Consider the following 57,017-nt stretch of genomic DNA (forward strand, 5'->3'; position numbering starts at 1 on the left):
ACGCCCGGTTACATTCCGAACCCGGAAGCTAAGCCTCACAGCGCCGATGGTACTGCAGGGGGGACCCTGTGGGAGAGTAGGACGCCGCCGAACAATCTTTGGAGGACCCTTGGTCCCAGCGAATCTCGCTGGGACCAAGGGTCCTTTTGTTTTTCCGAAGCGCGCTGGGTACCCGGCTGCGCGAGAATGACTTGCGGTACCGAAGACAGGAGTCACCCATGTCCACCAACTCTCCCGACGAGCGACCGGAGCGCGACGAGCGCCGTCGTGACAGTGGTGACCGCGGTGGCTACCGCGGGGGCCCGCGCCGAGACAACGACCGCCGCGACAACGACCGTGCCGGCTCCGGCCGTCGTGACGACCGCGGTGGCGATCGCGGTGGAGACCGTGGCGGTTTCCGTCGCGACGACAATCGCGGTGGCAGCGGCGCCGGCGGCGGTGGCGGCTTCCGCCGAGACGACAACCGCGGCGGTGGCGGTGGCGCCGGTGGTGGCCGTCCGCCGTTCCGTCGCGACGACCGTCCCACCGGCGGTCCGCGTCGCGACGACCGGCCGAGCGGGCCGCGCCGTGACGACCGTGACCGCGGTTTCCGCAGGGACGGCGACCGTCCCGCCTTCAACCGTGACGACCGCCCGACCGGTGGCCCGCGTCGCGACGACCGTCCCAGCAGCCCGCGTCGTGATGACGACCGCGGTGGATTCCGCCGCGACGACCGCCGTGACGACCGTGGCGGCGATCGCGGTGGAGACCGTGGCGGTTTCCGTCGCGACGACAATCGCGGTGGCAGCGGCTCTGGCGGCGGTGGCGGCTTCCGCCGAGACGACAGCCGTGGCGGTACCGGCGGTGGTTTCCGTCGTGACGACAATCGCGGTGGCAGCGGCTCTGGCGGCGGTGGCGGCTTCCGGCGTGATGACAACCGTGGCGGTACCGGTGGCGGCTTCCGTCGCGATGATCGTCGTGATGACCGTGGCGGCGATCGCGGTGGGGATCGTGGCGGTGACCGTGGTGGTTTCCGTCGCGACGACAACCGTGGCGGTGGCGCCGGCGGTGGTTTCCGTCGCGACGGTGACCGTCCGGCCTTCCGCCGTGACGACCGTCCCACCGGTGGCCCGCGTCGTGATGACCGTCCGAGCAGCCCGCGTCGTGATGACGACCGTGGCGGATTCCGCCGTGACGACCGTCGCGATGACCGCGGTGGGGATCGTGGCGGTGACCGTGGTGGCTTCCGCCGCGACGACAACCGTGGCGGCGGAAGCGACTTCCGTCGCGACGACCGGCGTGACGACAACCGTGGCGGTGGCGCCGGCGGTGGTTTCCGGCGTGACGACCGTGGCGACTCCCGGCGTGACGACCGCGGTGGGGATCGTGGCGGTGACCGCGGTGGTTTCCGTCGTGACGACAACCGCGGGGGCGGCAGCGACTTCCGCCGTGACGAGCGCAGGGACGGTGACCGTCCGGCCTTCCGCCGTGATGATCGCCGTGACGACCGTGGCGGCGACAGCCGGGGTGGCGGCTTCCGTGGCCGTGACGACCGCGGGCGTGACGACCGTGGCCGCGGCGGACCGCAGCGTGACGACCGGGGCGGCCGCCCCGGAGGCTTCCAGGGCCGTGACGACCGCGGTGGCGACGACCGCCGCGGCGGCGGACGCTACCGTGACGAGCGGGACCGCGACCGTGAGCCGATCAAGCGGCTGCCGATCCCGGACGACGTCACGGGCGCCGAGATCGACAAGGACGTACGGCAGGAGCTCCTCAGCCTTCCCAAGGGGCTTGCCGAGGACGTCTCCCGCAACCTGGTGATGGTCGCCCGGCTGATCGACGACGACCCCGAGGGCGCCTACGCGTACTCGCGGATCGCTCTGAGGCTCGCCTCGCGTGTCGCCGCCGTGCGAGAGGCCGCCGGGTTCGCCGCGTACGCCAACCAGAAGTTCAGCGAGGCCCTCGCGGAGTTCCGTGCCGCGCGTCGGATGACCGGCAGCGTCGAGCTGTGGCCCGTCATGGCGGACTGCGAGCGCGGTCTCGGCCGGCCCGAGAAGGCGCTGGAGATGGCCGGCGCCCCCGAGGTGCAGAAGCTGGACAAGGCGTCCCAGGTCGAGATGCGGCTCGTCGCGGCCGGTGCCCGGCGTGACATGGACCAGCTCGACGCGGCCATCGTCACCCTGCAGAGCCCGGAGCTCGCGTCGAACTCCGTCCAGCCCTGGAGTGCGCGTCTGCGGTATGCCTACGCCGACGCGCTGCTCGCGGCCGGCCGTGAGGGCGAGGCCCGTGAGTGGTTCGCCAAGGCCGTCGAGTCCGACAAGGACGGCAGCACGGACGCCTCGGACCGGCTGGCCGAGATGGACGGTGTCGAGTTCGTCGACGCGTTCGTCGAGGACGAGGACGATGAGGAAGGCGAGCGCGCAGCACAGGTGACTGTCTCCGAGGAGGCCGGCACCGAGCTGCCGGCCGACGACGAAGTTGATGTCGACGACGACGCGGACGACGCCGAGATCGCGGACGTGGCCACGGACGACGTGGAGATCGCGGACGACGACATCGACGGTGGCGACCTCCAGGACGACGAGGACGACGACCTCGACGACGAGGGCGCGGACGAGGACGACAGCAAGGGGGACGCTCCTCAGCGTCCTCAGAGCTGACGTCCGGCACAGCGGTTCATCACGTGGGCGGCGGGACTCCGGAAGGGGTACCGCCGCCCACGCGGCGTTTCAGGCGTCCTTGACGACGTCGTTTCCGCGGATGGCCCGGTGCGTCAGGAAGTGAGAGCGCGCAGGACCAGTCCCGACGCCGGCTTGGGGCCGAAGGACGTCGACTTGCGGGGCATCGTGACGCCCTGGCGGGCGAGATCGCGCACGACCTCCTCGCGGACGGGGTGCATCAGGACGGCCGTGCCGCCGTCGTGTTCGGCCTTCTCCACCGTGGCGACCGTGTCGTGGATGTACGCGATGTGCTCGGGCGAGTCCTCTGGGATGCCCCAGACATGGTCGAGGAGCGTGGCGTGCAGGACCGTGGCGTCCAGGGTGCGCCAGGCCTCAGGGTGGCCGTCCGGGATCGTACGGGCCAGGAGGTCCGGAGACGGGCGGTCGATCAGGTGGAAGGCGCCGTCCCCGGCGAGGAGGAAGGCGTTTCCGTCGAAGGCCGCCGACGCCAGGGACTCCATGGCCTCCGCGAGGGGCACGTCGAGGCGGCGGACACGGAAGGTGTCGCCGAGTGCGGCCAGTGCCTCGGCGACCGGCAGGCGGTGCAGCAGGCGGTGGATGGCCCGGACACGCAACGGGTACCGGGCGGTGTCCACCAGGAGGACGAGGCCGTAGTCCCAGGGGCTCGGCGAGGGATGCTCCGCGCGTAGACGCAGATAGGTCGCCCAGCGGTGATGGCCGTCGGCGATCAGGGCCTGGTGGCGGCCCAGGTCGGTCCGGATCTCCGCGAGGCCGGCCGGATCAGTCACCGCCCACAGACGGTGGCTGATGCCGTCCTCCGTCGTGGTCGCCAGCAGCGGGGGCAGTGTCGCGGTCTTGTCGACGACGGCGGCCGTGCCGCAGCCGGAGCCGTTGCCGCGGTAGGTGAGCAGCAGCGGTTCGAGGTTGGCGGACGTGGCGCGCATCAGGTCCGCGCGGTCCGCGACGATGTGCGGCATCACGTCCTCGTGGGGCAGCACGACGCCGTCGGCCGGCTCGGACAGCCGCAGGGTCCCGATCACGCCGCGCTGCAGCAGGTCGCCGTCCCGCTGCTCGTACACGTACAGGCCCGGCTCGGTGTCGGTCGTCAGGACGCCCTCCGTCCGCCAGCGGCGCAGGGTGTCGGCGGCCTGCTGGTTGCGGGCGGCGGGCGAGTGGTCCTGCGGGAGGATCAGCCGCACGATGTTGTACGGGTCCGCGGATTCGAGTTCGAGCAGGCCGTCGGGCCGGACGATCACGTCGTACGGCGGAGATGTCACGGCGGCCAGGCTGCCGACCCGGTCGGGGTCGTAGCGCAGGCCTTGGAACGGGGTGAGCTCGAGGCCGTTCCGTGCCGGTGTTTCCTCCTCGGGACCCGCATAGTTCATTGAGGCATCGTAAGTGTGTCAGTGGCATGAGCGATGATCGGGGCAAAGGGATCGAGCGAGGAGCGATGCGTAATGAGCCAGACCGTCAGGACGAGGCCCGAAGGCAGCAGTCAGGCCCTGAGCGAGGCGTACGACACGGCGCTGCTCGACCTGGACGGTGTGGTCTACGCGGGTGGGAACGCGATCGCTCACGCCGTGGAGTCCCTCGGGACGGCGAGCTCCGGCGGAATGCATCTCGCGTACGTCACGAACAACGCGCTGCGGACGCCGGACGCGGTCGCCGACCACCTCACGGAGCTGGGCATACCGGCGGCGGCCTCCGACGTGATCACCTCGGCGCAGGCCGTGGCCCGGCTCATCAGCGAGCAGGTGCCGGCCGGTTCGCGGGTGCTGGTCATCGGCGGTGAGGGCCTGCGGGTCGCGCTCGGTGAGCGGGGGCTGGAGCCGGTCGACTCGGCGGACGACGAGCCGGTGGCGGTCGCGCAGGGGTACGGCGGTCCCGACCTGGTCTGGTCGCGCTTCGCGGAGGCCTGTTTCGCCATCGCGCGCGGAGTGCCGTGGTTCGCCTCGAACACGGACCTGACGATCCCGAGCGCGCGCGGTATCGCGCCGGGGAACGGCGCGGCGGTGGAGGTCGTCCGGATCGCCACGGGCGCCGAGCCGCAGGTGGCGGGCAAGCCGCTGCCCCCGATGCACCGCGAGACGATTCTGCGGACCGGTGCGAAGCGGCCGCTGGTGGTCGGCGACCGGCTGGACACCGACATCGAGGGCGCGTTCAACGGCGAGGTGGACTCGTTGCTCGTGCTCACCGGGGTGACGGACGGCGCGCAGCTGCTCGCCGCGCCGCCGCAGCACCGGCCGACCTATGTCGACGCCGACCTTCGCGGGATGCTCACCGGTCAGCCCGAGGTCGAGGAGGCGGGCGAGGGGTTCCGCTGCGGCGGCTGGACGGCGAAGGCGGGGAGCGAGGAGCTGGAGCTGTCCGGCGACGGCGAGGCCATCGACGGACTGCGGGCCCTGTGCGCCGCCGCCTGGACCGCCGCGGGGGAGTCCGGGTGCGAGCTGGACGGGGGGAAGGCGCTGGCCCGGCTGGGACTCTAGAGCCGATTGGCAGACCCGACGGGCGGACCCGACGGGCGGACCCGACGGGTCGTCCAGTGCGGGCGCTGACCTGGGCGTTGGTGCGTGGACGCGGTGCCGAGGCGGATCGAGAGCAAATGCGAGGGTAGGCTAACCTAACCTCGTGTTGGTCGACAGTCCTCCAGAACAGCGCGCGGAAACCGCCCCCGCGCCCCCGACCCGACGGGCGATACGAACCCTCGGACTCCTGCTCTCCGTGGGGCTCCTGGTGCTTGTCGCGTTGGCGAGTATCGCGATCGGCGCGAAAGCGCTGCCGTTGGACCAGGTGTGGCACGGCCTGTTCCACGACTCGGGGACGTACTCCGATGTCGTGGTCGGTGACCGGATCTCGCGCACCGTCCTCGGGCTGCTCGTGGGAGCGGCGCTCGGGCTCTCCGGTGCCGTTCTCCAGGCGCTCACCCGCAATCCGCTCGCCGACCCGGGTCTGCTCGGCATCAACGCGGGGGCGTCCGCGGCGGTCGTCACCGCGATCACCTTCTTCGGTGTCACCTCGCTGAGCGGCTACGTCTGGTTCGCCTTCGCCGGCGCGGCGGCCGTCGGCGCGCTCGTCTGGTTCCTGGGCGGCAGCCGGGGCGCGACCCCGGTGCGGCTCGCGCTCGCCGGAACCGCGATCAGTGCCGCGCTCTACGGCTATCTGCAGGCCGTGATGATCACGGACGACGCGGCGCTCGGCAAGATGCGCTTCTGGACGGTCGGTTCACTCGCCTCGGCGACCGACTCGACGATCAGGCAGGTCGCTCCCTTCCTCGCCGTCGGCACGCTGCTGGCGCTGGCGCTGGCCCGTCCGCTGAACGCGATGGCCATGGGCGACGACACCGCCCGCGCCCTCGGCGCCAACCTCAACCGCACCCGCGCGCTGTCCATGGCCGCGGCGACCGTGCTGTGCGGCGCCGCGACCGCCGCCTGCGGGCCGATCGTGTTCGTCGGGCTGATGGTCCCGCACGTCGTCCGGTCGTTCACCGGACCCGACCTGCGCTGGATCCTGCCGTACGCCACCGTCCTGTCGCCCGTGCTGCTGCTCGGCGCCGACGTCCTCGGGCGGATGGTCGCCCGGCCGGCGGAACTCCAGGTCGGCATCGTCACCGCGATCCTCGGCGGACCGGTCTTCATCTTTCTCGTACGGCGACGGAGGACGGCGCAGCTGTGACGACCCCACGTATCCGAACCTCCCGCGCGCAGGCCGATCCCGCGCCGGCCACCCGACGCGTCCGGTCGGTCCGCACGGTCGGCGGGCTCTCCGTCCGCCTCGACATCCGCACGTTCGTCGTGGTCGCCCTGCTGCTGGTGGCCGCGGCGACCGCGAGCGTGGTGCTCATCGGCACCGGCGACTTCCCGATCCCCGTCGCCGACGTGGTCAGGACACTGTTCGGCGACGGCAACGCGAGCCAGGAGTTCATCGTCAACGACCTGCGGCTGCCGCGGGTCCTGGTCGGACTGCTGGTGGGTGCCTCGCTCGGGCTGGGCGGCGCGCTCTTCCAGTCCATCTCCCGCAATCCGCTGGGCAGTCCCGATGTCCTCGGGCTCGGACAGGGCTCCACGGCCGGCGCGCTCATCATGATCGTCCTCTTCTCGGGCAGCGCGACCGAGGTGGCGCTCGGAGCCCTTGCAGGCGGCCTCGTGACCGGTATCGCCATCTATCTGCTCGCCTGGAAGCAGGGTGTGCACGGATACCGGCTCGTTCTGGTCGGCATCGGTGTCTCCGCGATCGTGACCGCGGTCAACGGCTATCTGCTCACCAAGGCCGACATCGTCGACGCGGCCCGCGCCGTCGTCTGGATGACGGGCTCGCTCAACGGCCGTGACTGGGCGCAGGTCTGGCCCCTGCTCATCCTCTGCGGCGTCCTCGTGCCCCTGGTCCTCGGCAACGCCCGCGGGCTGCGCATGATGGAGATGGGCGACGACGTGTCGTACGCCCTCGGAGTGAGCGTCGAGCGGACGCGGCTGCTGCTGATGGTGGCCGCCGTGCTGCTCACCGCGGGTGCCACCGCCGCCGCGGGCCCGGTCGGCTTCGTGGCGCTCACCGCGCCCCAGCTGGCCCGCCGGCTCACGCGGTCGCCGGGCCCCAACCTGGTGCCGTCGATGTGCATGGGCGCGACCCTGCTCATCGTCGCGGACTGGGCCTCGCAGCGCGCCTTCGGCGCCGACCAGTTGCCCGTCGGCGTCGTGACCGGAGTCCTCGGCGGCGTCTACCTGCTGTGGCTCCTGGTCACCGAGCGCAAGGCGGGCCGGATATGAGCAGCCCGGCGAAGGCCACCCCCGTGACCGCGGACGAGAACATCCCAAGGAGCACTGTGAACCGCCTCTCGGCCGACAACGTCACCCTCGGCTACGACCAGCGCGTCATCGCGGAGAAGCTGTCGGTGGAGATCCCCGACAACTCCTTCACGGTGATCGTCGGTCCGAACGCCTGCGGCAAGTCCACGCTGCTGCGCGCCCTTTCGCGGATGCTGAAGCCCTCCGAGGGCCGGGTCCTGCTCGACGGGCAGGCCATCCAGTCGATGCCCGCGAAGAAGGTCGCCCGCACCCTCGGACTGCTGCCGCAGTCGTCGATCGCCCCCGACGGCATCACGGTCGGCGACCTCGTCGGACGCGGCCGCTACCCGCACCAGGGTCTGCTGCGCCAGTGGTCCGCGCAGGACGAGCGGGTGGTCCAGGAGTCGATGGCCTCCACCGGCGTCGCCGAACTCGCCGACCGCTACGTCGACGAACTCTCCGGCGGCCAGCGCCAGCGCGTGTGGATCGCCATGGCCCTCGCGCAGCAGACCCCGCTGTTGCTCCTCGACGAGCCGACGACCTACCTCGACATCCAGCACCAGATCGACGTCCTCGACCTGTGCGCCGAGCTCCACGAGACGCAGGGCCGCACCCTCGTCGCCGTGCTGCACGACCTCAACCACGCGGCCCGGTACGCCACCCACCTGATAGCGCTGCGCGGCGGCGAGGTCGTGGCCGAGGGCGCGCCGAACGACATCGTCACGGCCGACCTGGTCGAGGAGGTCTTCGGGCTGCGCTGCCAGGTCATCGACGACCCGGAGACCGGGACACCGCTCGTGGTGCCCGCGGCCCGCAGGGCGCGCGTGGCCGCCGGCGCGGCATCGGCGGCTACAGAAGGGTCCTGAGCCGGAACAGGTCCCGCAGGCCCGCCTCCAGCTTCACCCGGCCAGAGCCCCAGGCCTTCGCGAAGTTCAGTCTGCCGTCCACCATCGCCACCAGGTCGTCGCCGGCCATGGTCAGACGGATCTGGGCCTTGTCCGGGGGCGGGCCCTGGAGCGTGTCGAGCACCTCGATCCGGCCGTCCTTGAGGCGGCCCACGAAGGTGACGTCCAGGTCGGTGACACGGCAGCTCAGCGACCGGTCCAGGGCCGCAGCGGTGCGTACGTCCCCTTCCGCGCTCGCCATGTTGTCCGAAAGCTTGTCGAGTGCGGCGCGGCACTCCTCAATCGTCGCCATCGTGATCGACGGTACCGCAGCGCTTCGCGGTAGCGTCGGGGCATGAGCGACTCAGTTCCCGAGGGTGAGGTGCCGCAGGCCGCGACGCCCGCGGAGCCCGGCGGGCCCGCGCCGGCACGGCCGGAACCGGCGTACGACCCCGCCGCACCGGCCCCGCTGAACGTCCCGCGCGTGCCCTCGGGCGATGCCGGCGTCGACGCCCGGCTCGACCGGCTCGCGGACGCCGACCACCTCGCGACCGACGGGCACGTCGAGGTGTACGAGGATGTACACCAGGGGCTGCGCGACGCGCTCACCGAGCTCGACGCCCGTCCGGGACCTCCGGCGCCCCCATCGACGTACACGAGGAGCTGAACCGAACGTGGCAGGAGTGGCGCGCCGACGCCTCGACGCCGAGCTGGTCCGCCGCAAGCTCGCCCGCTCGCGCGAGCACGCGGGCCAGCTGATCGCCGCGGGGCGGGTCAGCGTGGGCAAGACCCTCGCGACCAAGCCCGCCACCCAGGTGGAGACCGCGGCCGCGATCGTCGTCACGACGGACGACAGCGATCCCGACTACGTCTCGCGCGGCGGGCACAAGCTCGCCGGGGCCCTCGCCGCCTTCGTGCCCCAGGGCCTGAAGGTCGAGGGACGGCGGGCGCTCGACGCGGGCGCCTCCACCGGAGGCTTCACCGACGTCCTGCTGCGCGCGGGCGTCGCCCACGTCCTCGCCGTCGACGTCGGCTACGGACAACTCGCCTGGTCTCTGCAGAGCGATGAACGCGTCACCGTCAAGGACCGTACGAACGTACGCGAGTTGACGTTGGAGGCGATCGATGGGGAGCCCGTGGACCTTGTTGTCGGGGATCTGTCCTTCATCCCGCTCGGACTGGTGCTGCCCGCCCTCGTGCGGTGCGCGGCGCCTGATGCCGACCTGGTGATGATGGTCAAGCCGCAGTTCGAGGTGGGGAAGGACCGGCTGGGCAGCGGCGGTGTCGTGCGCAGCCCGGAGCTGCGCGCCGAGGCCGTGCGCGCGGTGGCCGGCCGGGCCCACGAGCTGGGGCTCGGAGTACAGGGTGTGACCGCAAGTCCGTTGCCCGGACCCTCGGGCAACGTCGAGTACTTTCTGTGGCTGCGGGCCGGGGCACCCGAACTCGACCCGGCCGACGTTGACCGTGCAGTGGCGGAGGGGCCGCGTTGACCCACACCCGAGCTCGTACTGTTTTCCTGCTGGCCCACACCGGGCGTCCGGCAGCCATCCGCAGCGCCGAGCTGGTCGTCGAGGGGCTGTTGCGCTCCGGGATCGGCGTGCGGGTCCTGGAGGCCGAGGCGGCGGACCTGCCCCTGCCGGACCAGGTGGAACTCGTCAAGGAGGCCACCCCGCAGTGCCTCGACGGCTGCGAGCTGCTCATCGTCCTCGGCGGTGACGGCACGCTGCTGCGCGGCGCCGAGTTCGCCCGGGCCTCCGGGGTCCCGATGCTCGGCGTCAACCTGGGGCGCGTCGGCTTCCTCGCCGAGGCCGAGCGCGACGACCTGGACAAGGTCGTCGACCGGGTCGTCACGAAGGCGTACGAGGTCGAGGAACGCATGACCGTCGATGTCGTCGTCCACCAGAACGGCGACATCGTGCACACCGACTGGGCGCTGAACGAGGCGGCCGTGCAGAAGGTGTCCGCCGAGAAGCTCCTCGAAGTGGTGCTGGAGATCGACGGGCGGCCCGTCACCGGGTTCGGCTGCGACGGGATCGTGTGCGCGACGCCGACCGGCTCGACGGCGTACGCCTTCTCCGCGGGCGGGCCGGTCGTCTGGCCCGAGGTCGAGGCGCTGCTGATGGTGCCGATCAGCGCGCACGCGCTGTTCGCCAAGCCGCTGGTCACCTCGCCGGACTCGGTGCTCGCCGTGGAGATGCTGCCGCATGTTCCGCCCGGCGTGCTGTGGTGCGACGGGCGGCGCACGGTGGAGCTGCCGCCCGGCGCGCGCGTCGAGGTACGGCGCGGGGCCGTGCCCGTACGCCTGGCGCGGCTGCACCACGCCTCCTTCACCGACCGGCTGGTCGCCAAGTTCGCCCTGCCGGTCGCCGGCTGGCGCGGGGCGCCCCACTAGACGTACGGGCGACAAGGGCTCCGGACGGTCCGGAGCCCACTCACGCGGGTGACAACGGCCTCTTTGTGCGGCCTTGTCACCTGCGCCTTCGCACCTGCGGGGCGGGGCCCGTCGCACACCCCGCCCCTGACCTCGTAAGGTCGTGTCCGTGTTGGAGGAGATGCGGATACGGTCGCTCGGAGTCATCGACGACGCGGTGGTCGAGCTGTCGCCCGGCTTCACCGCCGTGACCGGTGAGACCGGCGCGGGCAAGACGATGGTGGTCACCAGCCTCGGGCTGCTGCTGGGCGGCCGTGCGGACCCGGCCCTCGTACGGATCGGTGCCAAGAGCGCCGTCGTGGAGGGCCGGATCACCGTGCCCCCGGGCGGGACGGCCGTCGTACGGGCCGAGGAGGCCGGTGCCGAGCTGGACGACGGCGCGCTGCTGTTCAGCCGTACCGTTTCGGCAGAGGGGCGCTCACGGGCCCACCTGGGCGGACGCTCGGTGCCGGTGGGCGTGCTCGCCGAGCTCGCCGACGAACTCGTCGCGGTGCACGGCCAGACCGACCAGCAGGGGCTGCTCAAGCTGTCCCGGCAGCGGCAGGCCCTGGACCGGTACGCCGGCGACGCGGTCGCCGTGCCCCTCGCCAAGTACGCGGGCTCCTACCGCCGGCTGCGGGCCGTCTCGGCCGAACTGGACGAGATCACCACCCGCGCGCGGGAACGCGCCCAGGAAGCCGACCTGCTGCGCTTCGGGCTCGAGGAGATCGCGGCCGTCGAACCGCGCGCCGGTGAGGACACCGAGCTGTCGGCGGAGGCGGAGCGGCTCGGCCACGCGGAGGCCCTCGCCTCGGCCGCCACGGTCGCCCACGCCGCCCTCGCGGGCAATCCCGAGGACCCGGAGGGCATCGACGCGGCCACGCTCGTCGCGGGCGCCCACCGTGCCCTGGAGGCCGTGCGGTCGCACGACTCCGCCCTCGCCACCCTGTCCGGGCGGATCGGCGAGATCGCGATCCTGCTCGGCGACGTGGCGGGAGAACTCGCCGGGTACGCCGACGACCTCGACGCCGACCCGCTGCGGCTGGCGGCGGTCGAGGAACGCCGCGCCGCACTCACCCAGCTGACCCGCAAGTACGGCACGGACATCGACGCCGTGCTCGCCTGGGCCGAACAGGGAGCCGCCCGGCTCACCGAACTGGACGGCGACGACGACCGGCTCGGCGACCTGACCGCCGAAAGGGACGCGCTCCGTGCCGAACTGGGCGGACTCGCCCAAGCACTGACCGACGCCCGCGCCGAGGCCGCCGAACGGTTCGCGGCCGCGGTCACCGCCGAACTGGCCTCGCTCGCCATGCCCCACGCGCGCGTGTCCTTCGACATCCGGCAGACCGACGACCCGGAAGGGGTCGAGGTCGACGGACGCACGGTGGCCTACGGCCCGGCGGGCGTCGACGAGGTGGAGCTGCTGCTCGCCCCGCACCCCGGTGCGCCGCCGCGGCCCATCGCCAAGGGCGCGTCGGGCGGTGAACTCTCGCGCGTGATGCTCGCGGTGGAGGTCGTGTTCGCGGGGACGGACCCGGTGCCGACGTACCTGTTCGACGAGGTCGACGCGGGCGTCGGCGGCAAGGCCGCCGTCGAGATCGGGCGCCGGCTGGCCCGGCTCGCCAAGACCGCGCAGGTGGTCGTCGTGACGCACCTGCCGCAGGTGGCCGCGTTCGCCGACCGCCAGCTGCTGGTCGAGAAGACCGTTGACGGGTCGGTGACCCGCTCCGGCGTGAAGGTCCTGGAGGGCGAGGAGCGCATCCGCGAACTGTCCCGGATGCTCGCCGGCCAGGAGGACTCGGAGACCGCCCGGGCCCACGCCGAGGAACTCCTGGCGACAGCCCGCGCGGACGGCTGAGGCGGCCGATGCGTGGCTCCGGGCCGACGCTTCGGGGGGACAAGCGGCCCGCGATGGGTAGGCGGGTTGCGTGGAGTGGTCGTGGTCCCGGCCTCGGCGGGATCCGCGCGGCCTTCCAGGGTGGTCGCATGATCATGCGTCGGGAGCGACGGACCGTCGGATGCGTGGCCGCCGCGGCGGCCACGCGCGCGTGCCTCGTCGTCCTGCGGGCCAAGCCGCCCGGTGGACCGGCCCGTTGGCTCCGCGCGAACCACGCGGGACGGACCGTCGACCTTCTCGCGGGCCCCGCGACCGCCGTGGGCGCGACCTTCGCCGCCGCCCGGGTCCGGCCCGCCGCGGGGCTGGCCGTCGCCGTCGCCGGTGCGTGCGGCGCGTACGACGACCTCGTCGGAGCAGGTGACCCGCGGCGCGGCTTCCGGGCTCACCTGGGCGCCTTGCGCGACGGCGAGGTGACCAGCGGGGCCGTCAAGCTGTTCGGGATCACGGCGGCGGGGCTGGTGAGCGGGACGCTGCTCAAGAAGCGGCCCCTGGACAAACTGCTCGCCGGCGTCGTGATCGCCGGCACCGCGCACTTCGTCAACCTGGTCGACGTACGGCCGGGCCGCGCCGCCGGCGCCGTCCTCGCCCTCGGCGTGCCCGGGGTGCTGCGCGGTGGTGAGGCGGGGCAGGTGTCGGCGGGGGCACTGGGCGCCGTCGCCGCCGTCGTCGGCGACGACCTCGCGGAGCGCGCCATGATCGGCGACGCCGGGGCGCACGCACTGGGCGCCGCGCTCGGCAGCGCCATCGTCCTCGGCACCGGGCGAGCCGGCCTGGCCGCCCACGCGGCGGCTCTGGTGACGGCGGCGGTGTTCGGACGGCGGGTCAGCGCCGCGGCGGTGGGGGCGTCGGGGCACCTCGGGAAGTGAGGGGCCGCGGACACGCGGGGTGACTCCTTGCGGGCCCCTGGCGTTCAGCGACGAGCATCACGCGGCCGAGCGAGCCGCTACGGCGCACCAGTGCGACGCCTCCCGTCGACCCCGCCCGTGCGGTCCGGAGGAACGGCCTCCGCGCGGAGTGCGCAACCGTGCGGAGGGGCGCACGATGCGACGGATGCGACCCATGGTGGTCGTGTGAACCAGGAGGATCCCGGGGCGGAGGGATCTCTTGGGGCCGGAGTTGGCCGACGCCGGGTCGGAGGCGGCCCGACCGGGGCGTTTCTCACTCGTGCGGGTGATCGTCGTCGTCGAGTTGCCTTCTCTGACGTGCCCTCGTCGCGATGGCTGTGCCGGAACACCCGTACGGCCTGGCATCCTTGGCCTAGATACGCCGTGCACGACGTGCGGTCCACCCCGTCCGCGCGATCCTTCTGTACGTTTCTTCGTGACGGTCCGACGCCGAACCAGGAGCCCCGGCCACGTGAGCCACGTGAGCAGCCACTCACCGCACGGCCAGTCGCCGCTGCGCACCGTGCAGGTGCTCGGCGGCGGCAGCGCGGGCAGCAGCGCGCACGTGCGGTCGCTGGCCTCGGGACTCGTCGCCCGGGGCGTGCGCGTCACGGTGTGCGCCCCCACCGAGGCCGACCGCGCGTACGGGTTCTCCGGGGTGGGCGCGCACCACGTCCCCGTCCCCCGCAGCAGCGATCCCTCGTCCGTGTCCGCGCTGCGGGCGGCCTGCGCGGAGGCCGATCTGGTGCACGCGCACGGGCTGCACGCGGCGCTGCGGGCGGCCCTGGCGCTCAGCGGGCGGCGCGTACCGCTCGTCGTCACCTGGCACACGCGCGCGGACGCCGAGGGGGCGCGGGCCCATCTGCTGCGACTCCTCGAACGACGGGTCGCACGAGCCGCCTCCGTGGTCCTCGGCACCTCCTCCGACCTGGTGGACCGGGCGCGCCGCAGGGGGGCGCGGGACGCGCGGCTCGCCGCGGTCGCGCTGCCCGCGCAGCGCCCGCCCGTCGAACCCGCGGACCCCGACCGGTACCGCCACAAGGCGCGCGCCGAACTCGGTTCGACCGACCGTCCGTTGCTCATGGCGGTCGGCTCGCTCGACCGGCAGCGCGGGTACGACACGCTGCTGGACGCGGCGCACGCCTGGTGCCGGCTCGATCCGGTGCCGCTGCTCGTGATCGCGGGGGAGGGGCCGCTGCGTGCGGTCCTCCAGCGCCGTATCGAGGACGAGGAACTGCCGGTCCGGCTCATCGGGCGGCGCGACGACATCACGGAGCTGCTCGCGGCCGCCGACCTCGCCCTGCTGCCCAGCAGTTGGGAATCGCGGTCGGTCCTCGCGCAGGAGGCGCTGCACGCGCGGGTGCCGCTCGTCGCCACCGCGGTCGGCGGCATCCCCGAACTCGTCGGCGACGCCGCGGAACTCGTCCCGTACCGCGACGCGAGGGCGCTCGGCGACACCGTCGTACGGCTGCTGGCGGATCCGGCGCGCCAGGAGGAGTTGCGCGAGCGCGGCACCCGGCAGGCCGCGACCTGGCCGACCGAGGACGAGACGGTGGCCCAAGTGCTCAGTGTGTACGACGAGTTGACGCGGCCCAGGCCGTTGGGCTGATCCGTCGTTCTCTCCCGGTGGCGGTGCCGCCCGGCCCGGGCTGATCCACGCCGTGCCCGCTACGGCACGTGTCTGCGGGCCCGCAGGGCCAGGCTCAACGCCAGGACCGTCTGCGGATCGTCGAGGTCGGTGCCCAGCAACTCCCCTATCCTCGCCAGCCGGTTGTAGAGGGTCTGCCGGTTGAGGTGCAGTTCGCGGGCGGTCTCCGCCTTGCGGCCCGCGTGTGCCAGATACGTCTCCAAGGTGGGCAGCAGCGGCGGCTTGGAACGGCGGTCGTGATCACGCAGCGGGCCGATCGCCCGGTCCACGAAGGCGGCCAGATCGGGATGCTCGCGCAGCCGCCACAGCAGCAGGTCGATGTCCAGGCGGCGGGCGTCGTACCAGGGGCGGTCCGTGAGGCCCTGGGCGGCCGTCGCGGTCTCCGCCGCGTGCCGCAGGCCCGCCGACGCGGCCGCCCAGCCGCCCGCGACCCCGACCACCACCACCGGCGGCTGCGCTCCGGGCCGTTGCATGCCCGCTCGCTCCACGCCCGCGCGCAGCGCCGCCGCGACCCGGTCCGCGACGGTCGAGCGTTCCGACTCCGCGCGCAGGCCGAGAAGCAGCGGGACACGGCCCTCGACGGGACGGACGCCCAGCAGGACCGGGACGCCGACGGATGCCAGCTCCTCGGCGACCGCGCGGGCGAGGACCGCCCAGCCGCCGCCCGGGGCGAGACCGTCGGCCAGTCGCATCACGACCGGCAGGAGCGGGCTGGTGCCGGGCTTGAAGCCGAGCACGCGGGCCTGTGCGGGCGCGTCCGCCGCCTCGATGCGGCCCTCGGCGAGGTCCGTGAGGAAGTCGCCGCGTCCGCGCGCGGCCAGCTCCTCCTCCTGGCGGGCCTGCATCAGTACGACGGCCAGGATGCCGGCGGCCCGTTCGGCGGCGAGCCGGTGCACCGGGGTGACGGGGCCGCTGACCGGCAGCACGACCAGGCGCGCCCGCACGGAACCGGTGCCCGGTCCGCCTCCGGGCACGTCCACCAGGGTCGTCCCCGCGGGCGGCTCCTCCTTGTGCTGACCGCGCATCCCCTCCCAGACCTGGAGCGGGTCGGCGCCCGCGGCACCGGATCCGGCCGAGTACAGGAGCTGCCCGTCGGCGGTCTCCAGGAAGACCGGGTTACCGCTGAAGTCGGCGAGAATGCGCAGCACTTGGGGCACTCCGCCGCCTCCGAGGAGAGCCTCGGTGCAGCGCCGGTGCACCTCTTCGGCCTGCTGCAGCAAGGTGTAGTGGCCGTTGACGATCTCGGTGTGGATCTCCTCCGTGACCGTCACGAAGGGCACCTCGCGGTGCAGCTGGACCAGCGGCAGGCCGGCGGAGCGCGCCGTCTCCACGAGGGCGGCGGGCAGCCGGGTGAAGCGCGGGCCGAGTTCCACGACGAGCGCGGCGATACCCCGCTCGGCGAGGGTGCGGACGAACGCCCGCTGCTCGGCCGGGCGGGTGCCGAGCCCGTATCCCGTGGTGAGGAGCAGTTCGCCGCCCTTGAGGAGCGAGGCGATGTTCGGCACCTCGCCGGCGTGCACCCAGCGCACGGTGCGCTGCAGCCGGTCGGCCCCCGCGAGGATCTCGGGCAGCCCGCTCCGCAGACCGGGCAGCTCGAGGGCCCGCTGCACGGTGATTCCGGCGCCCTGGGTGTCGTAACGGCTGTCCATGCTGCGGACGCTACCCGCGGACGGGTCGTGGAGGCATCTCCGGGCGGCCGGTCATGCCCGTCCGGGGGCCGGCAGCGGTTCGCGACGGCGGTCCCGGGGGCCGGGACGGGACGCCGTGGCCGGTCCGGGACCGCTGTGGTCAGGCCGCCGCCGCGGGCGCGATGTTGTGGTTGAAGCGGAAGACGTTGTCCGGGTCGTACGTGCTCTTCACCGCGGCCAGCCGCCGCAGGTTGTCCGCGCCGAGTCCGGCCACCACCCGGTCCCGGCCCTCGTCGCCGATGAAGTTCAGGTACACGGCGCCGGTGCTCCACGGGCGGACGTCCGCGCGGACCCTCCGTACCCAGGCGACGCACCGTTCGTCGTCGGCCGGGTCCTCCCAGATGCCGAAGGGATGCACGGCCCACGGCGCGTCCCGGTAGGGGACCGGGAAGCGGGACGGTCCCGCGGCGATCGCGCCGCCCTGCGGGAAAAGCACGTGCTGGTTGCCCGTGGGCACCGGCATGGCGTCGCCGAGGGCGCAGAAGACGGACACGAAGTCGTCGGGCGCGCCGGTCAGGTACTCCGCGGACCAGTAGTTCCGCATGCCGGGCGGGTCGTCGAGCATGCACTGGAGGTCCGGATAGGGAACCGCGGTGACCATCTCGACCTCGTGCGGCAGGGCCAGCAGTGGCTGGGCCACCTTGCGCAGGTCCTCCTCGCCGCCCGCGTACGTGACCAGGGCCGCGCACATCCGCCTGCCGACCAGGTGTTCGGGGACGAACTCCTCGGGCGGGGCGGTCAGATACAGCACGCCGCCGCTCACCTCCGGCGGCGCGCTCTCGATGACGTCCCGGTAGACGCGCACCACGTCGGGGCCGACGTCGGGCTCGAACATCATCAGGGCGATGGAGAACTCGGGCAGCGGATGCAGCTTGAGGGTGAGCGCGGTGGCGACGCCGAAGTTCCCGCCCCCGCCGTGCAGGGCCCAGAACAGCTCGGGGTTCTCCTCGTCGGAGGCGCGGACCGTCGAACCGTCCGCGGTCACCAGCTCGACTCCCAGCAGGTTGTCGGCGGCGAGTCCGAACAGCCGGTCCAGCCAGCCGGTGCCGCCGCCGAGGACGAAGCCGCCGACCCCGGTGGTCGAGACGCGGCCGCCGGTCGTCGCGAGCCCGTAGGGCTGGGTGGCCTGGTCGAGCTGTCTCATGAGGGCTCCGCCCTCGACCCGCACCGTCTCGGAACCGGGGTGGACGGTCACCGCCCGCATCGGGCCGAGGTCGATGACCAGACCGTCGTCGTTGAGCGACATGCCGGAGACGCTGTGGCCGCCGCCCCGTACGGCGATGGGCAGGTCCACCTCGCGGGCGAAGCGGACCGAGCGCGTCACGTCGGCCGCGTCCGCGCATCGTGCGATCACGGCGGGCCGGCGGTCGATCATCGCGTTGAAGACGGTTCTCGCACCGTCGTACCCCGGGTCGTCCGGGGTGAGGACCTCACCGGTGAGAGCGGCGCGGAACGCGGTGAGCGCCGCGCCGGAACGCGAAAGGGGAGCCATGGCAGCCGCCCCCTTCCATGAGGGGACAGGTGCCTCCAGTTTAGGCCCGTCGCGCGGAGCGGGCCGGTTTCGCGGGGTCCGGGCGGACCCGGTGGACCGGGCGCGGCGGGGCGGATGCCCGGGCGCACCCAATCCGGCCGGGATCAGCCGCCGTACGCCCCGCTCGCGGTGAGCCGCAGGGCCGTGTCGATCAGCGGCACGTGGCTGAAGGCCTGCGGGAAGTTCCCGACCTGGCGCTGCAGGCGCGAGTCCCACTCCTCGGCCAGCAGGCCGAGGTCGTTGCGCAGGGCGAGAAGGCGCTCGAAGAGCTTGCGGGCCTCGTCGACCCGCCCGATCATCGCGAGATCGTCGGCCATCCAGAACGAGCACGCGAGGAACGCGCCCTCGTCGCCCTCCAGACCGTCCACGCCCGCGTCGCCCCCGGTCGTCGGGTAGCGCAGGATGAAGCCGTCCGCGGTGGACAGCTCGCGCTGGATCGCCTCGATGGTGCCGATCACGCGCTTGTCGTCCGGCGGCAGGAAGCCCATCTGCGGGATCAGCAGCAGCGAGGCGTCCAGCTCCCTGGAGCCGTACGACTGCGTGAACGTGTTCCGCTCCTTGTCGTAGCCCTTCTCGCAGACGTCCCGGTGGATGTCGTCGCGCAGCTCGCGCCACTTCTCCAGCGGGCCGTCGGCGTCACCGGACTCGATGAGCTTGATCGTGCGGTCGACGGCGACCCACGCCATCACCTTGGAGTGCACGAAGTGCCGGCGTGGACCGCGGACCTCCCAGATCCCCTCGTCCGGCTGGTCCCAGTGGTCCTCCAGATAGCGGATCAGCTTCAACTGGAGCAGCGAGGCGTAGTCGTTGCGGGACAGGCCCGTCATGTGGGCCAGGTGCAGGGCCTCGGTGACCTCGCCGTAGACGTCGAGCTGGAGCTGGTGCGCCGCGCCGTTCCCGACGCGGACCGGAGTCGAACCCTCGTACCCGGGAAGCCAGTCGAGCTCGGCCTCGCCCAACTCACGTTCCCCTGCGATGCCGTACATGATCTGGAGGTTCTCCGGGTCACCGGCGACCGCGCGCAGCAGCCACTCGCGCCAGGCGCGGGCCTCCTCGCGGTAGCCGGTGCGCAGCAGCGAGGAGAGGGTGATGGCCGCGTCGCGCAGCCAGGTGTAGCGGTAGTCCCAGTTGCGGACGCCGCCGATCTCCTCCGGGAGGGACGTGGTCGGCGCGGCGACGATGCCGCCCGTCGGCGCGTACGTCAGCGCCTTCAGCGTGATCAGGGAGCGCACCACGGCCTCGCGGTAGGGGCCGTGGTACGTACATTGGTCGACCCAGTCGCGCCAGAAGTCCTCGGTCGCCTCCAGGGACTGCTCCGGCTCGGGCAGCGCGGGCGGCTCCTTGTGCGAGGGCTCCCACGAGATCGTGAAGGCGATCCGGTCGCCCGGCGCCACCGTGAAGTCGGCGTACGTCGTCAGATCCTTGCCGTACGTCTCGCAGTCCGTGTCGAACCAGACCGAGTCCGGTCCGGCGACGGCGACCGTGCGGCCCTCGTGCTTGTGCACCCAGGGCACCACGCGGCCGTACGAGAAACGCATCCGCAGCGCGGAGCGCATCGGCACCCGGCCGGTGACGCCCTCGACGATCCGGATCAGCTGCGGGGCGCCGTCACGCGGGGGCATGAAATCGGTCACGCGGACCGTGCCGCGCGGGGTGTCCCATTCGGATTCGAGAATGAGTGAGTCGCCGCGGTACCTGCGGCGCGCCGCCGCGGGGGGTTCGGCGTCGGCCGCGTGGGCGGGCCCGAGCCGCCAGAATCCGTGTTCCTCCGTGCCGAGCAGTCCTGCGAAGACGGCATGGGAGTCGAAGCGGGGCAGGCACAGCCAGTCGACAGTGCCGTCCCGGCAGACCAGCGCGGCTGTCTGCATGTCTCCGATGAGTGCGTAGTCCTCGATGCGCCCGGCCACGTGCATCTCCAGTCGAACGGCCACGGCGCCCCTGCACGGGGCGGTCGCTCTTGCGGTCAAGGGAACGTAGGTAGTGCGGAAAAGTAGGCAATGCGGAAGTTCGGTACTGCGGAGGATCGGAGGTGGGGGGACGTAGTTCGTACGTCGCTGCGGAGCGTCCGTTTCAGTGTGATGGGCGATCCGATTGTCGTCTCGAAACGAACTGACAAGCCCTCTTTGTTCCGGATACGGACGGGATGATGCCGTGTACCGGCGGGACTCGGCAGCGAGTGTCCGAGCAGGATACGACGCACGTGGAAGATCCGCGTGCCGCTCCCGGCAACCCGGCTGGGCCGATCGAGTGAGCGGTGTGCGGGGTGTGTGCCGAGGTGTGCGCGGAGCGTGGCCGGAAGCAGCCTCGTTCGGTCGCTGATACCCTGGTAGCCCGTGGACCGGTGGGCAAGAAACCCCCGAACCGCAGCGACGGCGCCTCCGGAAATCTCCGGACTCCACGCCGGTACGCACCCCAGACCGCGACCACGGGAGCCCCCTCTTGGCCATGCCGCCCGCTGCTTTCCGAAACAGCACTGCCACGACGACCAAGCACATCTTCGTCACCGGGGGTGTCGCCTCCTCCCTCGGCAAGGGACTGACGGCCTCCAGCCTGGGCGCGCTGCTCAAGGCGCGCGGTCTGCGGGTCACGATGCAGAAGCTCGACCCGTACCTGAACGTCGACCCCGGCACCATGAACCCGTTCCAGCACGGTGAGGTGTTCGTCACGAACGACGGCGCCGAGACCGACCTGGACATCGGTCACTACGAGCGCTTCCTCGACGTCGACCTCGACGGCTCGGCCAACGTCACCACCGGCCAGGTGTACTCCACCGTCATCGCCAAGGAGCGGCGCGGCGAGTACCTGGGCGACACGGTGCAGGTCATCCCGCACATCACCAACGAGATCAAGCACCGCATCCGCCGGATGGCCACCGACGACGTCGACGTCGTCATCACCGAGGTCGGCGGCACGGTCGGCGACATCGAGTCCCTGCCCTTCCTGGAGACGGTCCGCCAGGTCCGCCACGAGGTCGGCCGCGACAACGTGTTCGTCGTGCACATCTCGCTCCTCCCGTACATCGGCCCGTCCGGCGAGCTGAAGACGAAGCCCACCCAGCACTCGGTGGCGGCGCTGCGCAACATCGGTATCCAGCCGGACGCGATCGTCCTGCGCGCCGACCGCGAGGTGCCCACCGCCATCAAGCGCAAGATCTCGCTGATGTGCGACGTCGACGAGGCGGCCGTGGTCGCGTGCATCGACGCCAAGTCCATCTACGACATCCCGAAGGTCCTGCACACCGAGGGCCTGGACGCCTACGTCGTCCGCAAGCTGGACCTTCCGTTCCGCGACGTGGACTGGACGGCGTGGGACGACCTGCTCGACCGCGTCCACAACCCCGTCCACGAGATCACCATGGCGCTCGTCGGCAAGTACATCGACCTGCCCGACGCCTACCTCTCGGTCACCGAGGCGCTGCGCGCCGGCGGATTCGCGAACAAGGCCCGCGTCAAGATCAAGTGGGTCACCTCCGACGACTGCAAGACCGCGGCGGGTGCCGCGGGACAGCTCGGTGACGTCGACGCGATCTGCATCCCGGGCGGCTTCGGCGACCGCGGCGTGTCCGGCAAGGTCGGCGCCATCCAGTACGCCCGCGAGAACGGGATCCCGCTGCTCGGCCTCTGTCTCGGCCTGCAGTGCATCGTGATCGAGGCCGCGCGGAACCTGGCCGACATCCCGGACGCCAACTCCACCGAGTTCGACTCCGCCACCGGCCACCCGGTCATCTCCACGATGGCCGAGCAGCTCGACATCGTGGCCGGCGAGGGTGACATGGGCGGCACCATGCGGCTGGGCATGTATCCGGCCAAGCTCGCCGAGGGCTCGATCGTGCGCGAGGTGTACGACGGCAAGGAGTACGTCGAGGAGCGCCACCGTCACCGCTACGAGGTGAACAACGCCTACCGCGCCGAGCTGGAGAAGAAGGCCGGTCTGCAGTTCTCCGGCACCTCCCCGGACGGCAAGCTCGTCGAGTACGTCGAGTACGCGCGCGACGTCCACCCGTACCTGGTCGCGACCCAGGCACACCCCGAGCTGCGCTCCCGCCCGACCCGGCCGCACCCGCTCTTCGCGGGCCTGGTCAAGGCCGCGGTGGAGCGCAAGACGGGCAAGTAACACAAGGGTTGTACGGTGGCCGGGGCGCGGACCCGCGGGTGAATCCGCAGGTCGCGCCCCGGCTCCGTCGACGGACCGGCTTCTTTGGGCACGTGTGGGAGGACAGACCATGACGATCAAGGACACCCCCGAGGAGTGGGAGGTCCGGGCGACCGAGACCCCCTTCAAGGGCAACAAGACCTCGGTACGCACCGACGACGTCGTCATGCCCGACGGGTCCGTCGCGCGCCGCGACTACCAGGTCCATCCGGGCTCCGTGGCCGTCCTCGCCCTCGACGACGAGGGCCGCGTGCTGGTCCTGCGCCAGTACCGCCACCCCGTGCGCCAGAAGCTGTGGGAGATCCCGGCGGGGCTGCTCGACATCCCCGGTGAGAACCCGCTCCATGCCGCGCAGCGCGAGCTGTACGAGGAGGCGCACGTCAAGGCCGAGAGCTGGAGCGTGCTGAGCGACGTGTACACCACGCCCGGCGGCTGCGACGAGGCCGTCCGCATCTTCCTCGCCCGCGACCTCTCCGAGGCCGAGGGCGAGCGGTTCGACGTCGAGGACGAGGAGGCCGACATGGAGCTGGCCCGCGTTCCCCTCGACGACCTCGTCCGCGGTGTCCTCGCCGGCGAGCTGCACAACAACTGCCTGGTCGTGGGCGTTCTCTCGCTCGTCGCGGCGCGTCAGGGCGACGGGCTGGACGCGCTGCGTCCCGCCGAGGCGCCGTGGCCGGCGCGCCCCTTCGAGGCCTGACACCGGCTCCGCCCGCCACTCTCCGGACGGGGAGCGTCCACCCGTCCGGAGGTACCGGTCCTACGATCGCCTGATCCGATCGGGGGACGCCCCCGTCGCGCTCCTCCCAGATCGTCGCAGAGCGTGAACTAGGCTCTGGAAACGCCCGAACCGGAGTCCCGGCGGGCTTGCGCGCGCAGTGGAACGGGAGTGTGGCCCGTGGCGGATCAGGCAGTGGACGACGGCGGCACGAAGGTGTCGGCCAAGGGGCGGCGCCCGGCTGCCGGGTCCGCTCCTACGGAGAGTCAGTTCCTGGGCCGTACCAGAGAGTTGAAGGAACTCCGGGCCGACATCGAACGCGCCGGGCTGGACACGCTGTCCGGCCGCAAGGCGCCCCGCGCGCGGGTTCTCCTGATCGCCGGGAAACCCGGCTCGGGCCGCACCGCGCTCGCAGCGGAACTCGCCGCGCAGGTCGCCGAGAGTTACCCCGACGGCATACTGCGTGCCCGGCTCACCGAACCCGACGGCACCCAGGTGCCCACCGAGTCCACCGCGCGGGAGCTGCTCACAGCCCTCGGTCTGCCCTCGCCCCCCGGAGCCGGCGCGGACGATCTCGGCGAACGGCTGCGCGAGGCCCTCGCCGTCCGCCGGGCGGTGCTCGTCCTCGACGACGCGGCCGACGCCCAGCAGGTCGACGCGGTGCTGCCCGACTCCCCGGACTGCCTGGTCGTCGCCGTGTCCGACGGGCCGCTGACCGGGATCGCCGACGTCCGCCCCTGCACCCTCGGCGGGTTGGACACCAAGTCCGCCCTCGAACTCCTCGGCCACTTCACCGGCTCGGTGCGCATCACCGTGGACCCGCTCGCCGCCGAGGGGCTGGTCGAACTCTGCGCGGGCCAGCCCGCCGCCCTGGTGCTCGCCGGCGGCTGGCTCGCCGCGCGCCCGGCGTCCGCCGTGGCCGATCTCGCCAAGCACCTGCGCTCCGAGGGCGAGGACGGCACCGCCCTGGCCCGCGTCTTCCGGCTCGCCTACACCTCGCTGCCGAGCACGGCCGCGCGGATACTGCGCCTGCTCTGCCTGGCGCCCGCGGGCCTCGTGGACCCGCACACGGCCTCCGCGCTGGCCGGCTGCTCGGTCCAGGCCGCCCGCACCACGCTCGACGACTTCGCCGCCCTCGGCCTGCTCCGGGCGGTCCCGGCGCCGCTGCCGCAGTACGAGGTCCCCGGCTGCCTCCAGCCGCTCCTCCAAGGCCTGATCGAGGCGCACGACCGGCCGGCCGAGGTGCAGCTGGCCCGCGCGCGGATGCTGGAACGGACCGTACGGCTGCTGGTGTCCTGCCGTGCCATCACCGAGACCGACAGCTCGCCCGCCCAGGAGAAGCTCGCCGGGCTGCCGCGCGCCCTGCGTTTCCCGAGCCCCCGGGCGGCCGAGGACTGGCTGAGCGTCCGCAAGCCCGCACTGCTGGCCTCCGCCCGGCTCGCGGTCGCCGACGGGGAGCTGGACACCCTCGCCCGGCGGCTGATGGCCGCCCTGGTGCGGGCCATGGTCGCCCACTTCGGCACACAGGCCGCCGCACCCGAGCTGTACGGCATCCACCGGCTCGTCCTGGACGTCGCCGAGCGCCGGAAACTGCCCCGCGAGAAGGCCGCGGCCCTGCTGAACCTCGCCGACCTCGACGCGCAGACCGGCCGGACGACCGACGCCCTCGCCCGCTACCGGGCCGCGCTGGACGCCGGACGGGAGGCGAACGACCCGTACGCGACCGGCCGCGCGATGGAATCCGTAGGCGGCGCCCACCAGGAGCTGGGCGACTACGACCGGGCCGCCGACTGGTACGGCCGGGCCCTCGCCGAGCGGCTCGCCCGCGGCGAGCGGGTGGACGCCGCCCGGCTGTACGGACGCATCGCCACCGCGCACACCTACGCGGGCCGCTACGGCGAGGCGCTGGTCAACTGGCGCTCCGCCGTCGCCGGGCACCGCAAGAACGGCGATGTCGCCGCGCAGGCCCGCGCGTTGAGCGAGACCGCACGCGTCCAGGAGTACGCCGGACGGCCCGAGGAGTCGCTGCGCACCTGCCAGGAGGCCGTCGAGTGGGCACGCCGTGCGGACGACGTACGGCTGCAGGCCGCGCTGCAGCTCCGGCTGGCCGACACCCTGGACCGGCTCGGCGACCCCGCGGCCGCCCGGCTGCACCGCGCCGCTGCCGAGCGCATGCTGGGAGATGAGCTCCCGGAGAGCGCAATCGACCCGGAACAGGACGCTAATGCCTGCGAAATCCGTAGTGCATCCTCGGAAGATTGATGCATTGAAAGGCTAGACAGAAAAAATCCCTTCATTAGACTGGCTCCGCCGCGTTCTTCCGTGGTGTCTCCCGGTGTGCTCCCGTATGCCGGGTATGACATGCATCGCCTGGCTTGCATCGCCTCGGCATGCATAGCCCCGAACCCTCTGAGCCAAGGACCGTGATCGACGTGAAGGTCGGCATCCCCCGCGAGGTCAAGAACAACGAGTTCCGGGTGGCCATCACCCCCGCCGGCGTGCACGAGCTGGTGCGCCACGGCCACCAGGTCTTCGTCGAGCAGAACGCCGGTGTCGGCTCCTCGATCACGGACGACGAGTACGTCTCCGCCGGTGCGCGCATCCTCGGCACCGCCGACGAGGTCTGGGCCACCGCCGACCTGCTGCTCAAGGTCAAGGAGCCGATCGCGGAGGAGTACCACCGTCTCCGCAAGGACCAGACGCTCTTCACGTACCTGCACCTCGCCGCCTCCAAGGAGTGCACGGACGCCCTGCTGGAGTCGGGCACCACGGCGATCGCGTACGAGACCGTCGAGCTCCCCAGTCGGGCGCTGCCGCTGCTCGCCCCGATGTCCGAGGTCGCGGGCCGGCTGGCCCCGCAGGTCGGCGCCTACCAGCTGATGCGCGCCAACGGCGGCCGCGGTGTCCTGCCCGGCGGTGTCCCGGGCGTGCTCGCCGCGAAGGCCGTCGTCATCGGCGGCGGCGTCTCCGGCTGGAACGCCGCGCAGATCGCCATCGGCATGGGCTTCCACGTGACCCTGCTCGACCGCGACATCAACAAGCTCAAGGAGGCGGACAAGATCTTCGGTACGAAGATCCAGACCGTCGTCTCCAACACCTTCGAGCTGGAGAAGGCCTGCCTCGAGGCCGACCTCGTGATCGGTGCCGTGCTCATCCCGGGTGCCAAGGCCCCGAAGCTGGTCACCAACGAGCTCGTCTCGCGGATGAAGCCGGGAAGTGTCCTTGTCGACATCGCGATCGACCAGGGCGGCTGCTTCGAGGACTCGCGTCCCACCACGCACGCCGAGCCGACCTTCACGGTCCACAACTCGGTCTTCTACTGCGTCGCCAACATGCCCGGCGCGGTGCCCAACACCTCGACGTACGCGCTGACGAACGCGACGCTGCCGTACATCGTCGAGCTCGCCAACCGCGGCTGGGTCGAGGCCCTGCGCCGCGACAACGCCCTGGCCAAGGGCCTCAACACCCATGACGGCAAGGTCGTTTACCGCGAGGTCGCGGAGGCCCTCGGCCTGGACCACGTCGCACTGGAGAGCCTGCTCAGCTAGGACCGACGGAGGCTCCGAGAGTCGACTTTTCAGGTCGACTCCGGGCCGACAAAAGGCGATACGTCAACACGGGTCGTCAACACCGCGCACCCGGCCGGACCTTGCCCGACAAGGTCCGGCCGGGTGTGTGTCGGGTCACTTTGCGACACTCGTTCAACTCGCCACGAACGTAACTCTTTAACCGATTCGCACACCGGTGAAACCTGCTGTGCGACGGCCTTACGCCCTTGACAGAGGGGTGTTCGGTTGCCGACACATCGGGTCGGGTCCGGCGGATTGTGTTGCTGCGGAGCGGTGACACGCCATAGAGTCGCCAACCGTCGGCATGGTGCCACGCTGACCTATCGAGAAGTTTCCTGGTCACCAAGGAGGTAAGACGACTTGTGAATGAGTCGACATTTACTCCCGGGGGTGGTCAACCAGGAATGCCGGCGCGGGGCCAGAACCCCACGGGGCTCGAGGCTGTCGGCTCCGTCGCTGTCCGCACCTTCGCAGCCCACCAGAGTCCCCGCAGAACAGGGCTGACCCAGCCAGCACACCAGAGCATGGATGGCCATCACGTGAACGCCATGGCCGGCAACGGAAGTGGCGAGAACCACACCCACTTCGCCGACTACGACGAACTGCCCGAGGGGCACTTCTACGACCCCGACGCCGAGTACGAGCCCGATCCGGAGTACGCGGCCACGCTCGCGCCCGACGCGGCCCGCCAGCGCCGTGAGCGCATCGGCCCGACGGGGCGCCCGCTGCCCTACTTCCCGATCCCGGGTCCGCTGACCAGCCACGGCCCCGCGACGATCATCGCGATGTGCAACCAGAAGGGCGGCGTGGGCAAGACCACGTCGACCATCAACCTGGGCGCGGCCCTCGCCGAGTACGGCCGCCGCGTGCTCCTCGTCGACTTCGACCCGCAGGGCGCGCTGTCCGTGGGACTCGGCGTCAACCCGATGGAGCTCGACCTCACCGTCTACAACCTGCTCATGGAGCGGGGCATGGCGGCCGACGAGGTGCTCCTGAAGACGGCGGTCCCGAACATGGACCTGCTGCCCAGCAACATCGACCTGTCCGCCGCCGAGGTGCAGTTGGTGAGCGAGGTCGCGCGCGAGTCCACGCTCCAGCGGGCCCTGAAGCCGCTGATGGCCGACTACGACTACATCGTGATCGACTGTCAGCCCTCGCTCGGTCTGCTCACCGTGAACGCGCTGACGGCCGCCCACAAGGTGATCGTGCCGCTGGAGTGCGAGTTCTTCGCGCTGCGCGGTGTCGCGCTGCTCACGGAGACCATCGAGAAGGTCCAGGAGCGGCTCAACCCCGATCTGGAACTCGACGGCATCCTCGCGACGATGTACGACTCCCGCACGGTGCACAGCCGTGAGGTGCTCGCACGCGTCGTGGAGGCCTTCGACGATCACGTCTACCACACCGTGATCGGCCGGACCGTCCGCTTCCCGGAGACCACCGTCGCCGGTGAGCCGATCACCACGTACGCCTCCAACTCCGTCGGTGCCGCCGCCTATCGCCAGCTCGCCAGGGAGGTGCTCGCCCGGTGTCCCGCCGAGTGAGTCTGCCGGGGGCCGACGAACTGTTCCGTACCACCGGGGGAATGGCGCTCCAGTCGTCCACACCCTCGCGCCGGACCAACGGCGAGGCCCGGGTGCCGGCTCCGGCCGGCGAGAGCGACGCGGCGGCCGCCGGGGAGGACGCACCGCATTCGGTACCCGTCCAGGGCGGTGACGGCGAGGGCGACGAACACGTCGCCGCCGACGCCGAGTCCTCCGGCGCGGGGGAGTCCCGCAGCCGGGGTGGTGCTCCGGACGGTTCGGGGCGGCGACCGCAGGCGCAGGAAGGTTCTGCCGCCTCCGCCGCAGCGGGGCAGTCGTCCCGCAAGCGGGGGCGAGCCGCCGCCAACCGGCGGCCCACCGGGCGGGAGCGGCACGACGAGAAGATCACGGTGTACGTGTCCGCCGAGGAACTGATAGACCTCGAACACGCCCGCCTGGTCCTGCGTGGTGAGCACGGGCTCGCCGTCGACCGCGGGCGGATCGTCCGCGAGGCGGTCGCCGTCGTCCTCGCGGATCTGGAATCCCGAGGGGACGCGAGCATCCTCGTACGACGTCTGCGCGGGCGGTAGCGGTAGCCTGCGACGGCTATGACCTCGAACGACCCGCCTCCGACCGCCGCCTCCGGCGGCCGTCGGCGTGCGCTGGGGCGAGGGCCGGGTACGGCGCCGGCGCCCGATGGGGCCCGGCCTTCGCCGTCCCCGGACCCGCACGGCCCGTCCATCGGGCCGCACGAGCCGTCCGTCGAACCCTCCCTCGAGGAGTCGGGAGCGCCCGAGGCCCCGGGCGTCCGACGCGAGATCCCCGCCGAACCGCCTGAGGCGCTCCCAGAGGACCCGGACGCGTCCGCCGGGCCCGCGAGCCCGGCCGGACGGTCCGAGGCGCTCCAGGGGCCCGCACAGGCCGCCGAGGCGCTTGAGGGGTCCGGGGGGTCCGTCGGGCCCGACCGGGCCGATCGGACGAACGGAGCAGGGGCCGAGCCCCTCGCGCGTCCTGCCGGGTCCGCTGTCGCGCCCGCTTCCCGTGCCGCGGCCGGTGTGCCTCCGCGAGCGCCGGCCCCCGTGTCCGAGACCGGCGCGGCCCACGCTGCGGCGGTGCCGGGCCCGGTGGCTACTGCCGGCTCCGACACGCTCGTCACGGCCCCCGACGGGGCCGGGACAGCGGGCAGTGACGTGGCCGACGTGGCCGACGTGGCCGACGTGGCCGACGCGGTCGACGACGGTGTCTTCAAGGTGCGGCTCTCGAACTTCGAGGGGCCCTTCGACCTGCTGCTCCAGCTCATCTCCAAGCACAAGCTCGACGTCACCGAGGTCGCGCTGTCGAAGGTCACCGACGAGTTCATGTCGCACATCCGGGCGATGGGCCCGGACTGGGACCTCGACCAGACGACCGAGTTCCTGGTCGTCGCGGCGACCCTGCTCGACCTGAAGGCCGCCCGCCTGCTGCCGACCGCCGAGGTCGAGGACGAGGCCGACCTTGCCCTCCTGGAGGCACGGGACCTGCTCTTCGCACGGCTGCTCCAGTACCGCGCGTACAAGCAGATCGCCGACATCTTCAACGCCCGGCTCGACGAGGAGGCCCGCCGCTACCCGCGTACCGTCGGCCTGGAGGCGCACCACGCCGCGCTGCTGCCCGAAGTGGTCATCAGCATCGGGCCGGAGGGCTTCGCCAAGCTCGCCGTGAAGGCGATGCAGCCCAAGCCCAGGCCGCAGGTCTACATCGACCACATCCACGCGCCGCTCGTCAGCGTGCAGGAGCAGGCGGGGATCGTGGTGGCGCGGCTGAGGGAACTGGGCGAGGCCAGCTTCCGGACGCTCGTCGAGGACACCGACGACACCCTCACCGTCGTCGCCCGCTTCCTGGCCCTGCTGGAGCTCTACCGGGAGAAGGCCGTCGCCCTGGACCAGGAGGAGGCACTCGGGGACCTGATGGTGCGGTGGACGGGCGGAGAGGGCGAGGGCGGGCCGAGGGTGACGGACGAGTTCGACCGGCCCGCGGAGCCGGCGGACGACGGGAACGGACGGGCGACCAAGGAACCCGGGGAGCCCGCGGAGGAGAAGACGTGAGCGAGGACACCATGGAGACCCCCGCGGGGCCGCGCACCGTCGCCGACCTCGACCTCAGGCCCGCCCTGGAGGCCGTCCTGATGGTCGTGGACGAACCCGCGACCGAGGAACACCTCGCGAAAATACTGGAGCGGCCCAAGCGGCAGATCGCGGACGCCCTGCGCGCGCTGGCCGACGACTACACCGTCCAGGGGCGCGGATTCGAGCTGCGGCTGATCGCCGGCGGCTGGCGTTTCTACACCCGGCCCGAGTACGCGGCCGCCGTCGAGCGCTTCGTCCTGGACGGGCAGCAGGCCCGTCTCACCCAGGCGGCTCTGGAGACGCTCGCCGTCGTCGCGTACCGCCAGCCGGTCAGCCGTTCCAGGGTCTCCGCGGTCCGCGGAGTCAACTGCGACGGCGTGATGCGCACCCTTCTCCAGCGGGGTCTGGTGGAGGAGGCGGGCGCGGAACCCGAAACAGGTGCGATCCTGTACACGACGACGAACTACTTCCTGGAGCGAATGGGCCTGCGCGGTCTGGACGAGCTCCCGGAGCTCGCGCCCTTCCTCCCCGAGGCGGACGCGATCGAAGCAGAGACGCTGGAAGGGGTCCCGTCGTTCGATCCGGATGCACCGGATACAGACGCAGACGACACGACGACGACGGAACTTTGATGCGAAGCAGTGGCAGTGGCAGCGGCAGGAACAGCGGGCGCGGCAACCCGCAGGGATCCGGCGGGAGCGGCGGTGCGCGCGGAAGCGGCGGCAGCTCACGTGGGACCGGCGGAGGTGGCGGCCCGCGCGGAAGCGGCGGCAACTCCCGTGGGACCGGCGGAGGTGGCGGCCCGCGTGGGACCGGCGGCTCGCGTGGGTCCGGCGGGAGCGCCGGCTCGCGCGGAACCGGCTCCCAGCCGAGGAGCGAGGCGGGGCGCGACGACCAGCCGAAGCGTCCCAGCAAGCCCCGTCCCGAGGAGCGTCGCTACGACGTAGGCCCCGGGGGCACGCACGAAGGCCCGAAGTCCGGGCGCGGCGCCTCGGCGCGCGGCGGCGCCAAGGGCGGCCCCAAGCAGGGCCAGCAGCGCGGTGGCCGGACGGAGAACGCGCGCTCCCGTGAGTACGAGACGCGGACCGAGGAGCGCAACCGCGACCGGTACGCGGGCAAGCCCGACATCAAGCTGCCCAAGACCTTCCCGGGTGCCGAGGAGGAGGGCGAGCGCCTGCAGAAGATCCTCGCGCGAGCGGGCTACGGCTCCCGGCGCGCCTGTGAGGAGCTGGTCGACCAGGCCAGGGTCGAGGTCAACGGCGAGATCGTCCTGGAGCAGGGTCTCCGTGTCGACACGGAGAAGGACGAGATCAAGGTCGACGGCCTGACCGTCGCGACGCAGTCGTACCAGTTCTTCGCGCTGAACAAGCCCTCCGGTGTGGTCTCCACGATGGAGGACAACGAAGGCCGCCAGTGCCTCGGCGACTACGTGACGAACCGCGAGACGCGGCTCTTCCACGTGGGCCGGCTCGACACCGAGACCGAGGGTGTCATCCTGCTCACCAACCACGGCGAGCTGGCGCACCGGCTGACCCACCCCAAGTACGGCGTGAAGAAGGTCTACCTCGCGCACGTCGTGGGCCCGATCCCGCGTGACCTGGGCAAGCGGCTCAAGGACGGCATCCAGCTCGAGGACGGGTACGCCAAGGCGGACCACTTCCGCATCGTCGAGCAGACCGGCAAGAACTACCTCGTCGAGGTGACCCTGCACGAGGGCCGCAAGCACATCGTGCGCCGCATGCTCGCCGAGGCCGGCTTCCCGGTCGACAAGCTGGTGCGCGTCTCCTTCGGCCCGATCACGCTGGGCGACCAGAAGTCGGGCTGGCTGCGCCGCCTGTCGAACACCGAGGTCGGCATGCTGATGGCGGAGGTCGGCCTCTAGGTCCGGAGCCCTCGCGGCACCCTGACGCCCAGCGCGTACGACGGCCGGTTCCGGAACTTCTCCGGGGCCGGCCGATTCGTTTTCGCCGCCCCGCCGGTCTGTACCGGTGAACGGACCACCGGTGTGCCGCCGTGCGCCCGGTGCGAACGAAGGGAGCGGCGATGACCGCGACGACGGACCGTGACGAGTTCGTCCGGCTGACCGACCCGTACCGGCGGGAGCTGCTCGCCCACTGCTACCGCATGCTCGGCTCGGTCCACGACGCCGAGGACCTGGTCCAGGAGACGTACCTGCGGGCCTGGCGGTCCTACGAGGGGTACGAGGGCCGGGCCTCGCTGCGCACCTGGCTCTACCGGATCGCCACCAACACGTGTCTGACGGCCCTGGAGGGGCGGGGGCGGCGTCCGCTGCCCACCGGGCTCGGCGGGCCGGGAGACGCGCCGGAGGATCCGCTGCGGGCCCCGGCGACGGACGTTCCCTGGCTCCAGCCGCTGCCCGACTCGCTCCTCGACCCGGCGACGGTCGTCGCCGCCCGCGGCACCCTGCGACTCGCGCTGGTCGCCGCGCTGCAGAACCTGCCCGCGCGCCAGCGGGCCGTGCTCATCCTGCGGGACGTGCTGGCCTGGCGGGCGTCCGAGGTCGCCGCCGTGCTCGACACCTCGACCGCGGCGGTCAAGAGCACCCTCCAGCGCGCGCGTGCCCGGCTCGACGAGGTCGCGCCGGAGGAGGACCTGGTGGTCGAGCCCGACGGGGCCGAGGACCGCGAGCTGCTCGACCGGTACATGCGGGCCTTCGAGAACGCCGACATGGAGTCGTTGCTGGGGCTGTTGCGGGACGGGGTCGAGCTGGAGATGCCGCCCCACCTGGAGTGGTTCAGCGGCAGGAAGGACGTGCTGCGGTTCCTGCGGGTACGGGTGCTCTCCGGTCGCGCGCCGGGATGGATCCGCATGCTGCCCGTCCGGGCCAACGGGCAGCCCGCGGTGGCCGCGTACGAAAGCGGTGCGGACGGGGTGCTGCGGGCGCACTCCGTGCAGGTGCTCACCGTGGAGGAGGGCGCCGTCGCACGGCTCACCGTCTTCCTGGACCCCGGCCTGTTCCCCGGTTTCGGGCTGCCCGGGGTTCTCGCGTGAACCCCGGCGAGCTGCTGGAGCGCGCCCTCGCCTACGCGCTGGGCGGTGTCGCCGCCGTCCCGCGCGCGGGTCTGGGCCGGCCGACGCCGTGCGCCCGGTGGAACCTCCGGGAGCTGCTCCAGCACCTCGACGACTCGCTGGACGCGCTCTACGAAGGGGTCGCCGCGGGCAGGGTCGGGTTGTGCCCCGTCGCGCCCGCCGCCGATCCGGTGTGCGCCTTCCGCGCGCGGGCCGGGGCACTCCTCGGGGCCTGGGCGGCCGTGTCCGCCGCGCCACCCGCCCCGGCCGTGGGGGACCGCTCCCTCGACCTGGGACTGCTGGCGGCGGTCGGCGCCCTGGAGATCGCGGTGCACGGCTGGGACGTGACGCAGGCGTGCGGCCGGCCACGGCCGATCCCGTCCGCGCTCGCGGCCGAACTGCTGCCGCTCGCACCGGTCGTGGTGGCGGACGCCGACCGCGGGGTGCGGTTCGCTGATCCGGTCGCGGTGCCCGCCGGGGCCGGTCCCGGCGACCTGCTCCTCGCGTTCCTGGGACGCGGGCCCCAGCCACGATTCCTTTCCGGGGCGGCGCCGGTCCGTCTTCCGTGAGTGATCCTCACGGAAGGAACCGTCATGACCGACACCACCGCACGCGCCCCCGTCCAGCAGCCGACGCCCGTGCCCGCACGCCGTGCGTGGACCGTCGTGCTCGCCGGAATGGGGGCGCTGCTCTGTTCTCTGGACGTGGTCGTCGTGGCCACCGCGCTGCCCTCGCTGCGGGCCGACTTCGGGGCGAGCCTGTCCGACCTGGAATGGACGATCAACGCGTACAACCTCGTGTTCGCCTGTCTCACCCTGACCGGCGCCGCGCTCGGCGACCGCTTCGGCCGGCGGCGCATGTACGTCGCCGGGCTCGCCGTCTTCACCCTGGCCTCGGCGCTCGCGGCACTGGCCGGGGGGCCGGGGCAGCTCATCGGTGCACGGGTGCTCCAGGGCGCCGGCGCTGCCGTCCTGCTGCCGCTCACCCTCACCCTGATCAGCGAGGCGTTCCCGGCCGAGAAGCGGGGCGTGGCCATCGGGGTGTGGGGCGGGGTGACCGGCCTCGGGGTGGCGGCAGGACCCGTCCTCGGCGGGGCTGTCACCGAGGGCCTGTCCTGGCAGTGGATCTTCTGGCTGAACGTGCCCACCGGGCTGGTGATGCTGCCGCTGGCCGCGCTGAAGCTGCGCGAGAGTCACGGGCCGCGTCCCCAACTCGACGTCGTGGGGCTGCTGTTGGCGGCCGTCGGGCTGACCGGACTCGCCTGGGCGCCGGTCCGGGCCCCGCAGGCGGGCTGGTGGAGCGCCGAGGTGCTGGGCGCGCTGGCCGTCGGAGTCCTCTTCACGGCGGCCTTCCTCGGCTGGGAGCGGTCGCGGGCGCGCTACCCGATGCTGCCGCTCGGATACTTCCGCAGGCGGGCCTTCTCCACCGCCAACGGCGTCGCCTTCCTGACGTTCATGTCGCTGCTCGGCTCCCTGTTCATGATCACGCAACTGTTCCAACTGGGGCTCGGGAACTCGCCGTTGCAGGCCGGTGTCCGCATCCTGGTGTGGACCGGCATGCCGCTCGCCGTGGCTCCCCTCGCGGGCGCGCTCGCCGACCGGTTCGGCAACCGGCCCTTCATGCTCGGCGGACTCGCCCTCCAGGCGGTCGGCCTCGGTCTGCTGGCGTGGCAGGTGGAACCCGGCGTGGACTACGGGCGGCTGGTGCTGCCGCTGATCGTCGCGGGCATCGGCATCTCGATGGTCTTCCCCACCGTCGCCAACGCGGTGACCTCGTCGGTCCCGCCCGCCGACGCGGGGGTCGCCGCAGGCGTCAACAACGCGCTGCGCGAACTCGGCGGAGTCTTCGGGATCGCCGTCGCCGCGGCCGTGTTCAGCCGATACGGGGGCTACGGCTCCGCCGAGCGTTTCGTGGACGGCTGCGGCCCGGCGTTGTGGGTCTCCGCGGGGGTTGCGGCCGTGGGAGCGCTCGTGGCGGCTCTCGCCCCGGCGCGCACACCGGCGCAGGGACACGACGTGCGCCGGTCCGGGGCCCGCCGGGCCGAGGCTCCGAACGCCGCTGCCGACCGGTGACCCGGGCGGCCCTCGCCCGGGCCCCGCACCCCTTCCGCCGCCTCCGCCCCAGGTGCCGACACCTCTCCCGCGGCGGCCGCGAGAATCCGTAACTTCCCTGGTTGTGAACCTTGTTGGGGCCCTCGCACCCCCTTTATAGTCGTACTGACCATAGTCAGGCTGACCATAAAGGGGGTGAGGGTGTGGCGTCGGAGGATGGCCGCGCGCCGGGCGGTACGAGGCCCGAGGGATACGACAAGTACGCCTTCGAGCCGTTCGCCGTCACCGTGGACCTGGCCGTCCTGACGGTGCGCGCGGGCGCACTCCAGGTGCTGCTCGTCGAGCGCGGCCAGGAGCCGTACGCCGGCCACTGGGCCCTGCCCGGCGGCTTCGTGCTGCCCCACGAGTCCGCGGAGGCGGCCGCCCGCCGCGAACTCGCCGAGGAGACCGGCCTGTCGGACATCTCGGGGCTCCACCTGGAACAACTGCGCACCTACAGCGAACCCGACCGCGACCCGCGCATGCGGATCGTCTCCGTCGCGTTCGCCGCGCTCCTCGCCGACGCCCCCGAACCACACGGCGGCGGCGACGCGGCTCAGGCCCAGTGGCTGCGGTTCAACGCCCTCGACCCGCTCGCCTTCGACCACGACCGCATCCTCGCCGACGCCCACGAACGCGTCGGCGCCAAGCTCGAGTACTCCTGTCTCGCCACCTCCTTCTGTCCGCCCGAGTTCACCCTCGGAGAGCTGCAGCAGGTCTACGAGACCGTGTGGGGCACCGCTCTCGACCGGCCCAACTTCCGCCGCAAGGTGCTCGCGACGCCGGGTTTCGTCGAACAGGTCCCCGGCGCCGCCCGCCTCACCGGCGGACGCGGCAAGCCCGCCGCCCTCTACCGCGCGGGCGGCGCGAAAGCACTGCACCCACCCCTGCTGCGCCCCACCTCGGAAGGACGGCCCTGATGACCACCACGACCCTCGCGAAACGCGCCGCCACCGGCTCCCTGATAGGCCTGGCCCTCGGTGACGCGCTCGGGTTCCCCACCGAGTTCAACTCCGTGCCCGCCATCCTCGACAAGTGCGGCCCCTGGCGGCAGATGGCGCTGCCCCGGCCCGCGATCGTCACCGACGACACCCAGATGACGCTGGCCCTCGCCCGGGGACTGCGCACCGCCATGGACCGCGGCCTCCTCGGCCCGCTGCGGATGGAACGGCCGGTGCGCGAGGAGTTCGTGGACTGGTACCAGTCGCCGCAGAACAACCGAGCCCCCGGCCGGACCTGCCTCACCGCCTGCAACCTCCTCAAGAACGAGAAGCGCCGCTGGCAGGAGGCCAGCCAGATCGGCTCCAAGGGCTGCGGCGCCAACATGCGCGTCGCACCCGTCGGACTCGTGCGTGGACTCAGCGACGAACAGCGCGCCGGAGCAGCCCAGTTGCAGGCCGCGCTCACCCACGGCCACCCCACCGCCCTCGCCGCCTCGGACCTCACCGCCCACGCGGTCTGGCTGCTCGCCCAGGGCACCGAGCCGATGGGACTCATCGGCCGGCTGCGCTCGTACGCGTACGAGAACCGGCACCGCTATCACACGCGCTGGCTCGGCGACCTGTGGACGTTCAGCGAGGACGCGACGCCGGAGCAGTACATCTCCCGCGGCTGGGACGAGTGCCTCGACGTCCTGGACAACCTCCGGCACGCGGTACGCACCGTCTCGCCCGAGACCGACCCCTGCATGGCCACCGGCGGAGGCTGGGTCGCCGAGGAGGCGCTCGCCACCGGCCTGCTGTGCTTCCTGCTCCTCGTCGACGAACCCGTCACCGCGCTGCGCCGGGCCGCCTGCACCTCGGGCGACTCCGACTCGATCGCCTGCCTGACCGGGGCGTTCGCCGGCGCCTACCACGGCTCCGGCGCCTGGCCCCGGGAGTGGGCCGACCGGATCGAGTACCAGGGCGACCTGATGTCGCTGGGGGCGCTCTGGGACGCTTGAGGGATGACAGACGCCCTGGACCTCGGTACCGACCTCGCGAGCGTGGTGGCCGAACAACCCGACCCCGTGCTCTTCGCCACCGTCTCCGGGGCGCACCTGTACGGCTTCCCCTCGCGCGACTCCGACGTCGACCTGCGCGGTGTCCATCTGCTGCCCACGGCCGACCTGGTCGGACTGCGCGAGCCCGAGGAGACCCGGTCCCGTATGTGGCTCCGTGAGGGCGTCGAGATGGACCTGGTCACCCACGACCTGCGCAAGTTCGTCCGGCTGATGCTGCGGCGCAACGGCTACGTGCTGGAGCAGCTGCTCTCGCCGCTCGTCGTGCACACCGGTGACGAACACCGGGAGCTGCTCTCGCTCGCCCCCGGCGTCCTCACCCGTCATCACGCCCACCACTACCGGGGGTTCGCCTCGACGCAGTGGCGGCTCTTCGAGAGGACCGGCGAACTCAAGCCGCTGCTCTACACGTTCCGTGTCCTGCTCACCGGCATCCACCTCATGCGCAGCGGCGAGGTCCAGGCGGATCTGCCGACGCTCGTCGGACAGGTCGCCTCTCCCGACTACCTGCCGGACCTGATCGCCGAGAAGGCCGAGCGCGAGCACGGCGCCGCCGACGTCCCCCGAGCGCGCGTGGAGGCGGACGTCGAGCGGCTGCACAGCGTCCTCGACGAGGCCCAGGACGCCTCGGCGCTCCCGGACGCCCCCTCCGCGCGCGACGCCCTGCACGACTACGTCGTCCGGGTCCGCCTCGACGCGGACCGACAGGCCACGGCGGTCTCCTAGGGCGTGTCCGGCGCCCCGGAGTCTCGGAGCGCGGAGGCCCGGCGCACCCGGATCAGGAAGTCCTCCACGCGCGCGTGGTCCGGCCCGGGCGGAAGCGCGCTGCGGGACTCCGCCTCCTCGGCCTCCGCCGCCAGCCGGGACATCCACGTCTCGACCCCGGTCCAGGACACCTCGCCCCGGCGCACGGCGAGGAGCGGCTCGCGCTGGTCGCCCACGTCGACCGTGAGGACCCCGGTACGCAGCAGATCGCGCGAACTCATCAGGAGCCGCAGCAGATGCATGGCGTGCTTCCAGCGCGGGGCGCCGTGCCGGCGGACGTCGGCCTCCAGCTTCTTGTGCTGGCCCAGGGCGTAGCGGGCGAAGGACTCGTACGCGAGGCGGGACAGGAACGCCCCTCTGAGGTCGAGGAGTTCGCGTCCCACCTCGTCCGTGTACGCGACGAGGGGGGAGTGCAGGCACTCCAGGATGTTCGGATTGGCGCGCAGCGCGAGCGCGCAGAACCGCTCCAGCTCCCAGCTGAACTGCTCCTCCGCAGGACCTTCCACATGGGTCGGGGGCTTCTCGAAGCGCCAGAACATCGGGGTCGGGGCGAGGAAGACGCCCCGGCGGTCCGTGTCGCTGCCGTCCGTGGCCAGCCCGAAGGCCCGCGACCCCGTCACACAGGAGTAGACCGTGTGATCACGCACCAGGGAGAGCGGGGAGTCGGGGGACGCCACGCGGGGCCGCGGCGCGCCGGGTTCTGAACGCATGCCCGGAGCGTACGGGCCCTCTCACGCCGTGCGGATCGAATTTCCTTCCACGACGATCTTCTCCGCGGGCAGCGGACGGGGTGCGGGACCGGCCTTCACCGCGCCGTTCTCGACACTGAACCTGCTCCCGTGGCACGGGCAGTCGATCGTGCCGTCCGCGACAGTGTTCACCGTGCAGCCCTGGTGCGTACAGATCGCGGAGAAGGCCTTGAAGTCGCCCTTCTTCGGCTGGGTCACCACGATCTTCCGGTTCTTGAAGATCTTGCCGCCGCCGACCGGGATGTCGCCCGTCGAAGCGAGCTTCTCGCCGCTCGACGCCTTCGGCGAGGTGTTGTCCGAGGAACTGTCCGAGCCGCCTTCGTCCCCGTACTTGCTGCATCCCACGAGCAGCGCGGACGCCCCCGTCGCGAGGATCACGGTGCGCCGCGTCGAGCGGTGGGTCATGTCGTCACTCCGAACGTACGGAAGAACCAGAGGGCGGACGTCAGCCAGATGGCCGTGAGCACGGCGAAGACCAGGCCACCGACGATCGGCAGCAGCCAGCCGGGCAGGCGCTCCCAGCGGAGCAGCAGCATCTTGGCACTGAAGGCACCGAAGAAGAAGCAACCGAGGAGCGAGTGCAACAGGACGCGCGTTTCGTACGTCTGATAGCCCAACGCGTACAGACAGTGGACGGCGACCGGCACCGCCACCAGGAACGCGGTCCGCCCCGACCACCGGTGCAGCGTCGCCGCCCAGCCCGGCCCCGGCAGCTTCCCGTACATCATGAGCGCCGACACGAACTGGACGAGCGCGAAGAAGAACGCGGTCGTCGCGAGCCACGACTTCACTGCGCCGGTGCTGCTGAAGCCCGCGAGGTTGAAGGCCGTCCCGGCCGGGTCGTGCAGTCTGCCGTAGATGCCCAGGCCCAGGGCGACCGCAGCGGCGACGACGGCGGGGACGAGATAGCGGGCCGCACTCCGCCGGCCGTGGGCGGGCGGCGGAACGGGAAAGCCCCGGGTGGCGGCGTTCGGGTCCACGGTCATGAGCTGCTCCCTGCGAGAGAGGGGGTCAGGGGGTGACAGGCCGTGCGACGATCTTCCGTCCGTCGATGGTCACGGCACCGGTCTCCGGGTCGATCGCCGGAGCCTTCGAGGGGGTGCCGTCACGGTCGACGACGCCGACCTGTTTTCCGCCCGGCAGCACGATCCAGCCGCCGTCGATCTTCGCCCCGCGCACGGTCGAGGTCGCCCGGTACAGCCCGGACGGCTTGACCGCCCGGTCGGCCGTGAAGCCGTAGCGCCGCCCGCCGAGGTCGACGGTCCCGCGGATCCGCCTGCCGTCCTTGAGCGTGCCGTTCAGTTCGGCGCCGTCGCGGCCCGTGAGCTTCATGGCGCCGTCGCTGCCGACGTCGCCCTTCAGCCAGGACTCCTTGTCGTGCCCGTCGCAGAAGTACGCGATCGCCTTCCCGTCCCGCAGGGAGACGGCGACCGCCGACGAGTCGTCGTCGGTGCGGCCCGCGTAGTCGGCGTCGGGCACCGGGCGGACCGTCGGTGACGACGAAGGTGACGAGGAGGGCGACGAACGGGGCGACGGCGACGAGGGGTCCGGTGAGGACGGGGACGCGGAGGCCCCGGGTGCGGCGGGCGACACCGTGGCGCCCGGTGGGTCCTTCTGGTCGGCCGACGCGGTCCTCGTCCCTGTCGCCGCGTTGAGCGACAGCAGGAACACGCCGAGCACGAGCCCCGCGAGAAGGGTGAGAAGGGGTCCTGGACGCTTCATGCCGGTCATGCGGGCCTCCCCCGAGGCGAGTCTCCTGCCATGAGAGCGGACCCGCGCCCCCGCGTCCAGAGGCGCACAGGTGCGTTCTCACCACAAGTGGCGGAAAGGGGTGATTCCGGTGACATTGACAGAGCCTCACGCCGGGTGGGGGCGCCTCCCTCCGGCCGCACTCACGCAAGGCGGGACCATGGCGGGTAACGATCTCGGCAGTCTGCTCGGCGGCCTTCTCGGCGGGGGCGGCCACCAGTCCGGCTCCTCCAACGGCGGCGCCGGCAACATCCTGGGCGCGCTGCTCGGAGCCCTCGGCGGCAGCGGTTCCGGCAGCGGCGGCGGCAGTCCGCTGGGCGGCCTGATGGACATGCTCACCAAGTCCGGCCTGGTCGACCAGGCGCAGTCCTGGGTCGGCAACGGCGAGAACCAGGCCGTCAGCGGTCAGCAGATCGCCGAGGCGCTGCCCGACGAGACCCTCCAGAAGGTCGCCGAGCAGAACGGCGTCAGCCCCCAGCAGGCCGCCGACCAGATCGCCCAGTCGCTGCCGCAGGCCGTCGACAGGCTCACCCCGAGCGGGCGGATCCCGTCCGGCACCTCGCTCGAGGACCTCATCAAGCAGCAGGCACTCTGACCCAGAGGCCCCCGGCCGCGGACAGCCGGGTCCGGTGCCCGGCCCCGTCTCGTCAGGCGGGCGCCGCGCACTCCCGCTCCGGGCGCTGACTAGGCTGGCCGCGACACGACGGACGCAGACCAGCGAGGAGCATCACCGTGGCGGTACGAGCGGTCCGGGGGGCCGTCCAACTGGAACGGGACGAAGCCCGCCACATGGACGAGCAGGTCAGCGAGCTGCTCACCGCCGTCCTGGAGCGGAACGCGCTCACCACGGACGACCTGATCAGCATCTGGTTCACGGCGACACCCGATCTGCACAGCGATTTCCCAGCGGCCGCCGCGCGCAAGCTCGGCATCGTCGACGTCCCCCTGATCTGCGCGCAGGAACTGGACATCGAGGGCGCCATGCCGCGCGTCGTCCGCGTCCTCGCCCACATCGAGTCCGAGCGGCCGCGCGCCGAGATCGTGCACGTCTACCTCGGCGCCGCCGGCGCACTGCGCAAGGACATCGCCCAGTGAGGACCGCGCTCGTCATCGGCACCGGCCTGATCGGCACGTCGGCCGCCCTCGCGCTCGCCGCCCGCGGCGTCGTCGTCCACCTCACCGACCACGACCCGGAGCAGGCCCGTACGGCCGCCGCACTGGGCGCGGGCACCGACGAGCCGCCCGCCGGCCCCGTCGACCTCGCCATCGTCGCTGCGCCGCCCGCGCACGTCGCCGCCACCCTCGCCGACGCCATGCGCCGCGGTCTCGCCCGCGGCTACCTGGACGTCGCCAGCGTCAAGGGCGGCCCCCGCCGCGAGCTGGAGGCCCTCGGCCTCGACCTCGCCTCGTACATCGGCTCGCACCCCATGTCCGGCCGCGAGAAGTCCGGCCCGCTGGCCGCGACCGGCGACCTCTTCGAGGGGCGCCCCTGGGTGCTCACGCCCACCCGCGACACCGACACCGAGGTCCTGAACCTCGCCCTGGAACTGGTGTCGCACTGCCGTGCCGTGCCCGTCGTCATGGACGCGGACGCCCACGACCGCGCCGTCGCCCTCGTCTCGCACATGCCGCACCTGGTGTCCAGCATGGTCGCCGCCCGCCTGGAGCACGCGGAGGAGGCGGCCGTACGCCTCTGCGGTCAGGGCATCCGCGACGTGACCCGCATCGCGGCCTCCGACCCCCGGATGTGGATCGACATCCTCTCGGCCAACCCGGGCCCCGTCGCGGACCTCCTCGCGGACGTCTCCGCCGACCTCGACGAGACGGTACGGGCGCTGCGAGCCCTCCAGTCCTCCGACGACACCAAGCGCCGCGACGGAGCCACCGGCATCGAGGACGTCCTGCGCCGCGGCAACGCGGGCCAGGTCCGTGTCCCCGGCAAGCACGGCTCCGCACCGCGCGCCTACGAGGTCGTGGCGGTCCTCATCGACGACCAGCCGGGCCAGCTCGCCCGTATCTTCGCCGACGCGGGGCAGGCCGGGGTCAACATCGAGGACGTGCGCATCGAGCACGCCACCGGTCAGCAGGCCGGTCTGGTGCAGCTGATGGTCGAGCCGAAGGCGGCACCGGTGCTCAGCGCCGCGCTGCGGGACCGCGGCTGGGCACTGCGCCAGTAACCCGGTCCCGGTCCGGGCGGGCGGCCTGTCGGGGCCCCGGAGCACGGGGGCCGGGACGGCCCGCTCGTACGGCCCGGGAAGGGCCAGTAATACGGGGTCCGCGGAGCCAGTAACCTTGTGCGGGGCGCGCTCGTGTCCCGCACAGACCTCCACCCCGCACCAGGAAGGTGTTCCCACCGTGGAAAACGGCGCCGCCCGGACCGCTCCGACCGTCATCGTGGCCATAGACGGCCCCTCGGGCACCGGCAAGTCGAGCACCTCGAAGGCCGTGGCCGCGAAGCTCGGTCTGAGCTACCTGGACACCGGGGCCCAGTACCGCGCGATCACGTGGTGGATGGTCAGCAACGGCATCGACGTGACGGACCCCTCCGCCATCGCCTCCGCGGCCGGCAAGCCGGAGATCATCTCCGGGACCGACCCGTCCGCCCCGACCATCACGGTCGACGGCACCGACGTCGCGGGCCCGATCCGCACGCAGGAGGTCACCTCCAAGGTCAGCGCGGTCAGCGCCGTGCCCGAGGTGCGGGCCCGGATCACCGAGCTGCAGCGCACGCTCGCCGCGTCCGCCGCCGACGGCATCGTCGTCGAGGGCCGGGACATCGGCACCACCGTGCTGCCCGACGCCGACCTGAAGATCTTCCTCACCGCCTCTCCGGAGGCGCGCGCAGCCCGCCGTAGCGGCGAGCTGAAGGGCGCGGACGTCGCGGCGACCCGCGAAGCGCTCATCCGGCGCGACGCCGCAGACTCCAGCCGCAAGACGTCCCCGCTCGCCAAGGCGGACGACGCGGTCGAGGTGGACACCTCCGAGCTCACGCTCCAGCAGGTCATCGAGTGCGTCGTCACCCTCGTCGAGGAGAAGCGGGCCGCCAAGTGACCGCACCCTCCGCGAGAGGCGCCGAGGTCGGGCGCCGTATCGGCGTCGGCCTGATGTACGGGCTGTGGAAGCCGCGTGTCCTCGGTGCCTGGAAGGTCCCCGCGACCGGCCCGGCGATCCTGGCCGTGAACCACGCGCACAACATCGACGGGCCGATGGTCATGGGCGTGGCGCCCCGGCCCACCCACTTCCTGATCAAGAAGGAAGCCTTCATCGGACCGCTCGACCCCTTCCTGCTGGGCATCGGCCAGCTGAAGGTCGACCGCCACACCACCGACCGCACGGCCATCACCGACGCCCTCGGCGTCCTGACGTCCGGCGGCGTCCTCGGGATCTTCCCCGAGGGAACCCGCGGCGACGGCGACTTCGCCTCGCTGCGGGCCGGCCTCGCGTACTTCGCGGTGCGCAGCGGCGCTCCGATCGTCCCCGTGGCGGTGCTGGGAAGCTCCGAGCGGAACAGCCGGTTGATAAAGGGGCTGCCCCCGCTGCGCAGCAGGGTCGACGTCGTCTTCGGCGACCCCTTCGAAGCGGGCGACGGCAGCGGACGGCGCACCCGCAGCGCCCTGGACGAGGCCACCGGCCGCATCCAGAAGCAGCTCAGCGCCCACCTTGACCATGCCAGGCGTCTCACAGGACGCCCGGAAAACGCCGGGCGCCCCACCGGGCGTTAGGCGACACTTGAGTAGTGGATCGGCCGGTTTGCGGTCGTTCCACCGATCACCACGATGGAACGACGAGGTACGGACTTCATGAACGACCACATCCAGCCCGAGGGCTCGGCAGAGCACGAGCACGGGGCGCTTGGCGATGCCGAGTACGCGGACTTCATGGAGCTCGCCGCGGAAGAGGGCTTCGACGTCGAGGAGGTCGAGGGCGCGCTCGGAGAGGCCGGCCACGGCCCGCTGCCCGTCCTCGCCGTCGTCGGCCGCCCGAACGTCGGCAAGTCGACCCTGGTGAACCGCATCATCGGCCGCCGCGAGGCGGTCGTCGAGGACAAGCCCGGCGTCACCCGCGACCGCGTCACCTACGAGGCCGAGTGGGCGGGCCGCCGCTTCAAGCTCGTCGACACCGGCGGCTGGGAGCAGGACGTCCTCGGCATCGACGCTTCCGTGGCCGCCCAGGCCGAGTACGCGATCGAGGCCGCCGACGCCGTCGTCTTCGTCGTCGACGCCAAGGTCGGCGCCACGGACACCGACGAGGCCGTCGTCCGGCTGCTCCGCAAGGCCGGCAAGCCCGTCGTCCTGTGCGCCAACAAGGTCGACGGCATGAGCGGCGAGTCCGACGCCTCGTACCTGTGGGCCCTCGGTCTCGGCGAGCCGCACCCGGTCTCCGCACTGCACGGCCGTGGCACCGGCGACATGCTCGACGCCGTCCTGGAGGCCCTGCCCGAGGCTCCCGCACAGACCTTCGGCGGCGCGGTGGGCGGCCCCCGCCGTATCGCCCTCATCGGCCGTCCGAACGTCGGCAAGTCCTCCCTGCTGAACAAGGTGGCGAACGAGGACCGCGTCGTCGTGAACGAGGTCGCGGGCACCACCCGTGACCCGGTCGACGAGCTGATCGAACTCGGCGGCATCACCTGGAAGTTCGTCGACACGGCGGGCATCCGCAAGCGCGTCCACCTCCAGCAGGGCGCCGACTACTACGCCTCGCTGCGTACCGCGGCCGCCGTCGAGAAGGCCGAGGTCGCGGTCATCCTGATCGACGGCTCCGAGACCATCTCCGTGCAGGACCAGCGCATCGTCACCATGGCCGTCGATGCGGGCCGCGCGATCGTGCTCGCCTTCAACAAGTGGGACACCCTCGACGAGGAGCGCCGCTACTACCTGGAGCGGGAGATCGAGACCGAGCTCGCCCAGGTGGCCTGGGCCCCCCGCGTGAACGTCTCGGCCCGCACCGGCCGGCACATGGAGAAGCTCGTCCCGGCGATCGAGACGGCGCTGGACGGCTGGGAGACCCGCGTCCCGACCGGTCGGCTGAACGCCTTCCTCGGCGAGCTGGTCGCCGCCCACCCGCACCCGATCCGCGGTGGCAAGCAGCCCCGCATCCTGTTCGGCACGCAGGCGGGCACCAAGCCCCCGCGCTTCGTGCTCTTCGCCTCCGGCTTCATCGAGCACGGCTACCGCCGCTTCATCGAGCGCCGGCTGCGTGAGGAGTTCGGCTTCGCGGGCACGCCGATCCACATCTCGGTGCGGGTGCGTGAGAAGCGCGGCGCCAACAAGAAGTAACGTCCGGTGACACGGGTGAGGGGCGGCTCCGGACGGAGCCGCCCCTCACCCGTTGTCGTCCGGGGAACCGTTTCTCACAGGCCCCGGCGCGGTGCCGGCGGCAGTGCGGCCGGGATGTGGTGCATCCCGGTGCCGTGCTGACGGCTGCCCGCCTGCCATACGGCAGTCGCGCCCTGCCCGTTCTGCGCAGCGATCTGCCGGGCGGTGTGCGCCCCCGCGCTGTACGAGCTGTAGGAGTTGTACGAACTCGACGAGCTGTACGAGTTCGAACCGCGCCCGAGACCGCCGAACGCCGTGAACCCCAGCTCCTCCTCGCCGTGCCGGTCGCCGGGCAGCGTCCTGAACGAGCGGACCCACTCGGCGTAGAGCGCGTCGTAGATCGGCGTCGCCGAGGGGCAGCCCGAGGCGTCCTGGGCCGATCGGGACGCCGGTACGTCCCTGCCGGAGTGGAGCGGAAGAGGAGAGCCGGACGGGGGCACCGGCTGGAAGGGCCGGCGGCGGGGGACGTCGTAGGTGTGCACGTACGTGCCAACGACCCCGCTGCTCAACAGATGCGGTCCGGCAACTGATTTCGCAGGTCAACGGAAGTGAGTGGCGCGCGTGGGGGCGCGGGCGACCGCGCGGACGACCGTCCGCGTCGGGTGCGCCCGTCGCCACGCCCCCGGCCACCCGGTTCCCGAGCTCCCGGTTCTCCCGCGCAACCGGATGCGCCCCGCCGGGCGTGGGCCTGCCCGGCGGGGTCGGGTGCGCGCCCTCCGTGGGGTTCGGGCGCGCCACCGCGGTCGGCTCAGGTGCCGGCCAGCGGCATCGTGGCCGTGACCAGCTTGCCGTTGGCGGCCGCCTTGTCGAGCGCGTCGCGCAGCAGGTCCTCACGGGGCTGACGGCCGATCGAGCCGACCGGTGCCGCGAACAGCAGCACCTGCTGGTGCTTGTTGGCGGCGGCGCGCCAGCTCTCGGCGACCTGGAGTGCCTGGTGGGCCTGCCACCAGGCGACGGGGGAGCCGCCGCCGGTGCCCGGCTGGAGCACGGCGTGCAGCTGGCCCATGGCGAGCAGCACGGACCAGCCGTGCAGGACCGGCGGCACCGCGTTCAGTTCGGTCACCGGCATGAAGCCCTGCTCGATCAGCAGCGGCAGGAAGTCGTCGCCGATGTCGGTTGAGCCGGGGCGCACGATCGGGCCGGTCGGCTCGACCACGAGCGCCGGGTGCAGATCGCCGTTGATCAGCACGAGTCCGCTGGTGACACCGAGCACGGCCTGCTCGGGCGCGGTGTCGTCCGGAGCGCCGTCGGGGTGGATGGAGCGGACGGCGCCCTGCAGTTGCTCCTCGGTGACCTGCACGACCTGCGAGGGCAGGCAGGTGGCGTGGGCGAACGCGAGGACGGCGGTCTCGTCGCCGATGAACAGGACCGTGCTGGTGCGCTCCTGTTCCGAGTCGCCCGGGGTGCGGCACGACGTGCAGTCGTAGCTGCCGGGGGCGTTCTCTCCGGCGAGCAGCCGGTCGGCTTCTTCGTCGCCGATCTCGGCGCGTACGTCGTCGCCGACGTCGAGCATGCGCGGCACGGTGGCTCCTCGGGATGCGGTGCGTGGCGGTGCCGGGGTGGCGCCCGGCCCATGAACCCGGGGGTTCCCGGCTCATGAAGATGACAACGGGTGATCTGTGGCCGGAGTCACGCTCGGGAGCGAACGGAATCGAACCAACCGACGCCCAGGGTGAGGTGACACCCGGAATCGGTTACTCCCCGTCAACTTGACGCCATAGAGAGGAAGTTGAAGGGGTGAAGTAGCTCACAGGTCATCAAGGGGGCAGGTCGACAAATCATGAAATCACCCCATGAAGTGGGTGGCCGAAAATCGACGATACCCGCGGTAACGGGGAACTGGCCTCGAATGACAGGGAATTGGTTGATACCAGGGCGCCCCGCTCCCTAGATTCCTCCGCCGTGTGCACAGAGCACCGCTCGGGTACGTCCGCCGGCCGATCATCGAACGACCGCACCACAGCACAGCCTCCGGCGGACGGGGCGGAGCGCGACGACCGCGTCCTACACGTGGCACGTCACGCCCCTGCCTTGGGGGATCCCGGGTGTTCGGAGAGGGAAATACATGTCCGCATGTGCCGATAGCGCTCACGGCAACAGTTCCAAGGCCCGTACGGCGAACAAGGCTCGTACGACGGCGGTTCTCGCCGGGGCGGCACTGCTCGCCCCGCTCGGCGTGCTCGCCGCCACCGGCGACGCCGCCGCGGCCGACAGTGGAGTGTGGGACCGTATCGCCCAGTGCGAGAGCGGCGGCAACTGGCACATCAACACCGGCAACGGCTACTACGGAGGGCTCCAGTTCTCCGCCGGCACCTGGCGCGCGTACGGCGGCACGGCCTACGCGCCGACCGCCGACCAGGCCTCCAGGAGCGCGCAGATCGCCGTCGCGAGCAAGGTCCAGCGTGCGCAGGGATGGGGGGCCTGGCCCACCTGCTCGGCCCGCGCGGGCGCCTACGGAGGCGCGCCCGCCTCCTCGGCCGGGGGCACGGCCGCCACGAAGTCGACACCGAAGTCGACACCGAAGCCGACGACGAAGTCGGCCCCCGCGAAGGCGCCGGAGCGCCCCGCGACCCACACCAACCGCAGTGCGTCCCGCGGTGACTACACCGTCCGCGAGGGCGACACCCTGAGCGTCATCGCCGCTCGGCACGGGACCACCTGGCGGAAGGTCTACGCCGCCAACAAGACCGTCATCGGCGGCGATCCCGACCTGATCGTGCCCGGACAGCGCCTCGACATCTGAGCCGCGCTTCCGCACGCCGCGTGACGGGCCCCGCCCGGTCGTCCGACCGGGTGGGGCCCTGGGCGTGCCGGGCGCGGCTGGGCGGGCCCGCCGGACGGGCTGCTTAGCGTGGCCCGATGTCTCCCATGTCGAACAGGTGCACCCCGCCGACCTCCAGGACCGCGCCCGGACCGCTGAGCGGACCCGCCCGATACGCGGCCGTGACCGCCCTCGCCGCCGCCGTGCTGGCCGCCCTGGTTCCCCAGGACGCGGTCGCCGCACCGCCACCCCCGCTGCCAGGAGCCCGGGCCGCGGGCGTCTCGTACGCCTGTGCTGCCAACGGCTGGCCCTGGGGCTGTCTCGCCGACTGCGAGAGCAGCGGCCGCTGGAACGCGAACACCGGGAACGGCTTCTACGGCGGGCTCCAGTTCTGGCAGCCCACCTGGAAGGAGTTCGGAGGGCTCGGCTACGCCCCGCGGGCCGATCTCGCCACCCGCGCCGAGCAGATCAAGATCGCCGAGAAGGTACTCGCCGTCCAGGGGTGGGGGGCCTGGCCCGCCTGCTCCAAGAAGTACAAACTGCGGGGCCGCGCGCACATCGTGAAGAACGGCGACACGCTCTCGTCGATCGCCCGCAAGTACCGGATCAAGGGCGGCTGGCAGGCGCTGTACCAGGCCAACAAGAAGATGATCGGCGCCAGTCCGGACAAGCTGAACCCGGGCACGCTGCTCACCCTCCCGAAGGCCGGGAGCAGCACGCGCGTCCTGGAGCCCGCCGGGTTCGGCCCGCCCGTCACCTCCGCCGGTGCGGCCTCCCGGGCGTCCGCTCGGCCGCCTCTCCGCTGAACACGACCGCGCCCCGGCTCAGTTCGTGGACGCAGACGATCCGGCCCGTCCGCTGCCGCAGGCCCGGTGGCAGCCGCTGCTCGGCGACGACCACGCACGCGTCGAGAGCGCCGAGCAGTTCGTACGTCCGTGCCGCGACCGTCGGTGACATGCCCTGCGCGGGCTCGTCGACGAGCAGCACGCGCGCGCGTGCCAGCAGGGCGCGGGAGAGGGCGACCATGCGCTGTTCCCCGCCGGAGAGGGTGCCGGCGCGGCGGGGGAGGAGCGGCGTCAGCTGCGGGTAGGCGTCCAGGGCGGGGGCGGGGTCGGCCCCCGCCAGCTCCAGGTTCTCCGCGACGGTCAGCGAGCCGAACACGGCCCGGCGTTCGGGGACCAGGCGCAGTCCGCGCCGGGCGCGCTCGAACGCGGACAGGCGCGTCACGTCGGTGCCGTCCCAGACGACGGCGCCGGCGGACAGGGGGACGGTTCCGGCCAGGGCGCGCAGCGCCGTCGTACGGCCGGAGCCGTTGCGGCCCAGCAGGACGGTGAGTCCGGGAGCGGGCGCGACCAGGGTCACGCCGTGCAGGGCCTCCAGGGGCCCGTAGCGCACGCGCGCGTGGCGCAGGGCGATGCTCATCCGCCGGGCCTCGTCTCCAGGACGCGGCCGGCGGGCCCGGACGTCACGATGCGGCCCGCCGCCATCACGTGGACGGTGTGCGCCAGATCGGCGACCAGGTCGAGGTCGTGCTCCACGACCAGGAGGGCCATGCCGTCGGCGGCCAGTGCTCGCAGCACCCGGGCCAGTGCGGCCACCTCGCCGCCGTCGAGCCCGGCCGCGGGTTCGTCGAGCAGCAGGACCCGGGGGCTCCCGGCGAGGGCGCGCGCCAGTTCGACGCGCCGCAGGGTCCCGGTCGGCAGCCCCGCCGCGGGCAGTGACCGCACCGGCCCGTCCAGGCCGAGCAGCCGCGACGTCCGGGCCACCGCCGCCGGATCGGCGATCCGCCCCTGGTCGGCTCCGACCCGTACGTTCTCGGCCACGGTCAACGAAGGGAAGACCGCCAGGTCCTGGAAGGTCCGCGCGATCCCCAGCCGTGTCCGCGCGTGTGCCGCGAGGCGGGTGATGTCGTGCTCCCCGAGCAGCACCCTGCCGTCCGAGGGGCGCAGCGTCCCGGCGAGACAGTGGAAGAGCGTGCTCTTCCCGGCCCCGTTCGGCCCCACCACCGCGGTGATCCGACCCGGCCGCACATCGAGGGATACCTCGTCGAGAGCGGTGAACCCGCCGTAGGCGACGCGGAGCCGGCGCGCGGACAGCGGGGGCGGGGCAGCGAGGCGAGGCGGAGGAGAGGCGTGCGGGAGACGAGAAGGGGCCGGGGGAGAGGCAACAGCGGGGCGAGGGCCGGCGGGACGGGAGGGACGCCGGGACGAGGGCGAGCGGGCCGCGCCCGACGGCTCCCGCCACCCGTCGGCCCCAACCGGACTCCCCGCGGCAGCCGCCGCCGCGGGCGCCCGGGACGGCCTGGCCTCCGCCGACGTCGATCCGAGCGGCGGCGCCTCCGGCTTCGGCGAGCGGGACGGTCGCGACTCTGCCGCGGCCGACCCGGAACGCATCGACTCGGCCGGACCCGTCTCCGTCGTGGATGCCCCGGCCGCCCGTCGCTGCGCCGCGGGCTTCCCGGACGGCCCAGCCGCCGGCGATGTCGATCCGAACGGTCTCACTTCCGCCGCGGGTGCCCCGGACCGCGGCGTCTCCGGCGACGTCGGTCCGACCGGGCGAACCTCCGCCGTAGACGCCCCGGACCGCGGCGTCCGCGCCGCCGGTCGCAGTCGTTGACGGACTCGTGACCCCAGCGGGGTGAGAGTCGCCGGGCGGCCGAGCCGGGTCGTCGCCGCGCGCAGGGCCTCGTACGGGCCGCCGGGGAAGCGGCCGACGAGGACGGCGAGCACGCCGATCAGGGCGGCGGCCAGTCCGCCGCGGGCGCCCGCGTCGAGGCCGACCAGCAGCGCCGCGGCGGCGAGTGCGCCGAGCACGCTGTCGGCGCCGATTACCACGACCGCGGCGAACCAGAGCAGCCCGCGCACGGGGTCGTAGGCGGTGGCGTCGAAGGCGCGCACGCCCATGCCGAGCATGCCGCCGCCGAGTGCCGCCAGCGCCGCCCCCGTGACGAACGCGGCGAGTTTCAGGGCCGGGACCCGGACCCCCGCGGCCGACGCGCCCGCCTCGTGGTCGCGCAGGGCGGCCAGCGCGCGGCCCGCACGGCCCCGGCGTAGACCGTTCACCGCGAGCAACGCGACCGCCAGGAAGGCGAGTTCGAGGACGTAGTACGCCCGGTCGCCGTCGAAGCCGGCCGGGCGGTCCAGGGACAGACCCGACACGGCGTACGGCTGCGCGAAGACGAACCGGCTGACGCCCACGCCCACGGCAAAGGTGGCGAGCGCGAGCGCCAGACCGTGCCGGCGGATGGCCGGCCACCCCGTCAGCAGGCCGAGCGGCGCCACAAGGAGCACCGCCACCGCGAGGGCGGCCAGTTCGGGCAGCGGGGGAACGCCGGGGACGCGGCCCGCCGCCAGCAGCCCCGTGAAGAGGGCGCCCAGACCGGCGTACGCGGCCTGGCCCAAGGAGATCTGCCCGCCGCGCCCGGTGACGACCACCAGGGAGAGCAGGACGACGCCGAGCGCGGGCACCTGCACCGAGGTGTGCAGGTCCGAGCCCGCGAAGCCGAGGGGCAGCAGGAACAGCACCGGCGCGACGGCCCGGGCACCGGGCGGAGTCCGTACGCGGGCCGCGGCCGGGCGCGGGAGCGCGTCGTGGCCTCCGATGCCGGGCAGCACGAGCGCGGCGACCAGCAGCGCGACCACGAAGAGGTTGGCGCCGACCGCCTGGAGCAGGGGTGCCACCGGGCCCGACGGGTGCAGCCGGGTCAACTGGCTCTGGGCGACGCCGATGCCGAGGGCGGCCACGACGGCGACCGGGAGGCTCCGCATCCGGGCGGCGACCGCGACCGCCATCACCTCCATCACGAGCAGCGGCATGCCGTACGGGTCGAGCCGCACGTACGGGGCGAGGAGCACACCCGTCAGGCCCGCCGTGAACGAGCCGAACGCCCAGCCCGCCGCGGCCACCCGGTCGGCGTCGACGCCGCCGAGCTCCGCAAGCGCCCGGTCGTCGACGACGGCCCGCAGCTCCAGGCCGAGCCGCGTCCGGCGCGTTACGGCGCCCACGCCCACCGCCAGCGCACCGGCGACGGCCAGTTGGCCCCACGGGTCCGCCGGGACCGGCGTCGGCACGTCGGCCCGCGCTCCGGGGCCCCACACCGACGCCGCCGCGCCGACCAGCAGGACGAAGACACCGATGGACGCGACGAGCGTCCGCGCCGGGTCGCCGCCGAGCGCGGACAGCGGCCGGAACACGAAGCGTTCCAGCGTCACGCCGATCGCCGGCGCCACCACGAGCAGGGTCACCGAGGTGCCGAGAGCGAGCGGCCAGCCCCACTCGACCGTGAACTGCCGCAGCAGGTAGGCGCAGACCATCGCGATCGCGCCGTGCGCGAGGTTCAGGACGCCGGTGGCGCGGTGCGTGACGATCAGACCGATCCCGGTGAGCGCGGCGGCACCGCCGACCGAGAGTCCGGCGAGCGTGAGGTCGTACGTCAGGGACGCCATCAGTGGTCCGGGCCGCCGACGCCGTCCCGGACGTCCGGCGACGGCCGTTCGACGAGCGGCTCCGCAGGTCCCGCCGAGGGGGCCGGCGGCGCGGACTGCCTCTCGGCGGTGGAGAGTTCGTCGTCCGCGTCCGGTTCGCAGATCGGGCACGGCCCGAGATCGCCCCCGACGAGGGCGTGCGAGTCGACCGGTACCGCCTCCGGTTTCCCCTCGACCAGGGGGCAGTCCGCGCGGTGGTACAGGGTGCCGCCGGGCACCATGAGGAGGCCGCCGCCGACCGGAAGGGGACCGGCCGCGGCCCGAGCGGACTCCTCGGCATCGGCCGGATCCGAGGCCACGAGCAGCGCGTACAGCTCCTCGACACGGGAACCGGCCAGCGTGCTCCGTCCCTGCGCGACCAGCACCGCGCCCGCGACGATCAGCGCGGCACCGGGGACGGTGCACGAGGCGAGATAGGGGAGTTGGCGCTCCGCGTACCGCTCGCCGGAGATTCCGTACCAGCCGATGACGCACAACACCGCACCGGCGGCGAGCGCGGCCCAGCCGGCCCACAGGACGGGCCGCACGGTCCGCAGTCGAGCTGTCCGCATCCGGACTCCCCCACGTCGTGTGTCTGTCCATGTCAGCCAATGGCTTGCACTATGCCTTCTGGAAGCTGACCCTGAAAGCGCCGGGCGCACACCGCCCGGACCGACACCCGGCGGTGAGCCACGATGGTTCTCGGGAGCGACCCGAAGCGGCTACGCGGAGCGGGAGTTGTCGCGACGGCGGTCCTCGCCCTCGCCGCGGCCCTCACGGCGTGCAGCGACGACAGCGGCGGCGCGAGTACGAGTCCGCCCACCCCGTCCGTGGAACGGACCACCGGCGCGGAGCCGAGCGCCACCGCCCCGGCCGACCCGGCGGCGGCGGAGGCCCAGGTCCGCCGGAACTGGGAGAAGTTCTTCGACCCCGACGTCGCCACCAAGGACAAGCAGGCCGTCCTGGAGAACGGCGACCGCATGACCTCGGTGCTCAAGGGGTTCAACGGCGACCGGCGCGGCCAGGAGGTGCGGGCGAAGGTCGGGAAGGTCGAGTTCACCTCTCCGACCGCCGCGAACGTGACCTACACCCTCACTCTGAAGGGGGCCACCGCGCTGCCGGACGCCGCCGGGACCGCCGTCGAACAGGACGGAACCTGGAAGGTCTCCGTCAACACCCTCTGCGCGCTGGTCGAGTTGAGCGGCGATTCGTCGTCGAGCCCCGCCCCGGGCTGCTGAGCGGAGGTGCGCCGCACAGCGACCGGGGCCGCCGCCGCGGGCCTGCTGCTCCTGCTGGGCACGGCCTGCGGCAGCCGGCTGCCCGAGAGCGACTTCGCTCACCGCTCCTCGACCGGTCCGGCCCGGAGCGCCGAGCCCCTCCGCGTCGGCATCGTCACCAGCGCCACCAGCCCCGTCGGCGGCTCCGCGTTCACCGGGCCGCGCGACGGGGCGACGGCCTACTTCGACCGGCTCAACGCGCGGGGCGGCATCGACGGGCGACGCGTCGAGGTGCGGCTGTGCGACGACGGCGGCAGCGGGGTCGGCAACAACACGTGCGTGCACCGGCTGATCGACGAGGACAAGGTCGTCGCCCTCGTCGCCACCACCGTCCTCGACTACGCGGGCGCCTCCCGCGTCTCCCGCGCACGCGTGCCCGACATCGGCGGCCAGCCCATCGGACCCGCGTACGACACCTATCCGCACCTCTACGGGATCTACGGCAGTCTCGCGCCCCGCGACGGCACGCCCGGCTGGGACGGGAAGCTGTACGGCGGCACCGAGGTCTACCGCTACTTCAAGCGCGTCCGGGGCGCCCGCACCGCCGCCGTCGTCTCGTACAACCAGTCCGCCTCCGCCGCCTACGCCCGGCTGGTCACCCAGGGACTCAAGGCCGAGGGCTACCGGGTCGTCACCGAACAGGTCGACTTCGCGCTGCCCAACTTCCGCGCCGCCGCCGCCGATCTCAAGGAGCAGGGCGCCGACCTCGTCTTCGACGCCATCGACACCCATGGCAACGCCCAGCTGTGCAAGGCCATGGACCAGGTCGGCGCCCACGTCGTCGCCAAGGTCACCAACGTGCAGAACTGGACGTCCACCGTCCCCGAGGACTATCGGGACTCCCCGCGGTGCCGCAACACCCTGTGGGCCACGGGGGCGAGCCACGACTACGAGGACGTCGGGAACGCGGCGGTACGGGAGTTCCGGGACGCGACCAGGGGGCTCAAGACGCATTCCCAGTGGCAGTTGGAGGGATGGGCGGCGGCGCGGTGGTTCGCGGACGCGGCGGGGGCCTGCGCGGGGAGCGGGGTCACCCGGGGGTGTGTCGACGCCTTCATGAACCGGGGTGAGCCGTACACCGCAGGAGGGCTGCTGCTTCCCGTCACGTACCAGCACCTGAGCGGGCCTCCGGTGACGCGGCGGGCGTGTCTGTCGGTGGCCCGCTGGCGCGACGGCCGCGGCTGGGTCTCGCAGGGGGACATGAACCGGACCTGCTTCGAGGTGCCGCAACTCGGCTATCGCCCGTGACCCGCGAGTTCCTCGCCCCCCGCCCTCCGCTTCCCCAAGGTCCCGGCTCGGCTGGACCAGAGAGATCACCATCGTGCCCGAGGGCGCCGCCCCGGACCCCCGCTTCGGCCCGACGGCCTCGTCCTCGGTCGCCGGACGGGCCAGGACTCTCCGGCGCCCCGGGGACAGGGCGGCACGACTGGCAGACTCTGGGGCATGTTGGAGACCTCCGCGCGGCTGCTGAGGCTGCTGTCACTGCTGCAGGCCCACCGGGAGTGGTCGGGATCGGACCTGGCGGGACGGCTGGGCGTCACCCCGCGTACGGTCCGCCGTGACGTGGACCGCCTCCGCGAGCTGGGTTACCCCGTCCACGCCAGCCCCGGAACCGGCGGCGGCTACCAGCTCGGCGCCGGCGCGGAACTGCCCCCGCTGCTCCTGGACGACGACGAGGCGGTCGCCGTGGCCGTCGGGCTGCGCACGGCCGCGGGGCAGGGCATCGAGGGCATCGGCGAGGCCTCCGTCCGCGCGCTCGCCAAGCTGGAACAGGTCCTGCCGAACCGGCTGCGCCGCCGCGTCGGCGCCCTGAACGCCTTCACGGTGCCGATGCTGCGCGGCCCCGAACCCTCCGCCGTCGACCCGGCCGTCCTCACCGACCTGGCCAACGCCTGCCGCGACAGCGAGCGGCTCCGGTTCGAGTACCGCGACCACGAGGGCTCCTCGACGCGCCGCACCGTCGAGCCGTACCGGCTGGTGTGCACCGAGCGCCGCTGGTACCTGGTCGCCTGGGACGTCGACCGCGACGACTGGCGTACGTTCCGCGCCGACCGCATCACGCCCAGGCCGCCGCACGGACCACGCTTCGCGCCCCGCACACCGCCCGCGGAGGACCTGGCCGCGTACGTCTCCCGGGGCGTCTCCACGCGCGCCTACGCCACGCACGCCGTGGTCCGGCTGCTGGTGCCCCTGGAGCGGGCCGCCGAGCGGATCTCGCCCTCGGCCGGGACGCTGGAGGCCGAAGGGGAGGGCAGCTGCCTGCTGCGCACCGGGGCGGCGAACCTCGACGTGATGGTCATTCACGTGATGCTGATGGGCTTCGAGTTCGAGATCGTCGAGCCCGCGGAGCTCACCGCCTCGATCAGGACGGCCCG

At 72.7% G+C, this 57,017-nt stretch carries 52 protein-coding genes and 1 rRNA gene (1 of these 53 running past the window's edge); 39 read left to right on the forward strand and 14 right to left on the reverse strand.

Features of this window, described 5'->3' with window-relative positions; genetic code table 11:
* The 3 genes from rrf to ACIRQH_RS18475 form a co-directional block, all read left to right on the forward strand.
* Positions 1 to 93: ribosomal RNA gene (gene rrf / locus ACIRQH_RS18465) — 5S ribosomal RNA — on the forward strand; the annotation flags it as partial.
* Between the two features lie 174 nt (positions 94 to 267).
* Positions 268 to 1,800, forward strand: coding sequence for a hypothetical protein (locus tag ACIRQH_RS18470; protein ID WP_404226799.1), 1,533 nt, complete (start codon positions 268 to 270; stop codon positions 1,798 to 1,800).
* Entirely contained in the window at positions 1,692 to 2,639 is a 948-nt protein-coding gene (locus ACIRQH_RS18475) for a hypothetical protein (RefSeq protein WP_388869111.1), read from the forward strand. The genes ACIRQH_RS18470 and ACIRQH_RS18475 overlap by 109 nt, the downstream gene beginning before the upstream one ends.
* 113 nt (positions 2,640 to 2,752) lie before the next feature.
* Here ACIRQH_RS18475 and ACIRQH_RS18480 read toward each other — a convergent pair whose 3' ends face one another.
* Positions 2,753 to 4,045 carry a DUF1015 domain-containing protein gene (locus ACIRQH_RS18480; protein ID WP_388930227.1) on the reverse strand — a complete coding sequence of 431 codons (1,293 nt, stop codon included), beginning with the start codon at positions 4,043 to 4,045 and terminating at the stop codon, positions 2,753 to 2,755.
* A gap of 72 nt (positions 4,046 to 4,117) precedes the next feature.
* Between ACIRQH_RS18480 and ACIRQH_RS18485 the strand changes: the two genes are divergently transcribed.
* The 4 genes from ACIRQH_RS18485 to ACIRQH_RS18500 all read left to right on the forward strand — a co-directional run bounded on the left by ACIRQH_RS18485 (position 4,118) and on the right by ACIRQH_RS18500 (position 8,304).
* Positions 4,118 to 5,146, forward strand: coding sequence for an HAD hydrolase-like protein (locus ACIRQH_RS18485; RefSeq protein ID WP_388930228.1), 1,029 nt, complete (start codon positions 4,118 to 4,120; stop codon positions 5,144 to 5,146).
* Positions 5,147 to 5,288: 142 nt separating this feature from the next.
* The gene (locus ACIRQH_RS18490; RefSeq protein WP_358820524.1) at positions 5,289 to 6,332 is read left to right on the forward strand and encodes an iron chelate uptake ABC transporter family permease subunit; all 1,044 of its coding nucleotides are present in this window, start codon (positions 5,289 to 5,291) and stop codon (positions 6,330 to 6,332) included.
* A gap of 11 nt (positions 6,333 to 6,343) precedes the next feature.
* Complete coding sequence (locus ACIRQH_RS18495) at positions 6,344 to 7,420, forward strand: iron chelate uptake ABC transporter family permease subunit (RefSeq protein ID WP_358820575.1); 1,077 nt, start codon at positions 6,344 to 6,346, stop codon at positions 7,418 to 7,420.
* Positions 7,417 to 8,304, forward strand: coding sequence for an ABC transporter ATP-binding protein (locus ACIRQH_RS18500; protein ID WP_388869074.1), 888 nt, complete (start codon positions 7,417 to 7,419; stop codon positions 8,302 to 8,304). Before ACIRQH_RS18495 ends, ACIRQH_RS18500 begins: the two co-directional genes overlap by 4 nt.
* Here the strand turns inward: ACIRQH_RS18500 and ACIRQH_RS18505 are convergent.
* The gene (locus tag ACIRQH_RS18505; RefSeq protein WP_358820526.1) at positions 8,288 to 8,635 is read right to left on the reverse strand and encodes an SCP2 sterol-binding domain-containing protein; all 348 of its coding nucleotides are present in this window, start codon (positions 8,633 to 8,635) and stop codon (positions 8,288 to 8,290) included. The two genes, ACIRQH_RS18500 and ACIRQH_RS18505, sit on opposite strands and share 17 nt — an antisense overlap.
* A 42-nt stretch (positions 8,636 to 8,677) precedes the next feature.
* Between ACIRQH_RS18505 and ACIRQH_RS18510 the strand changes: the two genes are divergently transcribed.
* The 6 genes from ACIRQH_RS18510 to ACIRQH_RS18535 all read left to right on the forward strand — a co-directional run bounded on the left by ACIRQH_RS18510 (position 8,678) and on the right by ACIRQH_RS18535 (position 15,125).
* Positions 8,678 to 8,989, forward strand: a complete 312-nt coding sequence (locus tag ACIRQH_RS18510) for a hypothetical protein (RefSeq protein WP_388869071.1) — start codon at positions 8,678 to 8,680, stop codon at positions 8,987 to 8,989.
* 7 nt (positions 8,990 to 8,996) lie between these two features.
* The gene (locus ACIRQH_RS18515; protein ID WP_358820528.1) at positions 8,997 to 9,812 is read left to right on the forward strand and encodes a TlyA family RNA methyltransferase; all 816 of its coding nucleotides are present in this window, start codon (positions 8,997 to 8,999) and stop codon (positions 9,810 to 9,812) included.
* Positions 9,809 to 10,714, forward strand: a complete 906-nt coding sequence (locus tag ACIRQH_RS18520; RefSeq protein ID WP_388869068.1) for an NAD kinase — start codon at positions 9,809 to 9,811, stop codon at positions 10,712 to 10,714. The genes ACIRQH_RS18515 and ACIRQH_RS18520 overlap by 4 nt, the downstream gene beginning before the upstream one ends.
* 148 nt (positions 10,715 to 10,862) lie before the next feature.
* Positions 10,863 to 12,593 carry a DNA repair protein RecN gene (recN, locus tag ACIRQH_RS18525; protein ID WP_388869065.1) on the forward strand — a complete coding sequence of 577 codons (1,731 nt, stop codon included), beginning with the start codon at positions 10,863 to 10,865 and terminating at the stop codon, positions 12,591 to 12,593.
* Positions 12,594 to 12,721: 128 nt separating this feature from the next.
* Positions 12,722 to 13,498, forward strand: coding sequence for a hypothetical protein (locus tag ACIRQH_RS18530; protein WP_388869063.1), 777 nt, complete (start codon positions 12,722 to 12,724; stop codon positions 13,496 to 13,498).
* A gap of 490 nt (positions 13,499 to 13,988) precedes the next feature.
* Complete coding sequence (locus ACIRQH_RS18535) at positions 13,989 to 15,125, forward strand: glycosyltransferase family 4 protein (protein WP_388869060.1); 1,137 nt, start codon at positions 13,989 to 13,991, stop codon at positions 15,123 to 15,125.
* Positions 15,126 to 15,184: 59 nt separating this feature from the next.
* Here the strand turns inward: ACIRQH_RS18535 and ACIRQH_RS18540 are convergent, their stop codons facing one another.
* The 3 genes from ACIRQH_RS18540 to ACIRQH_RS18550 all read right to left on the reverse strand — a co-directional run bounded on the left by ACIRQH_RS18540 (position 15,185) and on the right by ACIRQH_RS18550 (position 20,290).
* A complete protein-coding gene (locus ACIRQH_RS18540; RefSeq protein ID WP_388869057.1) occupies positions 15,185 to 16,813 on the reverse strand; it encodes a PucR family transcriptional regulator in 1,629 nt (542 codons plus the stop codon).
* A 139-nt stretch (positions 16,814 to 16,952) separates the two neighbouring features.
* Positions 16,953 to 18,344 carry an FAD-binding oxidoreductase gene (locus ACIRQH_RS18545; RefSeq protein WP_388869054.1) on the reverse strand — a complete coding sequence of 464 codons (1,392 nt, stop codon included), beginning with the start codon at positions 18,342 to 18,344 and terminating at the stop codon, positions 16,953 to 16,955.
* A 143-nt stretch (positions 18,345 to 18,487) separates the two neighbouring features.
* Positions 18,488 to 20,290, reverse strand: coding sequence for a glycoside hydrolase family 15 protein (locus ACIRQH_RS18550; protein WP_358820576.1), 1,803 nt, complete (start codon positions 20,288 to 20,290; stop codon positions 18,488 to 18,490).
* Positions 20,291 to 20,828: 538 nt separating this feature from the next.
* Here ACIRQH_RS18550 and ACIRQH_RS18555 point away from each other — a divergent pair.
* The 15 genes from ACIRQH_RS18555 (at position 20,829) to ACIRQH_RS18625 (ending at position 38,289) form a co-directional block, all read left to right on the forward strand.
* Positions 20,829 to 22,496 carry a CTP synthase gene (locus ACIRQH_RS18555; protein WP_388869106.1) on the forward strand — a complete coding sequence of 556 codons (1,668 nt, stop codon included), beginning with the start codon at positions 20,829 to 20,831 and terminating at the stop codon, positions 22,494 to 22,496.
* 109 nt (positions 22,497 to 22,605) lie between these two features.
* Complete coding sequence (locus ACIRQH_RS18560; protein ID WP_388869051.1) at positions 22,606 to 23,232, forward strand: NUDIX domain-containing protein; 627 nt, start codon at positions 22,606 to 22,608, stop codon at positions 23,230 to 23,232.
* 198 nt (positions 23,233 to 23,430) lie between these two features.
* Positions 23,431 to 25,512, forward strand: a complete 2,082-nt coding sequence (locus ACIRQH_RS18565; RefSeq protein ID WP_388869048.1) for a tetratricopeptide repeat protein — start codon at positions 23,431 to 23,433, stop codon at positions 25,510 to 25,512.
* A 161-nt stretch (positions 25,513 to 25,673) separates the two neighbouring features.
* A complete protein-coding gene (ald, locus tag ACIRQH_RS18570; RefSeq protein WP_358820537.1) occupies positions 25,674 to 26,798 on the forward strand; it encodes an alanine dehydrogenase in 1,125 nt (374 codons plus the stop codon).
* Between the two features lie 425 nt (positions 26,799 to 27,223).
* A complete protein-coding gene (locus ACIRQH_RS18575; RefSeq protein ID WP_358820538.1) occupies positions 27,224 to 28,360 on the forward strand; it encodes a ParA family protein in 1,137 nt (378 codons plus the stop codon).
* Positions 28,345 to 28,929, forward strand: coding sequence for a hypothetical protein (locus ACIRQH_RS18580; RefSeq protein WP_388869044.1), 585 nt, complete (start codon positions 28,345 to 28,347; stop codon positions 28,927 to 28,929). Before ACIRQH_RS18575 ends, ACIRQH_RS18580 begins: the two co-directional genes overlap by 16 nt.
* A 150-nt stretch (positions 28,930 to 29,079) precedes the next feature.
* A complete protein-coding gene (locus ACIRQH_RS18585; protein ID WP_404226791.1) occupies positions 29,080 to 30,423 on the forward strand; it encodes a segregation/condensation protein A in 1,344 nt (447 codons plus the stop codon).
* The gene (gene scpB, locus ACIRQH_RS18590) at positions 30,420 to 31,076 is read left to right on the forward strand and encodes an SMC-Scp complex subunit ScpB (protein ID WP_081223620.1); all 657 of its coding nucleotides are present in this window, start codon (positions 30,420 to 30,422) and stop codon (positions 31,074 to 31,076) included. Before ACIRQH_RS18585 ends, scpB begins: the two co-directional genes overlap by 4 nt.
* Positions 31,076 to 32,326, forward strand: a complete 1,251-nt coding sequence (locus ACIRQH_RS18595; RefSeq protein WP_358820541.1) for a pseudouridine synthase — start codon at positions 31,076 to 31,078, stop codon at positions 32,324 to 32,326. Before scpB ends, ACIRQH_RS18595 begins: the two co-directional genes overlap by 1 nt.
* A gap of 161 nt (positions 32,327 to 32,487) precedes the next feature.
* Positions 32,488 to 33,456 carry a sigma-70 family RNA polymerase sigma factor gene (locus ACIRQH_RS18600; RefSeq protein ID WP_404226589.1) on the forward strand — a complete coding sequence of 323 codons (969 nt, stop codon included), beginning with the start codon at positions 32,488 to 32,490 and terminating at the stop codon, positions 33,454 to 33,456.
* The gene (locus ACIRQH_RS18605) at positions 33,453 to 34,043 is read left to right on the forward strand and encodes a TIGR03086 family metal-binding protein (RefSeq protein WP_388869038.1); all 591 of its coding nucleotides are present in this window, start codon (positions 33,453 to 33,455) and stop codon (positions 34,041 to 34,043) included. Before ACIRQH_RS18600 ends, ACIRQH_RS18605 begins: the two co-directional genes overlap by 4 nt.
* 24 nt (positions 34,044 to 34,067) lie before the next feature.
* Positions 34,068 to 35,546: a DHA2 family efflux MFS transporter permease subunit gene (locus ACIRQH_RS18610; RefSeq protein WP_404226590.1), complete on the forward strand. Its 1,479-nt coding sequence runs from the start codon at positions 34,068 to 34,070 to the stop codon at positions 35,544 to 35,546.
* Between the two features lie 182 nt (positions 35,547 to 35,728).
* Positions 35,729 to 36,484 carry an NUDIX domain-containing protein gene (locus ACIRQH_RS18615; protein ID WP_358820545.1) on the forward strand — a complete coding sequence of 252 codons (756 nt, stop codon included), beginning with the start codon at positions 35,729 to 35,731 and terminating at the stop codon, positions 36,482 to 36,484.
* Positions 36,484 to 37,506 (forward strand): ADP-ribosylglycohydrolase family protein, encoded by a 1,023-nt coding sequence (locus ACIRQH_RS18620; RefSeq protein WP_358820546.1) that lies wholly within the window; start codon positions 36,484 to 36,486, stop codon positions 37,504 to 37,506. The genes ACIRQH_RS18615 and ACIRQH_RS18620 overlap by 1 nt, the downstream gene beginning before the upstream one ends.
* A gap of 3 nt (positions 37,507 to 37,509) precedes the next feature.
* Positions 37,510 to 38,289, forward strand: a complete 780-nt coding sequence (locus ACIRQH_RS18625) for a DNA polymerase beta superfamily protein (protein ID WP_358820547.1) — start codon at positions 37,510 to 37,512, stop codon at positions 38,287 to 38,289.
* Here the strand turns inward: ACIRQH_RS18625 and ACIRQH_RS18630 are convergent.
* Genes ACIRQH_RS18630 through ACIRQH_RS18645 form a run of 4 tightly spaced genes read right to left on the reverse strand, consistent with a single transcriptional unit; the run spans position 38,286 to position 40,799 of the window.
* Positions 38,286 to 39,038 (reverse strand): DNA polymerase beta superfamily protein, encoded by a 753-nt coding sequence (locus ACIRQH_RS18630; protein ID WP_358820548.1) that lies wholly within the window; start codon positions 39,036 to 39,038, stop codon positions 38,286 to 38,288. The genes ACIRQH_RS18625 and ACIRQH_RS18630 overlap by 4 nt on opposite strands.
* A 21-nt stretch (positions 39,039 to 39,059) precedes the next feature.
* The gene (locus ACIRQH_RS18635) at positions 39,060 to 39,482 is read right to left on the reverse strand and encodes a Rieske (2Fe-2S) protein (RefSeq protein ID WP_388869031.1); all 423 of its coding nucleotides are present in this window, start codon (positions 39,480 to 39,482) and stop codon (positions 39,060 to 39,062) included.
* A complete protein-coding gene (locus ACIRQH_RS18640) occupies positions 39,479 to 40,063 on the reverse strand; it encodes a DUF6529 family protein (protein WP_404226591.1) in 585 nt (194 codons plus the stop codon). Before ACIRQH_RS18640 ends, ACIRQH_RS18635 begins: the two co-directional genes overlap by 4 nt.
* Before the next feature lie 25 nt (positions 40,064 to 40,088).
* Positions 40,089 to 40,799, reverse strand: a complete 711-nt coding sequence (locus ACIRQH_RS18645) for a hypothetical protein (protein ID WP_404226792.1) — start codon at positions 40,797 to 40,799, stop codon at positions 40,089 to 40,091.
* A gap of 187 nt (positions 40,800 to 40,986) precedes the next feature.
* Between ACIRQH_RS18645 and ACIRQH_RS18650 the strand changes: the two genes are divergently transcribed.
* From ACIRQH_RS18650 to der, 6 genes are all read left to right on the forward strand, one after another.
* Complete coding sequence (locus ACIRQH_RS18650) at positions 40,987 to 41,421, forward strand: YidB family protein (RefSeq protein ID WP_404226592.1); 435 nt, start codon at positions 40,987 to 40,989, stop codon at positions 41,419 to 41,421.
* A gap of 137 nt (positions 41,422 to 41,558) precedes the next feature.
* A complete protein-coding gene (gene aroH, locus ACIRQH_RS18655; protein WP_358820552.1) occupies positions 41,559 to 41,921 on the forward strand; it encodes a chorismate mutase in 363 nt (120 codons plus the stop codon).
* Positions 41,918 to 43,003, forward strand: coding sequence for a prephenate dehydrogenase (locus ACIRQH_RS18660; protein WP_358820553.1), 1,086 nt, complete (start codon positions 41,918 to 41,920; stop codon positions 43,001 to 43,003). Before aroH ends, ACIRQH_RS18660 begins: the two co-directional genes overlap by 4 nt.
* A gap of 178 nt (positions 43,004 to 43,181) precedes the next feature.
* Entirely contained in the window at positions 43,182 to 43,877 is a 696-nt protein-coding gene (cmk, locus tag ACIRQH_RS18665) for a (d)CMP kinase (RefSeq protein WP_358820554.1), read from the forward strand.
* Complete coding sequence (locus ACIRQH_RS18670; RefSeq protein ID WP_358820555.1) at positions 43,835 to 44,548, forward strand: lysophospholipid acyltransferase family protein; 714 nt, start codon at positions 43,835 to 43,837, stop codon at positions 44,546 to 44,548. The genes cmk and ACIRQH_RS18670 overlap by 43 nt, the downstream gene beginning before the upstream one ends.
* A gap of 78 nt (positions 44,549 to 44,626) precedes the next feature.
* Positions 44,627 to 46,102, forward strand: a complete 1,476-nt coding sequence (gene der / locus ACIRQH_RS18675; RefSeq protein WP_388869022.1) for a ribosome biogenesis GTPase Der — start codon at positions 44,627 to 44,629, stop codon at positions 46,100 to 46,102.
* Between the two features lie 74 nt (positions 46,103 to 46,176).
* On the opposite strand, the gene ACIRQH_RS18680 is transcribed toward der, so the two are convergent.
* On the reverse strand, positions 46,177 to 46,623 hold the full coding sequence (locus ACIRQH_RS18680; protein WP_388869097.1) for a hypothetical protein: 447 nt from the start codon (positions 46,621 to 46,623) through the stop codon (positions 46,177 to 46,179).
* Positions 46,624 to 46,889: 266 nt separating this feature from the next.
* Complete coding sequence (locus tag ACIRQH_RS18685; RefSeq protein WP_358820558.1) at positions 46,890 to 47,663, reverse strand: hypothetical protein; 774 nt, start codon at positions 47,661 to 47,663, stop codon at positions 46,890 to 46,892.
* 543 nt (positions 47,664 to 48,206) lie between these two features.
* On the opposite strand from ACIRQH_RS18685, the gene ACIRQH_RS18690 reads away from it, so the two are divergent.
* Complete coding sequence (locus ACIRQH_RS18690; RefSeq protein WP_388869019.1) at positions 48,207 to 48,884, forward strand: transglycosylase family protein; 678 nt, start codon at positions 48,207 to 48,209, stop codon at positions 48,882 to 48,884.
* 116 nt (positions 48,885 to 49,000) lie between these two features.
* Complete coding sequence (locus tag ACIRQH_RS18695) at positions 49,001 to 49,708, forward strand: transglycosylase family protein (protein WP_388869016.1); 708 nt, start codon at positions 49,001 to 49,003, stop codon at positions 49,706 to 49,708.
* On the opposite strand, the gene ACIRQH_RS18700 is transcribed toward ACIRQH_RS18695, so the two are convergent.
* Genes ACIRQH_RS18700 through ACIRQH_RS18710 form a run of 3 tightly spaced genes read right to left on the reverse strand, consistent with a single transcriptional unit; the run spans position 49,656 to position 53,937 of the window.
* Positions 49,656 to 50,324 (reverse strand): ATP-binding cassette domain-containing protein, encoded by a 669-nt coding sequence (locus ACIRQH_RS18700; RefSeq protein ID WP_388869013.1) that lies wholly within the window; start codon positions 50,322 to 50,324, stop codon positions 49,656 to 49,658. The two genes, ACIRQH_RS18695 and ACIRQH_RS18700, sit on opposite strands and share 53 nt — an antisense overlap.
* Entirely contained in the window at positions 50,321 to 53,347 is a 3,027-nt protein-coding gene (locus tag ACIRQH_RS18705) for an ATP-binding cassette domain-containing protein (protein WP_404226593.1), read from the reverse strand. The genes ACIRQH_RS18700 and ACIRQH_RS18705 overlap by 4 nt, the downstream gene beginning before the upstream one ends.
* Positions 53,347 to 53,937, reverse strand: coding sequence for a hypothetical protein (locus ACIRQH_RS18710; protein ID WP_404226594.1), 591 nt, complete (start codon positions 53,935 to 53,937; stop codon positions 53,347 to 53,349). Before ACIRQH_RS18710 ends, ACIRQH_RS18705 begins: the two co-directional genes overlap by 1 nt.
* Before the next feature lie 123 nt (positions 53,938 to 54,060).
* Between ACIRQH_RS18710 and ACIRQH_RS18715 the strand changes: the two genes are divergently transcribed.
* From ACIRQH_RS18715 to ACIRQH_RS18725, 3 genes are all read left to right on the forward strand, one after another.
* Positions 54,061 to 54,603 carry a hypothetical protein gene (locus tag ACIRQH_RS18715; protein WP_358820563.1) on the forward strand — a complete coding sequence of 181 codons (543 nt, stop codon included), beginning with the start codon at positions 54,061 to 54,063 and terminating at the stop codon, positions 54,601 to 54,603.
* A gap of 6 nt (positions 54,604 to 54,609) precedes the next feature.
* Positions 54,610 to 55,890, forward strand: a complete 1,281-nt coding sequence (locus tag ACIRQH_RS18720; RefSeq protein ID WP_358820564.1) for an ABC transporter substrate-binding protein — start codon at positions 54,610 to 54,612, stop codon at positions 55,888 to 55,890.
* 195 nt (positions 55,891 to 56,085) lie between these two features.
* A protein-coding gene (locus ACIRQH_RS18725) for a helix-turn-helix transcriptional regulator (RefSeq protein WP_388869006.1) crosses the window boundary here: on the forward strand, positions 56,086 to 57,017 show its 5' portion. It continues 70 nt past the right edge of the window; the window shows 932 of its 1,002 coding nt (coding positions 1–932); its start codon is at positions 56,086 to 56,088; the stop codon falls past the right edge of the window.

Source organism: Streptomyces sp. NPDC102279, assembly GCF_044766365.1.
Classification (GTDB): domain Bacteria; phylum Actinomycetota; class Actinomycetes; order Streptomycetales; family Streptomycetaceae; genus Streptomyces.

Bases quoted from the DNA above. Each gene is read 5' to 3' on its own strand.
- ACIRQH_RS18635 (WP_388869031.1), bottom strand. From the start codon at position 39,482: ATGACCCACCGCTCGACGCGGCGCACCGTGATCCTCGCGACGGGGGCG.
- ACIRQH_RS18610 (WP_404226590.1), top strand. From the start codon at position 34,068: ATGACCGACACCACCGCACGCGCCCCCGTCCAGCAGCCGACGCCCGTG.
- ACIRQH_RS18690 (WP_388869019.1), top strand. From the start codon at position 48,207: ATGTCCGCATGTGCCGATAGCGCTCACGGCAACAGTTCCAAGGCCCGT.
- ACIRQH_RS18705 (WP_404226593.1), bottom strand. From the start codon at position 53,347: ATGGCGTCCCTGACGTACGACCTCACGCTCGCCGGACTCTCGGTCGGC.
- ACIRQH_RS18645 (WP_404226792.1), bottom strand. From the start codon at position 40,799: ATGAAGCGTCCAGGACCCCTTCTCACCCTTCTCGCGGGGCTCGTGCTC.
- ACIRQH_RS18595 (WP_358820541.1), top strand. From the start codon at position 31,076: ATGCGAAGCAGTGGCAGTGGCAGCGGCAGGAACAGCGGGCGCGGCAAC.
- ACIRQH_RS18640 (WP_404226591.1), bottom strand. From the start codon at position 40,063: ATGACCGTGGACCCGAACGCCGCCACCCGGGGCTTTCCCGTTCCGCCG.
- ACIRQH_RS18695 (WP_388869016.1), top strand. From the start codon at position 49,001: ATGTCTCCCATGTCGAACAGGTGCACCCCGCCGACCTCCAGGACCGCG.
- ACIRQH_RS18650 (WP_404226592.1), top strand. From the start codon at position 40,987: ATGGCGGGTAACGATCTCGGCAGTCTGCTCGGCGGCCTTCTCGGCGGG.
- ACIRQH_RS18555 (WP_388869106.1), top strand. From the start codon at position 20,829: ATGCCGCCCGCTGCTTTCCGAAACAGCACTGCCACGACGACCAAGCAC.
- ACIRQH_RS18480 (WP_388930227.1), bottom strand. From the start codon at position 4,045: ATGAACTATGCGGGTCCCGAGGAGGAAACACCGGCACGGAACGGCCTC.
- ACIRQH_RS18560 (WP_388869051.1), top strand. From the start codon at position 22,606: ATGACGATCAAGGACACCCCCGAGGAGTGGGAGGTCCGGGCGACCGAG.
- ACIRQH_RS18545 (WP_388869054.1), bottom strand. From the start codon at position 18,344: ATGGCTCCCCTTTCGCGTTCCGGCGCGGCGCTCACCGCGTTCCGCGCC.
- ACIRQH_RS18630 (WP_358820548.1), bottom strand. From the start codon at position 39,038: ATGCGTTCAGAACCCGGCGCGCCGCGGCCCCGCGTGGCGTCCCCCGAC.
- ACIRQH_RS18505 (WP_358820526.1), bottom strand. From the start codon at position 8,635: ATGGCGACGATTGAGGAGTGCCGCGCCGCACTCGACAAGCTTTCGGAC.
- ACIRQH_RS18500 (WP_388869074.1), top strand. From the start codon at position 7,417: ATGAGCAGCCCGGCGAAGGCCACCCCCGTGACCGCGGACGAGAACATC.
- ACIRQH_RS18575 (WP_358820538.1), top strand. From the start codon at position 27,224: ATGCCGGCGCGGGGCCAGAACCCCACGGGGCTCGAGGCTGTCGGCTCC.
- ACIRQH_RS18710 (WP_404226594.1), bottom strand. From the start codon at position 53,937: ATGCGGACAGCTCGACTGCGGACCGTGCGGCCCGTCCTGTGGGCCGGC.
- ACIRQH_RS18600 (WP_404226589.1), top strand. From the start codon at position 32,488: ATGACCGCGACGACGGACCGTGACGAGTTCGTCCGGCTGACCGACCCG.
- ACIRQH_RS18620 (WP_358820546.1), top strand. From the start codon at position 36,484: ATGACCACCACGACCCTCGCGAAACGCGCCGCCACCGGCTCCCTGATA.
- ACIRQH_RS18485 (WP_388930228.1), top strand. From the start codon at position 4,118: ATGAGCCAGACCGTCAGGACGAGGCCCGAAGGCAGCAGTCAGGCCCTG.
- ACIRQH_RS18715 (WP_358820563.1), top strand. From the start codon at position 54,061: ATGGTTCTCGGGAGCGACCCGAAGCGGCTACGCGGAGCGGGAGTTGTC.
- ACIRQH_RS18510 (WP_388869071.1), top strand. From the start codon at position 8,678: ATGAGCGACTCAGTTCCCGAGGGTGAGGTGCCGCAGGCCGCGACGCCC.
- ACIRQH_RS18700 (WP_388869013.1), bottom strand. From the start codon at position 50,324: ATGAGCATCGCCCTGCGCCACGCGCGCGTGCGCTACGGGCCCCTGGAG.
- ACIRQH_RS18625 (WP_358820547.1), top strand. From the start codon at position 37,510: ATGACAGACGCCCTGGACCTCGGTACCGACCTCGCGAGCGTGGTGGCC.
- ACIRQH_RS18530 (WP_388869063.1), top strand. From the start codon at position 12,722: ATGATCATGCGTCGGGAGCGACGGACCGTCGGATGCGTGGCCGCCGCG.
- der (WP_388869022.1), top strand. From the start codon at position 44,627: ATGAACGACCACATCCAGCCCGAGGGCTCGGCAGAGCACGAGCACGGG.
- ACIRQH_RS18540 (WP_388869057.1), bottom strand. From the start codon at position 16,813: ATGGACAGCCGTTACGACACCCAGGGCGCCGGAATCACCGTGCAGCGG.